We start from the raw sequence: 57,671 nt of genomic DNA, 5'->3' as shown, positions 1-57,671 counted from the left end.
GGAGGCCTGATCGAGAACGACGATGCCCACATAGCCGACGATGAGACTGGTAATGATCGCGCTGAATATGAATACGAGTGCGAGGACGACGGAGCGGAGCGTTCGCCAGAGGTGGATGACGTCCTCCTCGAATGTACTCTCTGTGGCCATCGCTGTTCGCGTCGTACTTACCGGTTGTTCGTGTGACCGCATTAACTATCGGGTGTAAACTTGTGTATCAGATAGTCCTGATCGACTAATATGATTTCATAGAACAATTAAAAGCTGATATTCTCCCGCCTGTTGGGTAGTCATCTCTATTGTATCAGTGTCTTAGGTTATTAGCTCATATTGTTTAGTTGATGTATTGTAAAAAACCACTGTCGTTTGTGTCCTGCTTTGGACGCCAGTCTGCTTGGCTGTGAGGTTGACTCGCATTATGCGCTGAGAGATAGATCATCTGAACTTCTCCATCTCACTTACTATTGAGGTTATGATAAATAACGCAGGATATGTCTCTCCCACTAACGAATATTTAACTCATAGAACGGCAAAGTAGCATATAGCTCAAATATGTGGGATGCATTCATAAGCCACGCAGGTGAAGACAAAGAGGATTTTGCTGAACCGCTCGCTAATGAGTTAGAGAACTTGGGATTGAACGTATGGTATGATGATTTTGAACTCTCTGTCGGTGATCATATACCGAGCGAAATAGAACGCGGTTTAAACAATTCTGACTATGGTATTGTCGTACTTTCTGAAGCATTCTTTGAAAAGAGTTGGACACAAGAGGAATTAAATTCATTAATTCAACGGGATGTATCCGAATCGAATAAAGTCATACTTCCTATTTGTTATGAAATTTCGCCAACGGAGGTGCAGTCACATCATACATTGTTAGGCAAACGATATCTAATCTCTGGAAACTCATCTTCTGTCTCTGAAGTTGCTGAAGAACTCTACCAAGAGATTTTAAAGAATAGTACACAACCAATCTCAAGCGATGATTTAGAGAAATTCGATCCTGAGACCCTAGACTATATCGCCGGCGTCATCGGGAGAACTAAGAAAGGGACAGAAATTAAACAGCTCTTTGAGCGAATTAATTTTGAGATCGATTGGGATGATGCGAAAGAGGGTAGCATACACGAGTATATTGCAACATTTCCAGTAGAGGCTAAAGAAAGAGGGATAGACCTTGAGGGTGCAAGAAAAAATACAATATTTGAAAAGTTGAAAGAACTTAATAACGAGGACCCATCTAACATAGTGTCTGTAATTGAGAAGTTAGCCCATCCTAGGAATTATGTTGGAAGTGATGAAAACAGAGAACAAATTATAGATGAATTGAATGAATTCTTGAAATGGGAAGGTTTGAGAATAGTTGACTATGGAGAAGTGAAGCAGCTTAGATGATTGCTGATTGCTCTGGGCGTTGGGGGAACTTACTGACTTTAGTGGATCATATGGACACCCTCTTTTGGGTTGGGCTAGTTTGATCAACAATTGCGGTGAACGCGTCTCGGTTGTGGTTCCAGTCGAGAGCGCGGTCGTAGTCCGGCATGGGTGAGCTCGTTCCGTCGACGAGCTCCTGAAACTCGACGGTCATCTTCGCTTGACTTCCTGGTGCGTCGCGCCAGCTAACGGCTGTTCCCCCAGTGTGGTCGTTGGTGTCGACGGTGACGGTACCGAAGCGGTCGTCGGGATCGTCGTGATCGAGCTTTGGGTTGCAGAACGCGGCGACTTCAGAGGCTGAGTAAAAGCCGTCGTCACGACCACGGTTCGTTTCGACGGGAAACTTAAAATCGTCCTGCTCGGTACAGCGGAAGACTCCTGAGAGTTCATACTCGTCGACGGTTTCACTCGTGGTGTATCCCGATCCGAGCACGGGAGAGTCCACTGTGCCCGTAGAAATGAGGAGGGCTGCGGTATCCGGTTCGGGGAAGGGTCGAACGTACCGATAGATGTGTTGGCAGTCGGTGTTCGTACACTGCCGGAGTTCGACGGCCTTGCCTGCCTGCTGTTCGATACGTATCGGTTCGCCACTGCGTTCTTCACACGCTGGGCAGACGCGATGGTCGCTATCGGGCGTCCAGGCGTGGAGACAGTCGAGGCGGTCTTCCTCGAGGCGGTAGACGCGGTCGAACCGCGCAAGCAGGTCACTCGGCTGCGGGGCGCGATCGTCGTCGTCTCCGGGGAGGTCGTGTATCCACGCGATGCCGGCTATCGACGACTGCTGGTTGATGGTGCCCCCGATGAGCCGCCCTTGTGTGCCGTCTTCGCCGACGACTGAGAGCGGACTGTGGAAGATCCCGAAGTTTCGCTTGACGACCGCGTATTCGGTGCCATCGATCCAGAGAAGGTCGCCTTCGTCTGCCGCGTAGAGGTCTTCGGCTGTCTCCACGGAAGCCGTTACTCGCTCTGCAGGAGGTTGTTCGAGGACGTGTCCCTTGTAGTCGAGCTCCGTGAGCTGCGCTTGAGGAGTTCTGGTCGAGTCGGTCATAAGAGGCGCTCGCTGTCTATCGGCGACGAAGAAACCTACCTCACGACAGTGCCACACGTCAGTTGTCTCCGCGAACGTGGTCACGGAACGCAGTTCGAGTCTGTCCCTTCTCGAGCATCTTCCGAGTGAACGCGCGATACTCACGACGTGCGTGGCCGAGGACTTGCGGATCGAGTGAGCCGTCCCACTTAACGAGTTCGCGGATGTCGACGCCACTCCCCATCGAGAGAAATACGGTAACCATATTTTCGGCCCCCCAGAGTTCATCCCCGGCAAGGATGGCGTTCGCCTCCCAAGGAACGCCTGTAATCTTTTGCGAGAGTTCGCGGGGGTTCCAGGGAATCCCGTCGTCGGCCGACGAGACGTCCGTAACCTCGGGATTCGACATCGTGCGATCCTCTTCGAGAGTGAAGAACACTCGAGCCTCATTGAAGCCCTCACACGGAAAGTAGAGACGTCGCGCGGCACAGTCTTCGCAGTAAGTCGCGAGTGGCGTGAGCGGCCGCTTCCCGGGATGCTCACGTATTTTGGACTGCCAGACGGGATGGTCGGGATTGAGGACGCGGTCGGTAACATACTGTGCGACACAGGGAGAGCTCGAATAGGCGACACCAGCGGCGCAGAAGTCGCAGATGAAGCGGTCGGGATGGTCGTGCTTCGTCTCGTACGTATGGCCGTCGTAGAGATCGAGGAGCTGTGCAACGGTCCAGTCGGGGTTGATACGGGTGTCGTGGTCAATCATCGGTTACCTCCTGATTGGGACGCCGTTGAAGCGGACGTCGAGGATACCGCGGTAGTGTCGCTCTCCGTGTCGAGTTGGTCTCCCTCCTCGACGTCGTTCACCTGTATATCGTACCACCGGAGCTCGCCGTGGCGACCCTCCTGTTTCCGGTGGACCCCGGTGGATTCGACGAGTCTGATACCTGCCAGATTTTCCTTGTGAACGCGACAGCGGAGGCGCGAATATTCGTCTTGCAGCCGGTCCAGAATTGCGGTCGCGACGCCTATCCGTCACGCGTTCGGTGTGACGGCGACTCGACTCACGAACGGCATTCCGACGGTATCGACGACTGCCATTCCGAGTTGGCCGCCGTCGAGAAGGGCCTCCCACGCCTCTCCCTGTTCTTCGGCGGCGGTCAGATTCGGGACATCGTCGATCTCGTAGAAGAAGCACCACACGGCGTTTGGCGAGAGCCGTGAGTATCCGACGGTAATGTCGGGATCGGTGTCGATGGATGCCATCGGTCAGGTGGTCAGATTTTGGTACGGGACGTGCGAGAGGTACGTCCGGCACTCGGGGCAGATCACCGAGAGGACGGGACCGTTCGCGCCGCCAGTCTTGACGTACTCGAACTCACCGTGACTCGAGTTGTAAATGTCTTCGCTGACCGTCATAGCGCTCAGGGCTTCGGTCCCACAGACGGGACAGGGCTCTCCGAATCCCCAGTCCGGTTCGTGAATTGATTGCCGGATTTTGAGTGCGTCGGACGGAAGCTGCCGCAGGAGTTTCTGGACGTATTCGGAACCGACAGTATCATCGTCCGGCGATTTGGTGGGGATGAGGAGTGGCTCAAGAACGTCTGAGGGGGATTGATCTTCGGAATCGATTCGCTCTTTTTTGATGTTGATGACGATGACTGTCATGGAAGGTTTGAGAAGGGAGCTGCTGGGTTTGACACCCCGCGGGGCTACTAGCGGATTTGGACGTGGTGGGTTAGTCCACGTCGATAGGCGTGTCGAGACGGGCGGCGGCGACGCGATAAGCGGCGACAATCTCGTTGACGGTGACGTCGTCGTCGTCTTCCTCGCGCTCGATGGTGATCTCGATCTCGCGGCGGACGGTGTCTGCGTCGTGGCTGTATCGCCAGATACCTTGTTCGACGCGGGGGTGGGTCAGGATGTTGTTCGGGATCCCGAGGTCGTCGACGGCGCGGAGAACTTCGGCGGTTGCGTGAACCCGGTCCCCGTAGCCATCGATCCCTTCTCGGAGCGCCTCGATGGCGTCTTGGAAGGTGAGGTCACTGGCCTCTTCACTGGCGGCGATGTGTGCGGAGACGGCGTCGGACGTTTCGGTGGGAAGCTGGCGCTGGGGTTCTGAGGTCATATTCACTTTTAGTTAGTGCGAGAGTGGACTGCTTTGATCGAGCGGAATACTCGTGACCTCGACGAGCTCGAGGTGGCTGTCCGCTTGTGCCTGCTTGGCCGCCTTCCCACGGTTCGTTGTGAGTGTCGGGCCGAACTGACCGAGCTTGAGGAGGACGTCTCGTTCCGTGTTGAGCACACCGTATTGCTTGATCTCGCCTCCTGCTGCGGGCTTGTCGGCGCGGTCGATGACGTCGATGTTGAGTGACTGCCACGGCTTCCCGGTGTACTCGACGTGGACGTCCTCGCCGTACTGGCGGGCAAGGTAGTCCCACGCTTGGACGAGTCCCTTCAGGGCATCGTGGCGTTCACCTTGATCACGACCGAGTATGTCGACCGTGAGGGCTGTCGTCGCAAACGCCATATGGACTCCTTGTCGGTTCTTGAGCTGCTGTTCGACATCGAGTCTCTCAGGGAGGTCCGAGAGATCGAATTCTGACGGTGGAAGGAACGATCGCATTTTGTGCACCTCATTTCAGATGGGGGTGAAAAACAACAGATGGTGTGGCTACTCGTGCCAGATTCGAGCATCGAGGAATGGGCCTTCGCGATAGATCTCGGCGTCGTCGAAGACGCGATCGAGCTGGCGCTTGACCCGGCGGAGGCTCGGTGCACGCTCCGGGGGACGGAATTGGAACGCGGAGTACCAGGTTGCTTGGTCTTCTTCGATACCTTTCGGGAGGAGGACGGGAGTGAGCGCATCCGACCAGAGATTCCGATCATCAAGGATGGCTTCGAGTGCATTGTGGGAGAGGGATTCACCGGAGGCATCCTCGGCGTAAACGAAGACTGTCTTTGGATATGAGCTACCGACCTTGTAGTCGCGGTTGTACTGATGATTGAGGCCACCGAGAGCGCGGTATTCAGCCCCAGTCTCGGTGTCTACCGGACCGAATTCGCCGGGTTCGCCGACAGCCTCGAAGTTGCCCGAGGGCATATAGCGTTCGTGGAGTGGGGCGTGCGTCACGTGGGCGTACGCAAGCCGGCTCAGAGTGGCGAACGGTGCGGCCGAATCGGTGTCGTCGGATGGCGTGGTGGATGCGTTGGACATAGTATCGGATCAGGTTACGACGGAAGTCCAGGGGTGTTGGTGAGTCAGGACTACTCCGGCGACGGGATGAAAGGGATAATCACGCGCTCTCTTGGTTGATGGCGGTCACCTCGTCGGCAGGGACGAGCTCGTCGCGATCGCGGCGCTCATCGCAGTTCGTACAGTAGACACCCTCATCTTCAACGTCACTCCCGACAACCTCACCGCGCTTCATACCGACCTCCTCGAAAGTGCCGTCCTCGTACTTCTGGATGTCGCCGAACTGGACTTCTTTGATGGCCCAAGAGAACGAGCGGCCGCCGCACTGCGGACAGGCCATCGGTACCGGCGTGTTCTTGTCGGACGTCATATGTCGACCTCCACGTTCTCTAGGGCCCGTTCGTACAGGGCATCCGTGATCTGCGTCTCGATTTCCGAGATTGCCGACTCGAGTGAGCGTTCGTCTATATCGCCGATGTCTGGATCGGCGCGCTCGCCGTCGATGAGGTGTTGCGTTGTGACTGCCGTATGGGCGGCGAGAACGGCGATAGCGGCTTCGAAGGCTGGGCCGCTGAGGATGTCGGTTTGCATCTCTCGATAGGCCGCGTCGTAGTCTTCGGGCGAGCCGGGAGAAGGAACAATATCGTTGAGCGAATTGGTCGTGGTGAGGTCGTATGCGATGACGTCTTGGGAGTCGTAGCCATCGCGGAGGACGATACCAAAGCCAGCACTTTCCAGCGTGTCGAAAAGATCGATGAGTGCGGCTTGCGAGGTGTCGTCGGGGACGAGGAGCGAGGCGACGGAGTCCTCGTCTCGGGTGCTGTCTGTCATCTGTTTTTGAAACCTCTTCGCGTCTGTAATGGAGGAGAAAAATTGGACTCGAAATAGTAGTTACTGGGGGCGGTAAGCGGGGCCCGATTCGTGCCTCGTGACTTCGGTTACCGTGATGGCGTCGACGTCGACCTCGAGAACACCGGGATGGTCAGAGGTGGCAGAGAGATCGGAGAGTCCCTCATTGAGGCGTTCTTGAAGCCAGTCGGCGTAGATGTCGGCTGGAATTGATTCGTCGAGGTCCTCTGTTGCACCAAGGGGAATCTGCACGTCGATGGTTACCGTTCGATCATGGTGAGTGGGCGAATTCATAGCGTGTGGGGCTGTAGGTGATCTATCGCTTGTCTCGAATCGCGTCGAGACTAAAGTCCTCGTCAGGGTTGCGGATGGCCTCGAGCGTGTCGGTGACGAATTCGAGCGCCTCAATCTCTGACTGAAGCCGGGCAATTTCTTCCTCGCGGTCCTGGATGGCGTCGATGATAGCGGCTTCTGCCTGCTGGTAGTCAGCGTCCTCACGGACGTCGTTGTCATCGTTCTCTTGGATTGATGTGGTGAGTGCCGATGTCGGGAGTTTCCCGTCGGGGCGGGGGACCGTCTCTTCGCTGACTTCGATGGTGACGCGTCGGACGTGCTTACAGCCGCCCTCAGGTTCGCGGTCTTGGTAGTCCGGACAAGTGCAAGTTTCGTCGATAAGGTCGACAGTGTAGGTCTCGCCGGACTCGCCGGTGACTGAGTAGATGCCGCCCTGCTTGAGGAGCGCGACATCCATCGTCTCGTTGCGAGCGCGTTCGTCACGTCGGCCGGTACTCTGTGGGAGCGTTGGGGGCGAGTCGGATCCATCTCCGGTCGCTGTGGTGGAGTGAGAGCTCACGATACGATTCCTCCACCTGATGGCAGGGGAGTGAAAAACGATCGCGTCACAGATGGATCGTCAGGCGTCGAGATGGCCGGCGATGACCTTGAGGACGTTCTGGTAGTCGAGATGGCCATTCGACCAGCGTGTCATAGAATACGTCTCACACCCTCTACCTGACGATCATACAGCTCTCAATTCGCGTATAAGCCCGTGATTTCGTCGGTCATTGGTTTTGATCGAGATCGAGACTTTGAATAATATCTGTTGAGAACCATTGTATGACACGCTCATTCGACTGCTTCGGGACGAGGCCCTGTAAATCAGATTTTCGTCTTATGATCGTCCTCCTTGAGGTGGGTGACGAGGACTCGGTGCGTGTCGGAGTCGTGAATGCGGCGCTGACGCTCGAAGCCGTCGTGGGGGTTCGGGCCGGCGAGGGCGATGACGAACCAGCCGGAGTCGGGTGACCCACGAGTAGCGTCGAGGACGCGGTAGATGCGGCCGGTGTCCTCGTCGAGGATGAAGACCTCCAAGTTCTTACTGTCCGGGGAGCGGTGTACTCGATCAAAGGCAGCGAGGATGCACTCGGCCTCGAATTGGTCGCGGAGCTGCTCGAACGATTGCGGGCTATCTGTGTCGGTCATCGGCTGGTCTTCCCTCTACCTCGTGAGGGGAAGAACAAACGCTGGGTAGAGAAGCCGGAAGAGGATTTTGACTACGTGCTCGAAGCGATGGAATATCTCGGAATTGGGTCCGGCTTGCGTATGAATCAGCACGGTCCTCTAACCAGTATCTCGGTTCGAGTTAATCGTGGATCTCTATCCAATCTTGATACTCTTCGGTAGAGAGCAACCGACCACACTGCGCACAGTAGTGTAAATCCCGTCCTCCTTGATTTCTCTCTACAGACAATCGGGTGTCTCTCTCAATAGAAGCGCAGTTGTCACAGGTCTTGTTGGCCCGTTGTTCCTGCCGTCGCTGACGTGCTTCATCAAGATGATCCATCATTTCGTTAATCTTCGTGCTGTTCTCTCGGGCTTGCTGGTGGAACTCGACGTCCAGGACTTCTACCATGATTATTGTCGGCTCCGCCTCGGTGCTTACATCACTAACTCTAGCCGTAAAGACACATACGTCGCCAGGAACTAGATGTGTCTCAATCGCCTGCTCATACATAATTCGGATCTCTTGGATACCCTCTAGAAAATCAAGGTCAAGAAATTCGGCCTGCTGATTTGGGAGGATTCTGACGGGCATTTTGCCCACTGTTCCAGTATCAGTCACCCACCGCCAGTCTGTCATCAATCGTGGGTAGTACCCGAAACTTGTTAGTAATTATCGGGCTGTAGTTGGCTCTTGCTATAGACATCTGTAGATATCACAACTATTCCTATTACGGGATGTCGAGATCTATATGTTCCGTGCCGGAGTTACCGTAATTGCCCATCAGAACCCTCTTTAGTGATGTCTGAGACTGAATCGGATAGAAATGCTCTCCGAAGAATTAGTCGGGATCGTACTCGCCATTTTGGCGATTATCAGCGGCTTCCTTTTCATAACGGCTGGAATCGGTCTCTCACTGGTTCCTCCCTCTGTTCCAATTTTCGGTTCTGCCTCTCAGGTCTCCTCTGTAATCTACGTTTCCGGTGGCGGTGTACTCGTGACCTTAGGCTGTATCGTGATGTATTCGATACTTCGAGAATCGTCTGGAGGTTCGCGAAGAGGCGGTAGACTAAGACGATAATCCACCTGTTCGACGAACTAACTCTCGTCTGATGTTTATTGCTATTCCAGCCGAACTCGGACCCGCTGGAAGCTATACTTTCACCTCGGTTAGCGTGCCTTTTTGGAACTACAACAAAGTACTAGATATATGGACGATAAGAGTAAGAACCAGCTCGGCGGTGGGGCAATCGGCGGCGCCCTTGGGGCAGCAGCCGGCGGCCCCGCTGGCGCAGTCGTCGGTGCGACAATTGGTGGGTGGCTATTCGGACAGGAGAGTGACCACAATGATATCCTCCGCAAGGCGTTTTCGGCAGTCAAGGAGGCGACGAGTGACGACGCACATCTCTACGTCTCTCACATCGATCCTGATGGAGCCGAACCGACGAGTCCACAGGGCGTTATCGACGGCGTCAACGGAGAGCCCGATATCATCTCGATTGATTCCACGAGCGCGAATCTGGTCGTTGAGGTCGAGACGATGGAGGCGATCGCAGAGAACGGGAACCACGCGCTGGACCAGCTTCAGGACTACCGGACGTCGGGCTTCAAACGGGTTCTTGTTGTTCCTGAAGACGAGGTCGAATCTGCAGCCGAGTGGGTAGAAGCACACGAAGACCGTGGTACTCTGGAGGGATCAATCACGGTCGCGTCTCCCAAACGGATTGCAAACGTCCTCTAATTTTACGAGCTAAGAACTCGAGTGGGTACGATTCTCAACGAACTCCTGTGCCCACCGATTGAGGAACTCTACGGTCTCAGTTTGCTCATTGACTGAACCATCGTCAATAAGATGGACAAGAGACGCATTCGCATCATCTTCCTTGGCCCACCCGGTAACAACCCACGGCTCCTCAGCGGTGTCGACAATGTCGCCGTCACCATTCGTTGTACGGGCGGGTTGAGTGAGATTCAGCCGATCCGACGTTTCGACAAGCGTCGCTGCTAACCAGTTGAACAACGGACTCCCCGGAGCGAGGAATCGGAGTGAGGGGTACTCGTCAGCCGTATCGGGGTCGAAGGTTACACCGATTCCTTGGTGCTGATTTGCAATACTCGCTGCGAGGGTATCCTCACTTTCCTCCGCTGTGATGGGAGCATCTCCCGAATGTTGAAGGCAGTAGATGAATTCTGCGTCTTCCGGTTCAGTGAGATCGAATTCGATATCCAGCTGCGACAGTGGATCGAACTGAATCCCCGCCTCGGTGAGCGTTTCGTTCTCCAAGAAGACTCCCTTGGCGGCGTCTACGGTAAAGACGGGGTCTCGGTTTTCACTCGGGTTCCCAACCTTTCCGAGATCAGGATGGGAATAGGTTTCCCAAGCGTCCAGACGGGCTTCTTGGATAACCTGTTCCCGTAGGGGTCGGTCGCTGTCGACCTCTGCGAGTGAATCCTTGAGCTCTACTGGATCGTCCTCACCTTGCTGTTCCTCGATATCTTGTTCAATATCTCGTTCGAGTTCTTCATATTCCTCGCTGTCCGCCTTCGCCCCTTCTACCATCGTTGCCTCTCGAATCTTCGACCCGACACTGGATAGAATCGGCTGCATATCGCCAACAACGTACTCGAACAGACCGATACGGTCGTCCAGTCGGTCATAGATATCTGATTCGACGGTGTCCTCGTAGCTGTAGTTGAGGATGTAGACGTCGTCGTATTCCTGACCGATGCGGTCGATACGTCCGATCCGCTGCTCCACTCGCATCGGATTCCACGGGAGGTCATAGTTGATCATCGCACCGCATTCCTGCAGGTTCAACCCCTCACTCGCTGAGTCCGTACATACGAGAATATCGACCTCTCCGTCGTTATCGGAGAATTCTCGCTTGACACGTTCCTTCCCCACGTTCCGCCAGGCGTCTGCCTCTTCGTCGTACATCTCGCCGCCGTCTCCCGAGTAACAGGCGATATTCTCGCCGTACTTCCACCGGAGTTGTTGGCGGACGAAGTGCATCGTGTCTTTGTACTGCGTGAAGACGATGATTCGACTCCGCCCCTTCCGGTCGAGCATGTCGAGGTCCTCGTACAGCTGATCCATCTTCGGGTCGTCATCGACCTGCTTGACCTCTTGGATGAATGACTCCAGTTCCTCGATCTCCTCCTTGAGAAGATTGATCCCCTCGTCAGAAAGACTCGGTGCAAGTTCGGTGAGATCGACGTTCAGCACGTCCTCGCCGGCGTCTTCCAACTCGGCGATCTCATCTTCACTGTATTCGCTTAGTGCGTCCAGGGCCGCCTGCCGATCATCGTCCTGGTTGTCCCGGATTCGTTTTCGTCGTTCGAGGACCTTCCGCTGTGTCCGAAGTTTCTCTAACCGGGTAGAGAGACTTTGTGAAATCGCATATACACTGCTGGTGAGCCGCTGGCGATACGTCGTCATCACGAACCCGATGGCGCGGGTTTCCATCTCAGTCGACTGTTGGGCCTTCTTGTAGAAGGTCCGGGTGTACTCGTCGATTCGATCATACACTCGGCGGGTCTGCTCGTCGAGTTCGATCCGCCGTCGTTCGGGTTTTCTGGTTGGAACTCTAGCTTCGAGCAGTCCTGCTTTGCGATATTTTCTGAGTGTATCCCGGGTATTCCTGTGGATGCATGCATCGACCGGCGTTGCCCAGGAGAACACGTCTTGGAGCACGTTCCAACCGTTTTCGCTGAGTTCGTCTAGTGCATCAAGCCGATCACTTCGGGAGGAGATAATCATCTCCTCGTTCAGCACCGATTCTGGATACAGCAACCGCTTGAGTTTCGTGTCCTCGTCAGCTCCGAACGGATCGATTTGCTCGTCGATAGCTGCGTCGACTTTCCGCCGGTAGTCATCGTACTGCCGTCCATATCCCCGTGCCAGATTGCAGGCTGCGAGGAGTCGCTGCTTCGCAACGCCACGACCCTGGTCCTCCACCCCGAGTTCCTCGACGAGTCCCTCGAGGACGACGTCCGCGTATTCAATCGAGGAGTCGAAGCGGTCCTGGAACGTTCCATCGAGTGTTGCTTGCGATGGCTCACTTGACGTAGAGCGAGACGTCAGGTTTGCCCCGCCTTCGAGAACGGTTGAAAGCGCTTGCCGGGTCTCGTAGAACTCAACAAACCGGTCCCGATCGTCCCAGGCCTCCGGGATATCGAGGAGCGTCAGGAGGTCGTAGAGTTCCCGGTGGTGGAGCTGCATCGGCGTCGCGGTGAGCAGGTAATAGCAGTGGGTATGATCGCGGAGCCGCTCAAGGAAGTTGTAGAAGTTGCTCCCACGACGGGCGTTGTGCGACTCGTCGACGACGACTGCGTCCCAGACACCTTCTCTCCCGTCTGTACTGCGCCCTCGACAGCTTGCTGGGATGTCGTTCCTCGTTCGGACGGCTCCTTCGTCTGCAGGAGCGACTTGGTCCCATCGGCCTGTGAGCCGGGCCGTGTGCCAGGACATGATGATGACCGTCGGCCCGGGAGCGTCCTTTTGAGTGTGTGCGAACCGCCACAGCGGGCTGTTCGTCCACGCCTCTTCTCGTCGGTCTGCGTCGATATCTAGGTCGCTAGCGTCGGGGATCGAATGTTCCTCTCCGAACGCGTCGATGAAGACGTAATCGTAGTCACTCCCGCGGTCGTACCGGTAGGCGTTGATGTTGAACTTCTCCCAGAGCTCTTCCTGCCACTGGACAGCGAGGCTGGCGGGCGTAAGAACGAGTGAGTTCTCGAGTTCGCCAGTCAGTCCGAGGCGGGAGAGTGTTAGGCCGACCTCGATAGTTTTCCCGAGGCCGACCTCGTCGCAAAGGAGGTAAGAGTTCGGATACGTGTTGACTGCCGTATCGGAGACGACTCGCTGGTGTGGCCACGGATCGATCGTGCTCGCTTCCTCAGCGAGTTGGAGGCCGCCGGGGGCTTGTGCCCCGTCAGCTAGGATCCGCCCTTTGTCGCCGTCGGTCGGGGCCTCTGGTTCGCGGAGTTTCTCGACGATTTGGGAGACTTCGACGTCGTTGTCGGGGGCCTTCCAGTCGATGAGCTCCTCTTTCAGGGCCTCTGGAAGATCGTGGACGTCGACGTAGGCGTGTTCGTCTTGCCACAGCTGCTTAAACGACTCTCGGTCGCCTTCGACGTAGGGGGCTTGACCGTCGTCCCACGAGCGGTGGACTTTGAACCGCTCGTAGTTCCGCGTCCAGCCACCGGCCGTCTCGTTGATGCTCCCTTCGAACGAGATCCAGTTCTCTTCCTCATCTCGGAAGATGCCTACTTTGGGGTGGAAGATACCCCACTCCCCGCGGCTGGGGACCGCGATCTTGAGCTCGAGTCGATCCTCCCGAAGGAGCCAGGCGAGCAGCTGGAGCTGCTGATCGAGCGTTTCGTCATCCAAGCCCGTCAGGTTCTCGTCGAGGTCGTCGGCGAGGGCTTCCAGCACAGGCCGATCCTTCGGCTGAAGCTGTGCGCCGACGATGAGTCGCATTCGGCCGTCGTTTTCGACGAGTGCCTCGATTCCGTTCGCAGCAGCAGCGAGAGAACCGCTATCGAAGTAGCCTGCAATCCGGTCGTACTGGATGCTCCGTTCGAGCGCCGGGACGTAGAACTCCTTGATTAGATGAGCTGCGTCGTTGCTGGGCTGGCTTTCGTAGATAGACTGCCAGTCGTAGTCACGGAGGGACCTAGCCATCTGATATTGATGTATGCCTGCTCCACAACATAAAGAGTGGGTACATTTTGATAAAGCAGCACAGAATTTTTGCGGTGCCGCTTGGAGGTGTGTTTCATGCAAACTGGGAAGAAGCCCTTCAAAAACCTCGTTCCCGGTCGTGACTTGTTCTACGTGCCGAAATACCAGCGAAACTACTCGTGGGATGAGAAGCAACGCCGCGAGCTCTGGGAGGACCTCCTCGAATCTCTCGACAAGACGCACTACATCGGAACGTTCCTGATCGAGGATTCGGACGAATCAGATGACGGGCTCTACGATGAAGTCGGAATCATCGACGGACAGCAACGGCTCACGACACTCCTGATTTTACTCTTCGAGCTACAGGAACAGCTCCACGCTCACGGAAGGGAGGAGTACGCAGTCGACATCCTGGATAACTACCTCGTTGCTTCTGACCAGCAGCGACTTCGTCTCCAGGAGGACGACGATGCGAAATTCTTCAAGAAATACATCCTCGAGGACGTCATCGACACGGAAAAATCGACACAGAGCTCGAACCCCGAGGCAGAGTACACGCTCGACACACCCTCCAAACGCCGGCTGGCGAATACGAAGTCGTTCTTCCGTGAGAAACTGGAGGACGCCCCGCCGGAAAACACCGATTACGAGGACCCGGTGGAGTTCTACACCGACCTCTATTCGACGATTCAGAACCTCGACCTGCTCGCGTACGTCGTCGAATCGCGGGCCGAAGCCGCGCGGATCTTCCAGACTGTCAACGACCGGGGGAAGGGCCTCACTGACCTCGAAATCACGAAGAGCTATCTGATGCACCGGCTCGCGCTGGTTACAGACGACGGACCTCGGGACGGGGAGGACGACGAGGAACAGCGGACTGAGGGCCTCATCAATATCGTCCAAGAGAACTTCGGCGAGATCTACTCGAACATCGAGCAGATCACCGACACCGATGTCGGGAGCGGCCTCGACGAAGACCAAATCCAGCGGTATCACTTCATCCTCTGGGATGCGAACTGGACGACGAGCTACGATAAACGATACTACCAGAATCACCTCGAGCACGTCAAGAAGGCGTTCGCCACGGACAACGGCGACCTCGCCGAGGAGATCATCGACTATACGAACGATCTAAAGCGGTCATTCCAGCGGCTTCGGGAACTGGTTACGTTGGACGGAATCGACAGTACCCGTATCGAGACTCGGCTGGAGAATCTCTACGCTGTAGGTCGTCTCGGGAATTTCTACCCCCTTCTCATTACCGCCTACGACCAGTACACCCGCGACCTCATTTCGGAATCGGAGTTCGTCCGTCTCCTCAAGAAGATCGAGACGTTCATCGTTCGAACGTATCTGATCGAGCAGAAAGCCGCTGATACGGGGCGAACAAGAGCCTATCCCCTGGCCCGGCAGCTCTACTACAACGAACCGGGCAAGCAGGCAGAGGACATCAGTCCGAGTTCCGTCGACGACGTCATCGACAAGCTCGCTGACCACGTCCACAACTACTGCGACGATGAAACCCTGATGGACACGCTCTACGACGCCGACGTCTATTCCTACTACAGTGATTCCAACCGGAAGAACGAGCTTCGATACCTACTCTATGCGTACGAACTCTCGCTAGAACGCGAACGAGAAAACATCCCCTTCGAGGTGCAGAAGGTCGTCGACAATGAGGACGACCGTTTCACGATTGAGCACGTCTGGCCACAGACCGTTTCAGACGAGTTCCCCGAGCACCTCCACGAGACCATCAACGAGAACAGCGACCGGCTGGGCAATTTGGCGCTGATGACTATCGAGGATAACGCCGGGAATCAGAACGACCCCTTCGAGAAGAAGAAAGCTGTCTTCGATGAATCCAAGTTCCGGATGCTCAACGAGATCTTTGAGAATGACGAATGGACGCTTGACCATATTGAGGATCGGGAGACACGAATACTCAACGTAATCAAGAGTCGGTGGCCTGATACGGTTGCCCAAGAGGCGGACTCAGTAGTTCCGACTGTCGAGGATGATTGAAACCCTATAGGGGTCACGCTGCTTCAACCACTTATATAAACAAACACGACGGCATTCTTCTTATGCAAATAGAAATCTTCACCGAAGACTCTGGGACTACTGCGGATGAGGCCAGTGTTGAGCAAGTTGAGGACTTCTTCCGAGGGGGCTTTCTTCCCATCAAGGACTTATCAACTGAACTATCACCGCACGGGGATGTATCGATTCACCTTCTCTCAGAGGAGTATGGCTACCTCCAAGGCTCTGATTCCACTAGTGAACTAAAACCTAGTGACGGGGATGGTACTGAAGCTACTCAGGATTTTTTAGAGGCGCTGTCTGAAGCTTCGCAGACTGCTGATGTGATAGTTATTCTCTTAACGAAGTCGGTGTTTGAGGAAACAGTCACCAAGCAGTGGGAAGCCTTAGTCTCTAATACAAAACCAAGCACCATCTGGTGCATTGGTGCTTCCCGCAACGCGGTGTCATCCGTAGATGTCGAAATGCTGCAATCAGAAGTTGATGACGTTATTGTTTATCAACGAGTTGGTGTTGCTCGAATTTCGACCGAATACAAAGACGAATTAATTGAGACGGTTGATCAAGCCTCAGATGAGTAGATCGAGTTTTCTGACTTAGAAGTCCTTCAGACGGCCCTGGACTTCCTCTTCCTCGTCATCCTTGAAGATATCCGCGTCCAGTTCAAGATCGAGAAGGTCACCAGTTTCGCCAGCAGCTAGGTCACGAGCGATATTCCAGTCATTATGATCGTGCGGGAGTACCCGTAGTAGCGCCTCGAGAGTAGCTTTGAATGCTGGATCAGACCCGCAGTTACGGTCATTCATCCAGTTCCAAGCTTCGGTTGCTCCCTTGACGTCGTAGATGTGCATAGCCGCGTGGACTTTGTCGAGAGCTGTCGAGAATGACAGAGCATCTGGGTCTACAGGTTTTCGGCCGGAGCGATTATCCCGGTCTTTGTTTACGTCTTGGACCCGATCTCCGTGAGGCCGGAGGAGGACGTCTCCACTTTTCTTACGCCACATCCGATTCGTTTTCTTGAGTGCGTCAAGATCTTCTCCTACTCCGATCGCAAGACGTCGCGCCTCGTCGTAAGGGAAGCGTTGAGCTTCGAAAACCAACCAAGAAAGAATATACCACTCGGATTTTGGATCGATGTCTCTGACGCCCTCATTGAGATATTTATCAATGAAAAAGTCGCGGACTGCAGCTCGAGCTTCGTCAAGAGCAGTTTGGGGCGCAACCTCGTTCCCTTCGTCGTCGACGACGGGATAATTCTTAGTGAACACTTCCAGTGTTGGGCCGAAGGAGGCCAAGATAACGTCTACTTTTGCGAACTCGACTTCACTACTGTCGAGTTCCTTAGCCCGCTCGCGAGCCACTTCGCGCGTTTGATCCTGGATACTGCTCCAGAGAGTGAACTCGTCTTCATCGGACGTACGCTTCTCGCTGGAGAGCAGGATTGTGCTCTCCGCAGCATTCATGCCCGCTTGATGTAGGCTGTTAGGATTCTCTGTGCTAACTGGATGAGTAGCAGTCACTACAAAACCCGACTCAATCAAAGCCGTTGTTAGCGTATCCCACGCTTCTGTCTTCTTGTGAGTGAACATCAAGGTGAACACTCCATTATTATCAAGAACCCTATTCAACTCATCAAATATATGAGTCATCTTGGACTCATAGTCGTTCTTGGCCATTTCCGCCTTTGATTGGCCCTCTCCAGCTATATCCTCGAATTTGGATGGATTCGCAACTGCTTCGCTCTCTTTGTCTGTCAAACCACTGGTGAAGAAATTCGGATAAACATCACCTAGATATTTCTCCAACCATACATAGAAGAAATCGGACAATTCAGCATACATAACGTTGTCATAGTAGGGGGGATCGAGAACGACTGCTTCGATTTCTTCATCCTCTAGAGGTAATGATCCAGCATCACCTTGGAAGATACGCGTTTCTGAATTGCTGTGTCCCGATAATTCTCTGAGTTCTTCGTAGACCTCTACTATGGAGTCAAGTACCCATTCATAGCCCAGGCCTCCTGCGGTCAAATTACTCTCAGCGAACGACCATTTGAAGGAGAAATCGTGTCTATCGAATGTATTTCGGATTTTCGGCCGACTTGGATCCCAGCTGGCGAGTCGGTTGTTATAGTCCACTGCTTTGTCAGCAGCCAGTGCCAGAAAAGTCATGATTGCTTCTGCCGACTCTGCTTCGTACTCCTCGCGAATCTCCTCTTTGACCTCCTCGAAGGCCTCTAGATAGGTATAGTGAACGAGCAGCTGGCGAGGATGATACATCTCCCTCCATTTTGTGATACCATATCGCTGGGGTTCACTTGTCTTGTTACCTTCTGGTAGCTCCTTATCTAAGAGGGTCGCTAATTCAGGCGAATCATTTACTGCCTGCTCTGCTTTCTTGATGAATTCTAGGTCCTTTTCGGATGGAGCTCTAATTGCTCGTTCGTCTGCTGACCCTTTTGCAGATCTCTCAGTATATTTGATACGCACCGCGAAGGGCTGCATCCCCATTTCTTTCTCTTGTGCCTGCCGTTTAACCTCATCACCATCTACAACTACATTACATCTCGGACATTCTCCCTTTCCGTAGGAAACTGTTCCATCTGATGGGTTATAATCAGAATCTGAACTGGTATCCACAACCTCAAATTGAACACGATCATTCTCGTCATCAACGCGGGGCTTTACTGCAGTATCTTCGTCTTTGTCAACCCACCAATTCGGGGAGAGAGGAATCGTTAGCCCACAGTCAGGACAATCTACTGTGTGAGCCCATAGGTATTCTAACGGGATTTCATCTTCTTCAACCGGGAAGTAATCCTCAAGTTCGCTTCGGGCTCTTCTATTAATCTCTTCACCCCACTTCCGTATATCTTCTGAGAGATCACCGTTGACGCGAGGGTGTTCAAGAACGGCTTTGAGGACAACAGAAGCTACCGGATTCAGTTCGTTCGCAACTGTGGGGAGTTCATATCTAATACTCTCAAACGGAATAGATCCACCTCCTGCAGTCGCATCCAGAACGGTTGGGAGTTCTCCTCCCCAAGCGGATTTTATTTTGTCATGGAGATTCTCCATCTCCTCTCCCTCTGGTAGATTTTTGTACGCCTTTCGATAGCCGTAGTGTTCGTAGACAAACCCATCGCGTTGATCTTCTGTTCGACTCTTCTGACGCACATGCTCAGCTATGGAAATATTGCGATTCTTGTTATTCGGGTTAATTCCCATCCATCGTAGAAGCTGATCCTCGTCTGTGTCTTCTGGAAGAACAGACGCAAGAATAGCCAACCTTGTAGCTGGGGTGGGTCTGCGTGCAAACCAGACGTGAATATAGTTCTGCGGTGGAAGATCGGAATAATTCAATCGCTCTCTTTTTGTTTCGATACCGGCTGCACGAATCGGAAGCCGCCCTTGGATTTTGAGTTTTGAACGATTCTCTGAGCTTGCATCGACGTCTTGGGGTGATTCTCGTGACATTATTAGAGATGATTTGTAAGGAGGGTTCGAAGGGCCTTCTCACCGCTGGGACTATTGGGTGAACGACACTTGGCGTGCCAGTAGTAGCACTCTTCTAAACTCATCCGTGCAACGCCACGGGTGAGTGCTCGCATCCGATCGACTCGCTGTAACGGTTTGATTCCGATGAACCCGAGTGAGAGACGAACTCCTGGCTCTTCGGGAATGAGGACGGTTGCTGATCCGGTCCCGGTTATCAACGCGGGATCGATATCCGTGTCTCTGAGAGCTTCATCGAAGAGTTGGAGGAGACACCGAAGGCGGGACCCGGAGAGTCGCCGTACCTTCATAGCGACCCAGTCATCCCACGTCCAATCCTCTGCACCCTCTACGTTTTCACCAATGACTTCGTGGAAGGGGTGCGTTTTCGACGACTGTTGTCGGCGCCGTTCCAATCGACGCTGGCGTGCGTCAGCCTGTTCAGTCGGAAGCAGCTCGTAGAGCGTGATCGTTGCTTCGTTCCCTGTCTCGTCGCGGACGAGGGCGAACGTGGGACGTCCACCGTAGACGCTACTCCCGAGGGCGAAGGTCTCTGCCCGTTCCTCGTCTCGTTGGATGCTCATGAGTCGTCACCTTCGATGTTCGTCGGTCCGCCGGCCTGCGCTCTGACGGTGATGTTTGTCCCGTCGAGTTCGTCACCGAGCTGGGCGAGCACGTCGTCTTCGTCGCCGTCGATGGCCTCCGGTTCGTCCATCTGGAACTTAAAGCTCAGCTTGACCTTCTGATTACCACCTGCCCGGTCGCTAAAGCCTTCGGGGCTCTGATTCAGCGTGGTGAAGGCATCGAGCGGCCCGGTGAAGTTAGCGTTGAAGGTTGCCTCACCGTTGCCCATCTCCGCACGGCTCTTGTAGTCGAGATCCACAGTGATGGATTCACTCCGGGACTTCACGGGCGACCGTTGCGCGACGAAGGACCCGTGCTTGAACGGCTGATCACCTTCAATCTGGACGATGAGTGAGTCGATTCCAGCCGTCGCATCACCGCCGGCTTGGGAGACGGCGTGCCCCCGAATTTCGCTGAAGGCCCGCTTCGCGCTCATCGACCCGGTGGATTTGTTCCACGTCCCACCGGGACCCGTTTTGCAGTCCTCGCAGAGGACGGGCTCGTCGGCTTTCGTTTTGCCTTCGACCTCTTCTCCGCAGTCGTCACACTCGGCGGGTTTGTTCCGACATTCCTCACACAGCTTGTGGGTGCTCTGGGGTGGGAGGTCCTTACCACAGTTCGCACATTCCGTCAGCTCCGGCGGACGAATTTCGTCAGCGTGCTGATCGAGGAGGTCCTCGATACTACCGAAGAGTTCGTACTTGTCGCCGATCTTGACCTGCGAATCCGTAATCGAGGTCGTGACGTCCGGCGACTCAGGGAGCGGCGCGTCGTGTTGCCAATTGTCTGGCTGGGACTGGGCGTTCCAGTAGGCCGTCCCCGTCTCGCTATCCCAGTAGGCGTACTCGTGGTCCGAGACCATTCGTGCGATGGTCTTTCGCAGCGGTTTCGTACTTAAGAGGAAGGGCAGTCCCGGCTTCCGGGCGAACTGTGCTTCCAGGTCCGCTGTCGTCATCCGGCGCTTCTGGCTCTGCCACAGCTTCTGCTCGAACCAGACCTTTCCTTTGGGTTGGTCGTCGTCCCGGATGATCCGATTCATGTCCTCGAGCGTGGTTCGGACCGCGTCGACGAGCTTTGTCCCGCCACCGGCGTCGACGGACGTGATGGTCACGTGCGTTAGCCCGTCGTCCTCGACATAGAACAGGTGTCGATAGACGTTCCGAACGCTCTCCCCGAGGAGGCCACGTGCTTCGTCCTCTCTGTCCCGGAGTTCCTGGAGCTGTTCGTCGGAGAGGTCCGCAGTCTGCTGAGAGTCGTCTCGAAGATCCTCGATAGCTTCGAGTCGCGTCGCCTGGACGACCGCATTCTCGAGGAGTTCCGCATCGGGGGCGAGGAACAAGACGTAGTTCTTGTACGACCGGCTCTGGATGGTCCCTCCGTGTTTCGCGGCGGTTTTCTCGTACAGCTCCTGTATTTTGTCGGGGACCTCGGTTTCCTGACCACGCTCCGTTTGTACGGGCGCGGTGAGCATGTGCATAATCGACAGCGTAGGTGTGGAGCCGTCATCTGCCACGTCCGCTGGCTCCTCGGGGAACATCTCGACGTTGAATCCCCCACTCCCGACCTCGCGATCCAGTCGAGCTTCGAACCGGCTTCGAGCCTGCTCTTCGGAGGTGTTCTGGATCCGCTGGTCGATGATTCGAATCAGGTTTGGCTCGGCTTTGAACCGGATCTGATCTTCGTCGTAGAGGTAGTAGCAGGCGACGTTCATGTCGTCCCCGCCGAGGTTCTTCAGCGCGTTATCGTAGTGGTCAAAGGAGACGCCAGGATGGGCGACTGCCTCGTTGAGCCCTCGTCGAGCGATTCCTGACGCCTGTTCACCGAACGCCAGACTATTCCAGAGCACCGTCGTTGTGATGTGGGACCCGAGCGCGGGGATGCCCTTTTCCGTCCACTTCTTGTCCTCGAGTTGGGCGTGTGCGGTCCCGTCACGAGTATAGATGTCCGCAGTCACCGCCGCACTCAGATCGACGAACTCGAACAGGGATTCGTTGAGTGTCGCCCGAATACTCCCGTCCGGAGCATCATCCGCTGGCGTGAGATCGTAGAGTCGGAGGAAGTGACGATCATACTCTTCGGGCTGGTGATTCCACAGGTAGTGAATCGCCCGACCAAGCAGTTTCAGCGCCCCACGAGTCCGCTGGAAGTCCGGAATCGTGTCGATCTTCTCGGTGAGTGTTTCGAGAACGGTGGGGTGGAATGGGTACTCCCGTTCCAGTTTAGAGCGATAACTGTCGTCGCTGACCTCCTGCGGGAACTGACGCGGGGCTTCGTCGTAGAAGTGGAAGTACTGCTCAGCCACTGTTGCTGCGATGTCTGTGTCGATTTCATCGAATAGACGGTGCTGGAGAACAGCCCCAACTTCGGTTTCGCCGGTGGGCGTGATCACCTTCTGCTGGCGTTGGACGACGGCGTCCAGCTCATCAACCAGCCCGCGGACCTCTTCTGCCTCCTCCTTGAATGCCGAGTCCGCGATACTGTAAATGACGGTGAGCGAGTCGACCTGTGCCGCCGTCTCCAGCAGCGACTTCATGAAGGAGACGGTCTGACTGGCCAGCGTTGCCCCGCCAACCTCCAGCGTCGACGCGTCCTCGAGATACTCTGCGATCTCGTCGATGAGGACCACAGAGGGCTGATCACTCTGTTCGAGGAGGTCCTTCAGAGTATTTTGTCCGGGCGCCTGTCGGTCGCGGTCGTAGTCCTCAATCTCGCGGTATCCCTCGAGACCGAACAACTGGTAGGCGATTTCGCCCCACATCGTGTTCGTATCTGGGGCATTCGGATCAGTCCGGCTACTTCGGGCGCTCCGGGCGTCGACGTGCCCCCCGACGAAGACGGCTGAATTCGCTTCAAGTCCATCGGAGACCGCATCCAAATACTCAGCCGCTAGCTCGTCCTTCTCGATGAACTTGGAGAGATTCCCAATATCAGTCGGGTTTGTTGCGAGATGGTAGGCGGCAATCAGGTCGTGTGTTTTCCCGCCTCCAAAGGTCGTGTCAAGACAGAGGATGCTACTCTTGTACCCGTACGTCTCTCTGTCAGCAGCAGAGAGAAACCTTCCAGAGAGATTACTCAGGAGAGTCGTCAACCCCTCAGTCGGATACGTAGTATCGAAAAACTCCGCGGCGTCCCGATACACGGGGGCAGCTTCATCGGGCTCGTGGGCGACGGTCGCGAGGTTTGCAGCGAATTGCTCCTCCTCCAACGTCCCGTCGATAACGTCGGATCGAGGCTGGCAGGCCTCGAAGAGCGAAGTCACCTCCTCCTTTTGTGTACTCATCGTATGACAAGACGTGGTTTTCACACCACCTTAAAAGTTCGAACCTGAGTTGCCAGTTTCCAGTAGCAATTGGCTACTGGGATTGCATCCAAATTGCCAGATAATCTTATTTGTATTCCGAGAGACTTCTGTTTTGGATATTCGACGGCTCTCGGCCGATCTGTATGAGGCCAAATTCGGAAATCGCGAGTTCTGCGTTGTTCCCTACCGAGGTGCGCACCGCGTTTCGGAGGGACTCGAGCTCGATCGCTGTCAGCGGATGTTGGGTGAGGAAGTAGCTGCTCGCTAGCCCGGTAGGAGATACGACGACGACCTTCTCACTCTCTACAGACTGAAGTCTGCTTTCTGCATCCCTGTACTGATAGACTTCTCCGGATAGACTCTCTACGGGGAAGAGGGTGGATGCATCACTGTGGTTGACGTACCCGCCCGCATCGTAAAAATGCCCAACGCTCATCTATCTACACAATATAATGCTTGATATTTATTTCTTGTGGGGCACTCTAATTGGGATTCAGTACACACCCCTTGGTACGATGGACAGAGATCTATACCAGTGTGTGGCGGGCGATCTTGCAACCAAATCCGTTGATACAGTGCCGACTGAGTGGACAGTAAATGAGGCTCACGAGTGGCTTTCTGAGAATGGCTACGATGTCTCACCAGTCGTCGACGGTGACCAGCCGCTGGGATATATTGCGATAGATGATTTGGCAGAAGCCCCCGGTAGTGAGACCGTCTCTGAACACCGTCAGCCCATCACTCTTGAAGAAATCATTTCCACGGATGCCGATTTCGGAACCGTGCTGTCGGCTCTCTATGATGAGGGATTCTATTTCCTCGGTGGACGAAATCAGGTAACTGGTATCCTCACGCGGGCAGATCTGAATACTTCACCGGCGTATATCCACCTTTACGACCAGCTGTCCCTTCTCGAGGAGGCACTTCGAGACCTGATTTTAGATGAAGCTCCCGACTGGAAGGAGAACGATGAGATTGACCTCTACCATGACGAGATCCGAGATATCGAGCGTCGACACCAGCAGGCAGAATCCGCCAATATTGCTTTAGAGGAAATTCACTACGCCCAGTTTTCGACACTTAAGAAAATCATCGCAGCTGTCGAACTTTGTTGGCAGGCATGTGGATTTTCGAACGGTGATGTCGCAGAGCGCGATCTCTCAGACGTAACCGATGTTCGAAACGCGGTGGCTCATTCGAACCTCTTAATCGAGAATACCGGGCAGGGGCTGATGGAGGGGAGAACTGTTGCCACCCTCCTAGATGCATATGAAACGATAGAGGGATGTATTGAAGCGCTGGACGCAGGTTCGAACTGAGGGACTGTCTTTTTCTGGGACAGTATTATGTCACGGGAATTTGTTTGCTTGTTGTATGGCTAATGGCTGTGATTTTCTCACCAGTCCCTCCTTCGACGCGCTTCAATCTGAGGTATTTGAACGGGTAGCTGATCAGGCAGGTGACCAGCCTGCCAGTATCCTCCATATCGAGAACAACGACCACCGCATGGATGAGGTTGCAGACGCGTGGGCTATGGATTACAAGCCCCTTCGTCTTCGGGTGACCGACTTCAATACTGTCGTTAGTGAGTGCTACGAGCGGATTTCCTGTCCGAGTTCTCTACTAGATGCATTGACTCGACGTCGCCTGATCGACCGAGCACTTCGTACTGTCGCCGACCGCGGCCTTCTCGACGATGCGCATCTCTACCGAGATCACTTCACCGATCTCATCACGGAACTGGAGGGCGAAGGGTACCACTCCCCTGAGGCTGTTCGCTCCCTCGTCGAGAATTCCGAACTGGCCGCTGAAACCGCGAACCTCGTTGCGAGTGTGTACGAGGGCTACTACGAACTTCGACGAGACGGCGTCGGGGATGACGTGTACACGTTGAGTGAAGCGTATCGGACAGTCCTGGAAAGCAACACTCCGCTGACCGAGGTTTTCCCGCACGTGGATGTCGTCGTAATCTCGGGTTTCTACGAACTATCCCACCACGAGAAAGTCTTTCTCCGGAGAGTGGCTGGAGCATTTCCCGTCTACATCTCGCTCCCCCTAGCCGACACGGCTACCCCGACCGATGGCGCGAACCAGATCACGGCCGACGCGATGGAAACGTATCTGGATATTGCTGGCCCTCCCACCACTATCGTCCCTGACTCCTCAAATCCGTTCGTCGATATCGCTGGGGAGCTCTATACGCCGACACCTGGGGGCGATGAAGATACGAGTTCTCCCGACCAGCTTCACTGGTACAGTGCCCCCACTCCGGACCGAGAGGTCAGGCAAGTCGCTCGAAGAATTCGGAAACAGCTCGCGGACGGTGCAGACCCCAACGACATTTTGGTCGTAATTCCGGGATTGATCTCGTATCAGGAGCAGGTTGCAGATGTCTTCGAGACCGCCGGCATCGAGTCGGTCGGGTTTGCGAACAAACTGCTGTATCAGACGTACGCCGGTCGGGCGATGCTCGATCTGGCTGACCTCTGTGTCAATGACCCACGGACGGATACGATTGCCCGCCTCGCGACGAACCCGGTCGTGACAATCGGAAAGGACACCGACGACGTGGACCGGTCCGCTATTGCAGACCTCGCACGCCGGCTTCCGACAGTCGATACAGACCGGCTCCTCGAGGAACTCGACGAAGACTCTGCTGGGGCTCTGGAATACCTCTTCCAGGCAGCCAGCGATGCCGAGGTCGCGGGGCCCGACGACGTCGTCGAGGCCGTGCGAACTGTCTTCGAGACCGTCGATCTCTCGGAAAACGTCGACACTATCGAAGCAGGTGCAAAGTCATTTGACGCCCGAATGGAAGTCGCATCTTACAATCGGGTCGAGAGGGTGCTTGACGCCGTCGAATTCGTGGCTGAGCGGTTTGGGATGGACGACCCCATCGAAGAAGTGGCCGATACGCTTGAGAAGGTGCGGGTCCCCCCACCGAGTCAATCTACACAGGATGTCGTCGAGATCGTCGGGCCGCGCGACGCCTACATGCAGTCCTATTCGCACCTGTATTTCATCGGACTGACCGAACAGGACTTCCCCGTCGAACAGGATCGTCCGCTCTTTTTCGAACGACTGTTCGACGATATCCCTGATCTCTCGTTCACCGATGACCGAGCCGAGGCCCGCTACCAGTTTGCCACCTTGCTCTCAGGTGCGGAGAGCGTCTACATTACGACCCCCGAGACATCATTTGATGACGATGACCTGCTTGAGTCGTCGATCCTTGATGAACTCGCTCGGGTCACTGGCCTTGAGCCGTCGCCTGATGATCTTGGAAACGCCGTTCCCGAAGACGTCCAGCGGGCCCTTCGTCACCATCGGGATAGGGAGGCCCGGGAGGAAGCCGTTATGCACGCTGCTGACTCCGGAGTATTCTCACGACAGCAGGCCGAGCGCGTCGTGGCGGGTGCGAGGTGCGCTGAAAGTCGAGCCGACGCCGAACTATCCGCCCACGATGCACAGCTTGACCCCGAGTTGGTCTCGGAGCTCCACGGTGAACGTGGGCCGTACAGCCCGACACAGCTGAAAGATTACGCCCAGTGTGGGTACGCCTACTACATGAAACGGATACTGGGCATCGAAGCGCCGGACGAGTTCCATCTCGAGCCTCAGAAAGTCGATCTCGGGAGCCTCGTCCACGATATCTTCGAGGAGTTCTATCGCGGGCTCCAGGACGACCACGGCGATCCAGTTGACCTCAGTGAATATAACCGGGGATTCCTCGAAGAACAGCTGTTGGAGCAGACGCGAGCCAGTCTTGCTGACGCCGATATCGAGTTCGATGACGTGTTCTACGAACGGTGGTTGGAACAGCTCCTCGCTGGGCTTGCGACGCCCGACGTGAACGAGTACTTCGGCGATGGGCGACCTCATCAGGGAACCGATCGGGGGCTCTTCGTCCGGTTCCTCGATGCTGAGTACGACGACAACGACGACGTCCCGGCGTGGTTCGAGGTGCCGATGGACTTTGCTGACTCAGAAGAGGGTGAGATCACGGTGACTACACCCGATGGAAGAGACATACCCGTCGGTGGATTCATCGATCGGGTGAACCTCAACGAGCGGGATGATGGAACCATCAAGGGACTGGTGCACGATTACAAGACAAGCGATCCAGAGACTATTCAGACGTTCGACGGCATCGAATTTCAGCTCCCGCTCTATACACTTGCGACACGGGCTGAACTGGCAGCACAACACGGAAATGCACTCGACACCGTTGACGGCCAATTCTATGTAACGGAACCACCGACTGAGGTCACGCGAAAGTGGAGTCTTCAGTACTACATCGAACGGAAAGGTGGAACTGACGAGGACTACGAGCGATTTCTCACCGAAACTGTCCCCTCGCGGGTTGGCGAGATAGCTGACGATATTGAGAACGGGGCCTTCCAGACGACCACGCTCTCGCCGAAAGAGGCCGGTTGCCACTACTGCGACTATCGTGATGTCTGTGATGTTCGCCACCACCAACGTCAGGAGATCATCCGAGAGATGGACCGGACCGGTGCGCCTGGGTACATTCCACAACGGGCGCGGGATGGATCATTCCTCGATACGCTTGGGGGTGAGGACGAATGACCGGACTCGACGATACGCCGGCGTCGTCGGACGACGAAGACGAGGAGGATTTCTCTCCCACAACAGAACAGGAGGAGGCCCTGGAACTCGATCACAATATCGCGATCACCGCCGGGGCGGGGACCGGAAAGACGACGACGTTGACTCTCCGCTACCTAGAGATGCTGGAGTCCGAGCCCGATATCGGACCTGAGAACATCGCGACGATCACTTTCACGAACGATGCCGCGAATGAGATGCAGGAGCGTATTCGGGAGGAAGTAGCCGAACGCCTCAGTGAGGCCCCCGAATCAGACGAGTACGACTACGACCGGTGGCGCAGCATCAAGGACGACTTGGAAGACGGCTATATCCATACCATTCACGGCTTCTGTTCACGACTACTCCGCGAGTACGTCGTTCAAGCCCCCGTCCAGCCCGAGTTTGACACACTGGACGAGGCTGATGCCAAGGTGTTGATGCAGGAGGTGGTCCGGGAGACAATCGACGCTCGATGGGAGACGAACGAGGACATTCGCCGTCTCGCTCGACTCTGGAATCGTGATTCTCTCGAGCAAGTTCTCGTCGGTTTGCTTGATAGTCGACCAATGAGTACTGAATGGGCGACTCGTTGGGAAGACGCGTCCGTCGACGAGTATTTGGACCACATCTGGGCCACGTTCTATCCCACGGATCAGGTGACTGCTGAAGCACTCCTTAGTGAGCCGTCAGTACAAACCGCCCTGCACACAATTTGCGACCTCCACGACCAAGGATTCGACATCGACCCCAGCGACAATGGGATGGAGTTTATGGAGACTGTTTCCGCGATAGCACGCGAGACCGGGGTTCACACAGGCGAGGCGGAAGGCAGAGAGTGGCAACAGGCCTTCGATATCCTCTGTGATCGACTGACGACGGGTAGTGGTAGTCGATATAGTCAGCGTCACTGGTACCGAGGGTCCAAGTCGAGTTGGAGCTCCCGCGAGGACGAACAGGAGCAATTAGACGCAGCTGCGGATGCACTTTTGGAAGGTCTCGAACCTGAAGGGAGGGAGTTCATCGGCGGTCTCGACACTGAGTGGAACAGTAGTCATTACGTCCTGAGCCTCGCTCGTCTCTACTGTACTGTTCTGGAGGAGTATACGCAAACGAAATCGGATCAGAATGTACTCGACTATCACGATCTCATCCAGACTTGCATCGAGTTCCTGAACGCGGACGACCGCGTCTGTGAGCAGGTTCAGTCGCAGTTCGAGTACGTGATGGTCGACGAAATGCAGGATACCGACCTGCTCCAGTGGAAGCTCATCAAACTCTTGACCGCCGGTGATATCGATGATTTTGACGCTCAGAACGTCTTCCTCGTCGGCGACGAGAAACAGAGCATCTACCGATTCCGTGACGCTGACGTGACCACCTTCGGTTCGGCCCGTGAAGACCTCGCCGCAGCCAATCCAGACGATGTCGAGACAACCAAGCAACTCAGGGGGAACTTCCGCACGATCGAGGAGACGCGGGAGTTCCTGAACGCTCTCTTCGACGAGGTATTCGAACCGATGGGCGACGAGTACCGCGACTACGAAGCCGAGCCGCAGGCGCTTACCGATGAACGTCGGGAGGGTCGCGATGTCACCGGTTCGGTCGAGTACCTCCTCGTTCCCGACGAAGATATCCCGGCACTCCACGGTGACGACTACCTGAATCAAACACCTCGATTCGCTGGCCACGGAGAGCGTGAGGCCTATGCGCTCGCCAGCCGCCTCACCTCGTTGCTGGATGATCCCCCCGAGATCTACGGTGAAGACGAAGGGTGTCTTCGACCTGCGAAACCTGAGGACATCACTATCCTGCTGCGCGCTCGCACCCGTCTCAAGGAGCACGAACGAGCGTTGGATGCATACGAGATCCCGTATACTGTCGTGTCGGGAACCGGATTCTGGGACGCTCCCGAGATCACAGCCCTGGTCAATCTGCTCACGTTCTTCGAGAATCCGGAAGACGACATCGCGCTCTACGGTGTCCTCCGATCACCGCTGTTTGGCTTCCCTGACGAGGACCTCGCCCGACTACACTCCGAGGATCAATCACTCTGGACCGCTCTCCAGACGGCTGAGGACGATATCGAGGACGCAGCACGCCTTTTGAGCGAATGGCGACAACTCGCTGCCGTCAGCGACGAGGTCTCGGCTGATACGACGGTTCCGTGGGGGACGTTGCTCTCTCAGATCATCGACGATACCGGGTATATCGCCAGTGTCGGGGCCGACGAACGGCCACGACAGGCGGCAGTGAACATCAACAAATTCCGCGAGCAGCTCCGCGCCTGGGAGGAAGGTGGCGTCAAGACGGTTTCCGAACTTCTCACGCGAATCGAGCGTCGGAAGGAGATCGATTCCCACGCCGATGAGGCGACTATCCCTGAAGATGCCGATGGCGTCCAAATTCGGACTATCCACTCCGCGAAGGGGCTTGAGTTCCCTATCGTTGCGATACCAGAAGTGGGTACCGAGTTCAACTTCCAGGGGGACGTCGACGACTACGGGAAAGTCTATCTCGACGAACTTGCGGTCGGGAACGGTGACACGGAATCTGTCCTAGGTATGAAAGCACCCTCTGCTGAGGATCCATACGACCACGACGACACACTCGCTCGGTCGCAGCTCCGTGACCGAGTTAAGATGCAGGAGCGGGCGGAGCTCAAACGACTACTCTACGTCGCTGCGACGCGGACTCGTGACCACCTGCTCTTCAGCGGGATCCACTCTGTAGAAACCGGTGAAGAAGGCGAGCTCCGACTCAGGAATGTAAGAGATCCTGCGAATGCCCGCTACTGGCGGGACTGGTTGCAGCCGATCCTATTGGAAGATGAGGAGGGAGATGCCAGCCATACTCTACGTGCTGTTGCGTCGGAGACTGAATACACGACTGAGCTTGCTGATAATCAGTTCACTCTTCGTCTTCCAACTGCTCCCGTGGCCGAATGGGACGACTCGGGACCCTCGACTCATACGTACCCTGAAATCGATATTTCAGACCCGGAGCTGCCCCCAGCTCCTGTAACGATGACCGCGACGAACTTCGCAAAGGCGCTTGCCCCAGATGCGGGGGCTATCTATACAGATGAACTCGCTGAAGACGCCGCAGAGGTGGATTCTGATGGACTCCCTGCGAACCATCTAGGCACGATCGTCCACAAGCTCACCGAACGACGGCTTCCGCGTGAGCAATGGCGACCGGTGACGAGGCGTCTGGCGAGCGCGCTTGATGAGAATGTGACAGATGACGATTTGACCCGGATCGAGCGCTATACAGAGCGTTGTCTCCGATTCCGTGAACAGCTTGTCGACGAGGTGACGCCTGAGACGATCCACGAAGAGCTCGCCGTCGTCGCTCGATTAGACAATGGACGGATCATCGGCGATATCGATCTCTTGCTCACGACATCGGGGACCTATCATATCGTGGATTACAAGACGAACGATACCACTCGACTGGCCGTCGACGATCTCGCCGAGAAGTATTGGCCACAGCTCGAATCATACGCCATTGCCGTCCATCAGAACGACCCCTCGAGGGAGGTACGTCTCACTCTCTACTTCGCGGACGCCGACGTTTCCCGGACGAACACCCTTGATCCGATGACGCTCGATATCCTGACTGACGACCTTGATTCCAATCTCTTAGAACTCACTGGAGAGGATTCCGACGGCTCTGAGGATATCGGGGCCAGCTACTGAACTACGCGGGAGCCTACTCTCCGCCAGTTTGATTTTCCCATTCTCGGGGTTGACCCCTTCTCTGTCCATTCAACGGGCGCTATTTATAAATGAAAAAATTATAAACGCTGACACTGCTTATTGGATTCATACAATGACCAGATGGCGAGCGAAACGCCGATACGAAGCAAATCGGCGATTCAGCGAGCGTGCGGACGACACGCTCGTAGCCATCGCAATACTGAAAGGTCGACGAGATGGGATCGAGTTGGAGCAAACCGACGAGGAACTGGCCGAAAAGCTTCGACAGGGCCGCGATCTGTTAGAAGATATCCGTAATGCGTTGGCGGAAGAACCCGGGGTTGATCCGTATGAGATGGCTATTGCCGAGGAGTTAGCGAATAATGATCCGAATCCGCCATCGGTTCTCGTCGGGGATTTCGACGAATTAATCGATGCACTCGAAACTGCCGAGCAGACTCTGACCTACACTGAAGAGTTGGACAACGTTCGGATGTGGCTGAAACGGATTTCAAATACGGCGAGCCGAACGTCGAGAGAGGCAATCAATCGTATGCGAGGGTCGCTTGCCACCGGAACTCGCTGAGGCGCAGGTCGAGTTTCTAGAGGGGAAATTCGACGCTGCGCGGATGGTTGTGGAGGAGTTCGAGCCAGGGATAACACAAGGCGAGGCGATCCTCCATGCTGTTGAGGATGGTCTAGAACAGGTCCGCCGGAATCACCGCCTGTATGAAGTCGCTCGCGACCAAGCACCGGACTCCGAGACCACGCAGGATCTGTACGAAGAGTATCTTGGAGCCATCGAGAAAGTCGCATTCGATCTGCAGGTGCTCGAAAAGCAACTGGTCTATCTCGATCTCAACCAGTACCAGCAGACACTACCTACGAACGACCAACTCAATCACGTAGAGAGCATCTCTGAAGAACTCAAGACTGCCCTAGATCTCAACGTGACGACCATCCCCGTCGTTTGGAATGGATTTGCCATCGACCCGTTGGATTACTATATTCGGGCGACCGGAGAGAGAAGTCACATCTACGCGGTCATTCTCCCTCGGACACGGAGTGACTCGATGCGCTACTCTCCACTAATCGGACACGAACTTGGGCACGCTGTGTTGGACCGACACGAGGATCTCGAGTCGGAATTCTACGTTCAGGTTCGTGATGTTGAGAGGAGAACGCAGTCTGGATTAAAACACGACACGAACAACGAAGTCGAGGACGAGGGCCATTTCGTGCAGGCCTGGCGGGACTGGTTTGAGGAACTGTTCTGTGATGCCTGCGGTGTACTAACCTTCGGCCCCTCGTATGTAGCTGCACTCGTTTGGCGTTTGTTTGATTCGAACCCGTATTATATCGAACGTCATCCGGAGGACAGTATGCATCCGCCTCCGGCACTCCGATACAAACTGGTAACGGAACTTACTGAAGAGTTCTTCCCCGAACTCGATGGTTCAATAAATGAATATCGAACCGCGTTTGAGTCTCACTTGGCCGATCTACAGGCAGTACGTCCATCCGACTACGATGCCTATGATTACGACGAACTCCGTCGGTTCGTCCTTCACGAGGTTCCTGACCGAGTCACCCATGACTTGGACGACCTCATTAACGACATCCAGAACGGAACCCCACCGGAGGATTCGTCCGAACGAGCACATCGGTTAGCCACGAATCAGTACTGGCTGGACCCGTTCCCGCCTTAGAATGGGGGATATGCCAGCTTTGAGACGCTGTCGTGGTTCAGCCGGCGATTCATCCGCCGCGAGAGATACACGGTTAGCGGATTTTTGATCCCATTCGAGGGTGCTGCCCAATTGAGCTCTGAGAGATAGAAGACATCGCGACCGATGTCTCGAATGTCAAACGGACCCTCAGAGGCAGCTACCTCACAGTAGAGCGGTTTGGGCGAGCCCTGGTTGAGCTGTGGTGCGTCCGTCGTTACAACTGTAACGGTCTCATCATCAAGCATCGCATAGGCTCCCATCTCGGGCATCAGATCGTCACGATTGTCGTCGAAAATCCGGTGGGGAGTATTCCCCATAATGTCGACCCCCACCCAGTCGAACGAGTCGGTGACGTAGTCGTACTCTTGGAGTCGCTCAACGCCCTCGTAGAGTCCTTCGATCTCCTTCTTTCCAAAGAATCCGTTCCGATGGGCGACCAGCGAGTCCAGCGTATCCCCGGGAATGTGCGGACTGTTGTTGGCCTCTCTCACTGCGTCTTTCAGGAATTCCTGCATTATACCTTCATTCGTAACCGTGCTACGACCCGATGGGCGCGGGTCTTCACTCTGATAGACGATACGCCCGTTCTTTCCTGAAATGAGGACAGCACTGGCTGTCTTTGTCTCGTACCCGGTAACGCTCATCCCAAGGTACGCATCAGCACTAAGCTGATCCTCAATCGTGAACGGCACAACCCCGAGTTTGACTCCCAGCCCGATCGCCGTGTTTGTGAGGACATCCGCTTCGTTATCGGACCGTCGCTTCGAGCGGAATTTGGTCGCTGTGAGCGATTGTAATGGTCGGCCATCTAAAACGTCAATCAATCGGTGGTAGGTGTCCTCGTCATACTCTGGCAGATAGGCGAACCCGGCGTCGATGTTCTGCCGGGTCTCGTCCTCGAACTCATCGAGTAGGCGTTCGTCCTCGAAATTGATCCGGCCGACCCGTTCTGAGAGGTTGATCCCAGTGAACCGTTCGGCATACTCACGGATGTCGTCGTACACATCGAGAGCCTCAGATTCGTTGCCATCTGCGTAAAAGACTGCCACTTGAATTTCATCGTCGAATGAAGCACGGGGGCCGACTTTTTTGAGATAGCCCTCCTTCGCAAAGTTCCAATAGGGGGGTGTCAGATTGGGACTGTGATCGAGGCTGATATTCGGCTTGTGGAGCTCCATCTTCGTTCGTGGGTCTTGACCGAACGTCAGGGCCGGATAGTCGAACGTACCGATCCCCGCTTGGATCGGTGACTGAGTGACAGGTGCTTCCACGTTCCCCATCTGGATATGCCCGATAACATCTAGAAACATCTCGACGTCATCCCAGCGGTCAACAGGGGCCTTCGCAGCCCTCTCTGAAACGCTGTCCGGTCGATCATCGCCCGGAGAGGGATACAGTAGCGACGGCGCTGCGGGGTACCACTTGTCCCGACGGTTATACCGGATTTTGGCCAACGGTTCAGTCGAATCGACCTTCTTAGCCCACTGTTGACCGTATTCCTTCTTGATGAATTTCAGTACAGAATCATCCCACGGGTCCGGTGATGGGTCCTCAACGGTGATATCAGAGTAGATCCCGTCGAGCGTACAGGACCGCCGTTCAGGGCCATCTTGCATGAACCCCTCTCCAATGAACTCCGCTTGCGTTCGCTCGAGTCCCCAATTACTGAGGTACTCCGCAAGCGTCTGTCTCCCCATAAGCCCGATCGTCGAATCGAGGGTAAACACTGGACGACCGTGATATACGAACCGAATATCGATGCCAGAATGGAGGTCGTACCCCTCAACCGTATCTAAGATTTCTTCCTCGTAGAACGCGTTGCGAACGGAGTCGTACCAGTAGTCGTGATACGTCTCAAGATACCACTGAAGCCCCTTTGTGAGAGCTCGTTCAATTACTCCGAATCCAGCCTCAGTCGTCGGATCCAGTTCTGTTGTTTCTTCGAATGATAGCTCAGCACCGGCAGAGTGGAATGTATCGTACTCTCGTCGGTCTGGCCCGATGATAGCGATGAAATACTCGTCTCCTCGTCGGTACCATCGTCCATTCCCACCGACTGTGTCCTCAAGATCCTCTGTGTGAGAGTTCAATACAGAGTACTTATCTCCGCTCGGTTGTGGATCGATGGAATAGAGATCTGCTTTGATTGTCGGAAGTTCAATTTCGAACGAGTTGACGAACAACCCCATTGCTTCTAATAACCCACTGCGACGACATAATTTCTCGGTTGTGAATCTCTTAGGGTTGACCGATACTACCGGTTTCGTCGACCAACTCTCATTACCCTCCAGTTCGCGTCATCACTTATCGATATCCGTGAGGAACAGGGTTTCTTCGACATCATAAAGATAACAACGTCTGAAGAATAGGATCTGTTTTGATCGCGAAGTACGGCCGCTAGTTCTGTCGGAAGCTGGTCGCCTCGACCGAGAACCCCTCAGCCTGTTCTGCAACGTCACGCGTGAGCTGGTACACACCACTATCGATATGTTCCATCGGCGCTTCCAACGCCCCCTCTGAGAGTCCGCGGTCGCTCCATTCGGTGTGCGAAACCGCAACCTCGAACCCGCCCACTCGTGGCGGAACGGCTGGTAGCGCCTCGGCGTTCTCCGGATAATCTTCGAGGAGCGGTGCGTATCGGAACGGAAGCCGAAGTAGGTGACTTCGAGTGGTTTGGCCGGAGTAGACGCACCGATTCGGATCCTTGACACAGACATCCTCGACGCGTTCCTCGTCACTTGGATAGTCGATACCGTAGTGGTCGGGATCCTCGCCAGCCTGCGCCTGTAGTGCTCCCTCGATCGCTTGTCCGAAACTCATCGGGTCGGTCGCGTGCGAGAGCCAGCACGCCACCGCAACAGCGTCGTCTCCATCCGCCGTGAGCGTGTACGTCGATATCTCCGGCGAACTGATCGGCGTGTAGTAGGCCCGGACGGCGAACAGGCAGGGTTCGTGGAGCGGTCCGTCCGCTTCCTGGGCTTTGGCGGCCACGTCGTCGCTGTGGATGCTTGCCTCGAAGTTAGCTTCGAGACCTTGAATGCGCCGTCGACGTCCGATTACCTCGTACTCCACCGGGTCGATGCGGAGTTCCGTGTTCTCGGCCGCAGTGATCCGTGCTTCGATGCCGGGTGTCTCCTCTGTCCCATACGTCTCGCGTTCGAAAGATTCCTCTGTCCACCCATCTGCGAGGTGTATCTCGTACTCGTCGGTCACCATCGGAGTTTCTGGCTCTGTCGGTAGAGGGTCAGTCTCCAAGTCGTGCTCGTCCATATCGCCGACTGTCTGCTACGTCGACTTAAACTACTGTCACGCTGGGGTGCTGAAGAGCGGTAAGACAGCCACAATGGCCTATGGGTTCAGCTGTCGACAACTCGGGCAGTCGTCCCAGTCAGCTTGATCTCGGTGCGAGCGATGTCCACATCTACGGGGGTTCACGAATAGGTAGTCTAGTCCCCACTCCGGGTCTGGGGCTTTCCCGAACAAAATCGGCGTCGTCTCTCCAGCACCGGTATGATTCATAAGGAGATGAACGGGACAGTACTGGCACTCCCAGAGAGCGATGTCGATGCGGTCGTCATACCCTCTCTCGATGACTTCCTTCCGGTCCCACTCGTGAACGCCTCGTGGCCCGCGACACGGCGCAACGTCAACACGATTCACCAGGACTGTCTCGAACGAAGGACCGGGACCGAGACGCTTCGCTTCTAACCACCCCTCAAAGTCGTCCGCCACTTCGCTGTGTATAATAATCGCATCCCGGAGCTCGTCGATTCTAACCTCTGGCGCGAGGACCCCGTCGTAGTCGTACACGAACCGAGTGAGCGTCTGATCGTACTGGCGGCGTGAGCCGCACCCCCGGCAGAACTCGTACTCGTAGCTATCCGGATGTGCGTAGCTTGGGATTCGCCGCCAATCGTGGCTTCCTGTTTCCGCATAGGGGAAGCACTTTCTGGACGGCGGCTCCCACTCAAAATTCGCGCTGACGCGCGTCTCAAACTCCCACGGATCGTGCTCGCGGGTGCTGTAGGCGCATCCATCGTCGGCTCGGAACGCGTCGTCGACGACGTCGTAGTCAAGTTGCTCGTCGCCGAAGTCGTCGGGGGTCAGCCATGCGACCGAGTATCCTGCCGAGAGATAATCGTGAGTCGTCCCTTCGATATCCTTACTATGGTGTTTGTACTGTACCTCGATGATGAGTCCCTTCCCAAAGTAGGGGTTCTCCTCGTGAAACTCGACAAACGCGTCAGCCCGCCGCGTCTCCGGGGTTGTCGCTGTCCCTGTAACATCGATTGTGACCTCGGCCCCGACGTGGGTCGCGGTGGGGAACTGTTTGCCGAGGGCGGCAACGGCGAGTGCCGTACAGCGAGCGTGTGTATCCGACTCCCCTCCCGTTGCCGATGAACAGGACTCTGCAGCATCGTCACCGATATGGAAGAAGTGACGGGCTTGATGCTCACCTCCGCGAGGGTAGAGAACACCGCGACACTCCGGACACTCGACTGGCTGCTGGTCGGCAACCTGCGTGGGGGCGACGATCTCTCCATCGAGAAGTGCTCGAAACGGCACAGTCATTCATCTCGAGACACTTCAACCGCTTGAACGTACCGCTGTTCTGTATATCGCGGCCAATTCTGGGACAATCCAGCGTTGGTCTTATCGCATCTGCTCACCACTACCCAATATGACACGACAGCGGATTCTCGCCTGCGGCGACAACCACGGTGACACAGAATCCCTCGAGAAACTCATCGATGAGACACGCGGCGAGGGATTCGATTTTATCATCCACACTGGCGATATCACCAACGCCTGAAAGACAAACCTCGAAACACGGGTGTCGACCAACTCCGTGCCGTCGAATCCTACTTCGAGATGCTGGCCGACCGCGGAACCCTCATTTACATCTATGGGAACCGCGATAAAGAACGATCCACCGGAGGCAACTTTCGGCACGTTGCCGATCAACACGAACTTGATGTCGGTCACCACCTCCACTCGGATAGCTCGATTACCGTCGACGGGCCGAAACCTACGAACCCTCTTCACCCTACGGATGACTCCAGAACGCTTACCCGGAATTAGGTTTATTCCTATACTCCTGATTCCGGTGGTTTCTCCCGAATAGAGATGACGGCAAATTCTCCGTGACTATGGATAGTCACGTATTTGTCGTTGAATGAAAATGAAATTTGTCCATTATGACGAAATCCATTCCCGTTTGGTGCGAACAACGCTTCGAGTGCATCTGGGTCAATATTTTCATACAGTGGTTCTATCTCGGTGACGTCAACCCCTTTGAAATCTGCGAGTGCTGTCACAACCGTCTCGCTGAGTGACTTCGAGGAGACCCACTCGTGGATTTCCCGGTAAATGTCATTTTCAGCGCGTTCGTTATCATTTCGCGATAGATTATCGGTTGGATCTGTCATTATATGTTACTGTCTAATTCGCCATTCATCATCGGTATCGGGTTCGACAACTGCATCGACAAACTGTTCGAATGTGTTACTAGTCTGGGTATCGCCGGTACTCGGATCAAGATGGACGTGAGCAACAACGTCCCTTGTTCGGAATCGGCCGATGAGGATATACAAAAATCGAAAGGCTTGTTGAATATCGACGTACTGGAGTGGTGGTATAATCGAATTAAAGCAAGCGACGATCTGTTGCTCAGTATCAGCCCATTTAGAGAGAAAAGTACTAAGCTGATTCCAAGTTCGGTCATTAGTGCTGGTTCCGTTCCCTGGTAATTGGTGATTCATGGCTCTGATGCCCTCGATAGTATCACTAGCCAAACTGTATATGTACATTTTACGCAAAATGTCCGAAAACTGGTATCTGTACATTGTACACAGTAGTAGGTAATGGCGAAAAAGACGGTGAAGGCTCGTGGCCGAGAAGGGACAGCGACGATGGATCTTTCTCTACCTGCGGAGGTTACCCGCGAATTTGACGTCGAGCCCGGAGATGTGTTTGCAGTGGATGCTGAATCGAACGAGAAAGGGGAACTTGTCCTCACATATACTCGGGTTTATCATGAGGGGTGATTGCTCTCTCCAAATTCTGGATTGACGTAACCTAACTAACGAAATGACGTCACGTCGAGATCAAGTATTTCGAGCCGGGCTGCTCTCTTAATACAAGAGAAAACGCTGCGTCTTCTCATAAACAATCGATATTTTTGGAATTTCACCGATTTGCGCTGGTTACGCTCCCGAAATATCCTGGATCTCGCGCTCGCCGTCTGGCAAAACGCACGCCCTGATGTGGGTTTCAGTTCCGTCCGTTCGGCCGCTCGACGCCCTCGGCGGCCTTGATTTCGTCTGTTTTCTCGACTTCAGCGAACAGTTCTCGGTATGCGTCGGGCTCGAAGAGGTTGTTCCGGTCGAACAGCTCGCGTGCGGCGTCGGTGAGCTGAAAGAACCGGTACGGCTGGCCCCGTTCGAGCCCTTCACGATCTCGTTCGATGGCCTCGATCAGTTCCACTTCCTCCAGCCGGATGAGGTGGTCGGTGAGCGTCGACGCTGCGATACTCGGATTGTAGTATTCGAGTTCCTTCTTCGAGGGCGCGCCTTTCGGGTGACCGACAATCGTCCCGATGATATTCGCGCGGGTCGTGTCGTCGAGGACACTCAACGCTGCGATCGGATCGAGGCCGGCTGCGTTCTCGGCTGGCGTGAGCGGGGTGGCGTCAGGCCGGGACATTGTGTATGGGTGTTTGTCTCCCGGTCGGATAACCATTTCGGTGAAACCCGAAGTGGTAGTCAGAGTGCTTGCGTATTCCAGTTCCGGTCGTATTTCCGTACCGTTAGGTGGCGGTAGTGACTGGTGCCCAGTATGGCCAACGACGACGCTACCCGTGCCGTCATCGACAAATTGGGTGACCAGCCGGGCGAGACGCTCACACCCAAGCGGGTCGAGGCGATCCAGACCGCGATGCACGAGGACCTCGGACGGTTCATCGACAACACATCCTATTTTGTTCTCGGTTCCTACGATGAGGAGGAGCGACCCAGATTGGAAGCCGTTCGCGACCAACTCGCGAGTGATGCCGCTGCCTCGAACTCAGATGATGGCGTCGACGCGTTCCTGATGGATGATATTCTGGATGTCTCGGAGTTCTTCACGTCGAAATTCAAGCTGTTGGTCAGCTACGCGGATCATATCGTGGGGGTATACGAACACTCCCAGGGCGGGCACGCGTGGGAAGCGGGCTACATCGATCAGCCGACCTATCGGGATCGGACGCGAGCGTTTTATCGAACCTACGAGACTGAGGAGGAACAGTACGCGGCCTACGACGGGATGTTCGCACACTACCTCCTTTCGATGGATCGTGTTGATCGTGCATACACATGGACGACGCCCGAGGAACTTCGCGATTGTGTGGCGGACGCCTATGCGCCCGACTGACGACGTGAGGAACGACTATTTGCGTCGGACGCTGAATCTTCTCGTGATGGTCGAGATCCCTGACACACTTCGCTCGGTATTTACTGCGACTATTGAGTCCGACGATGAGAGCTACACATTCGAGATTCCAGAGAATGAGGTGCGTCACGATGCCATTCAGCCCGGTGAGACGTATCGAATCGCCGTTCTCGAAGCCGAGGCTACAACAGCCCGATCCGAGTCCCATCTTTCAGATTCGCCGTCAGGATCTTCCTCAGCTGTCGGTGAACACGGTTCTCCTGAGCCACCCGTTGAGGAGGGTAAAATTCGAGACGTGTCGGTTGAGGCGGTTGGCGACCAGGGGGATGGCATCGCGAAGGTGGACCGCGGGTACGTCGTGATTGTTCCGGAGGCTCAGCCCGGTGAGGTACCGACTGTCGAGATCGAACAGGTGCAACAGAACGTTGCGTTTGCCAGTATCGTTGAGCCGGATCCTCGAACGCTGTGATTCTGTTGTTTCTCGTTTAGAATGGATTGGCTAGGTCGGTGTCAATGAGCCGAGTCGCGTGGTCACGGGTTGCCTGTTCGACCGCTTCTTGGTCTGTGAGCAAGAAACAATTGTAGTTACTGACGCTGCGCTGGATCACGGACTGTTTAAAGATGTTGTCGGGATGGGTCGTGTATTTTTGCACCACGACGACGAATTCTTCGATCGTATCGACGATGACTAGCCCGTATCCTTGATCACTGAGGAACGATCGGAGCTGGGTAAATTCGTCCGGAGGGACCTCGAAGCGATAATGCTGGTTGTTGTAGTAGTGCTTGAGGCGATCGAACACCTCCTCGTTGTCAAAATAATGCTTGAACAGATACCTCTCATCGACCTCAAAGACGTTGACCCGTTCCTCGCCGCCTCGGTAGAATGCCGCCATTCCGCATGGTAATAGATACCATGAATAATTGAGTGTTCTCCCCTCATCAAGCAGTATCCCTCAAAACAATTCATCACACTTCCAGAGGATCGATTTGGTATTTCTCATCGACGAGAACGATTTATTTGCTGGTGAAGCCTGCGAATGGGAGCTGGAGTCACCGGAGTTAGCAGTCTTCGCCTAGGCAGGGTAGAGCAGTATTTTCACCCGGATTCTTATTTCATTTGAAAACACAGTTCTTGATATGAGTATTTCGGATGTCGTAGACTCTCTTTGTCAGGAGTGGCGTAAGGAAGCTGGTGAACTGGAGGATAGACCTGAGGAAATTAAAGAACAGCAAGACAGCTTCTACAAAGGGAGTTGGGATGCTGCCCGTGAACGCGCAGAACCAGATATAAAACGGAAAGCCATAGAGGACTGTATTGAGGATCTCGAAGAGAGTAGCTCGATAGATGAGTTCTTAGAATCGTTAGCGGATTGGCGGAAGGAGGCAAACGAACTGGATAAGAGAATCTTGGACTCGAACGAATGGTTTAGAAAATCCACACGACGACGGCAGTTAGAGGCTTGTATAGACGAATTCGAGGAGGTGTTCCCCGAGGATAATTTTGATGAGTGCTACCGATGCGGATCTCTACAAGTGCCGGTTAGTGATAAAAGACGTAGTGAGGGGTACCGGTGGGAGTGTGAAGAGTGCGGATATTAGCGTACTATGTGCGAACCTTGATGATCTGTATCCGGCGATTCTGGGCATATTCCTGTGTGACAGGGGAGAATCCAGACGCATTATCTAGAACGAAGCGGTCTACGGGTGCAAGCCGCTCAAAATACTGTTGGACTCTGGTGTGAACGGAACCGACTGCCTCTCATCTATGGTGATTCCGCTATCTAACGTTCGCATCGCAAGGCCAGCTTCACCTGTCGTCACCGATTCTCTGTAGGCTCATATTCCACTTTGTTCCGTAGGAGGTTCTATATGAGACTCGCATTGGAATCGTTCCTCAACCTAGTTACCACTCGGAATTACGCTGCCCTGTTGACTCCAAGCTCCAGAAGAGGGAATTTATCCTCCACGTACTAATTCTCGAGCGTCTAGATCGCCATTGAGGTACTGTTCCCCTTCTCGGGTTATGTCGTAGACACCGTTACCGAGGTGGACAAGAAGCCCGTAGGCTACTAGCGTTTTGCAGCGAGCGTTGATGTGTTGGCGAGAAAAGCGAACGCGACCGCTATCTGCCATTTCCTTGGGAGTGTCGGGGCCCTCTTCAGCGAGATGTTCCAGAATCCGATCATCAGCGCGAGACATCCAGTCAGCATCAAAGCGCATAATCGCTTGTGGTTGCGCCGACGCTATCTCGAACGCGCTACGTCAAGTAGCAAAGCTAATCGCTTCTGTAGTTGACTACAAACCTTTAAACGGCTGCCATCCGACATTCTGAGCGTACAGATGAGTTCTTCACCAGTGGACAGCCCGGCCGAGCCGAATGATCTCCTTGTCGATATTATTGAGACGCTGGAGGCGCGTGGGCTCGATGCCGACGCCTTCCATCTCCAGGATTACGTCGACGTTGACGCCCTTGACCAGCTCGTGAACGCGCCATATGGAGACGTAGAAGTACGGTTTACGGTCGACGGAATCCGGTTGGCTGTCACACCGGACAGCGTCGACGTTCTGACCGACGAATCGGAAGAATAGGAGCCACAGTAGTCGGTTGCCTGCTAAGTGGTGTATCCGGCTACGATCCGCGCACACCTATGTTGATCGACGAATGCACCGAAAACCCGGTGACCACGTCTGTTAAGTGGTCACCAAGTCGTATTATATAAGAATGAACCTGGTGTATCGCGTGGCTAGCCAGTGGTCGGTCACTGTCCTTGGGTTTGTCCTTCTGTTACTTACTCTGGGTCGCGCGATAACTGATACCAACAACCTTGTCGTGGATTTTATCGAAGTATCACTTCCGTTTATTGTCGGAGTTAGCCTCATCATTGGCGGAACTTGGCTGGCACGAACACATCCAACCGACCGTATCATTCAGCTGGCTATGTGGATTCTTGGTGGCGCACTCGTCGGCGTGGCCGTCACCGTCTGGGTACTATTCATCATCTCACTCGAACAAGTACCCGCCGGCGAGCCGACTGTTCTCGTTCTTAATGACGTCGGTCTCTTTATGGCTGCAGGAATCCTGCTCGGCTACTATGCGACCGGTTTCGAAGCACGTGAACACGAGCTCGAACTGTCCGAACAACGGTTTCGCGCCCTGACCGAGAACTCGTCATTCGCCGTTATTACGATCGACGAGTCGAGCACGATTCGGTACGCGAACGACGCCGTCGAAGAGCTGTTTGAATATTCACCAGCGTCGCTTACCGGGAAGCCACTCACGATGCTGATGCCCGATCGGTTGCAGGCACCACATCGCGACGCGATGACGCAGTATTTGTCAGCGGGCGAGCGCTCGCTCGACTGGGCGGGGGACGAAGTGGTCGGCCAGCGAGCGAACGGAGAGGAGTTTCCCGTGGAGGTTAGCTTCGGCGAGTATGCTGTTGCCGACGAACATCTGTTTACAGGTGTCATTCAGGATGTCTCCGACCGGAAGGCGGCCGAACACCGACTCCATCAACACACGACGAAAGTGACCCAGCTCCACGAGATCGCCACTGACATCACCGTGGCTGATTCGAGAGCGACTGTCCACCAACGGGCTGCTGACGGCGCCGTGGAGTTGTTCGGTGCAGATGTCGCGCGAGTTGCCGTAGTTGAGGGTGACCAGCTAGTTCCAACCGTCAGTTCCGATTCTGACGATGTCGATGCTAGTGATCCGGTTCCGCTCTCGTTCGGGTACGCCGGACAGAGCTATCAAACCGGCACCGTGCTTCGAATCGACGATCTCGCCGACACGCGGTCAGCAGCCACGTCAACGATCCGCGATGGCGGGACTGAGTCTGAACCCCAACTAGGTGAGGATCCCCGAGCGTTGTTGAGTACTCCACTCGAAGGCTACGGTGTCCTGCAGGTGTTCGCGTCAGAGCCGGGCGCGTTCACCGAACGCGACGAGGACGTCGCGGAAATGCTGGCAACTCACGTCGTGACAGCCCTTGAGCGGCTGTCCGCAGAGGCAACCATTCGACGGGAGCGCGACCGCCTCGAAGAGTTCGCCAGTCTCCTCTCCCACGACCTGCGGAATCCGTTGAATGTTGCCCAGGGACGGCTTGAGCTTATCGAGAGCGATAGTGACCATCTCGAGGCCATCGAACGGGCGTTGAATCGCATAGAACGAATCATCGAAGATATGTTGACGCTCGCCCGTGAGGGCGATGCCGTTGGCGAGACGGAGACAATTTCGCTGGACGAACTCGCCACGCAGGCCTGGGAAAACGTCGCAACCGACGCTGCAACACTCGAGGTCGAGACGGATCTACACCTGGATGCCGATCGCAGTCGTCTCGTCCAAGTGTTCGAAAATCTCTATCGAAATGCGATCGAGCACGGCGGCGACGGAGTGACCGTTCGAGTGGGAGCTCTCACTGATGGCGATGGCTTCTATATCGAGGACACAGGTCCAGGAATTCCGACAGCTGAGCGTGAGGACGTGTTCGAAAGCGGGTATACGACGCATCAAGAGGGCACGGGCTTCGGCCTCGCAATCGTCAGGCGGGTCGTCGAAGCTCACGGCTGGACGGTAGCAGTTACTGACGGGAGTGACGGTGGTGCACGGTTCAAAATTTCGGGGATACAATCCGTCACGACTCCATACTGAGATACGCCGGCCAGGGCAGGCGGGGTTCAACTATTCAAACAACGGGGCCTGACTGTCGGAAAGTCATTCCATATGCAGCGGGGATTCAACGAAAGTCGTTCACGATACTGGGCACCCTCATCCCAAATATGATACCTGTGTGTCCCGAAGCCTAACTAACGATGTCTTCTGAGGAACCTTCCCGCCCATCGGAGGAAGATGCGTATCGACGGGAAGTGTACCAGATTCGAGAAGACCAAGAACTCACACTGTCTGAGAAATTCAATCGACTCCTTACCCTAGGCTGCGAATACCTTGGCGTCGAAAACGGGCATATCAAACGGATTGATAAAGAGCGGGGCATCCATGATGTTATCGCGAGCGCCGGAGGAGAGGGCGAACTCCTTGAGGTCGGTGCGCAACATACACACGCGACGACGTTCTGTCGCCGGACAATCGAACAGGACTCTCCACTCGCGATCTCCCATGCCAGTGAACAAGGTTGGGCAGACGATCCTGCGTATCAGACACACAATCTTGAATGCTACCTCGGGGCGGCGATCTCAGTGGAGGGGACGATATATGGCACGGTTTGCTTCGTTTCCAAGGCGCCGCATACCAGAGAGTTCTCCGCTTCTGAACGGGCGTTCGTCGAGCTCGTCGCTGGCGTCGTTGGCACGGAGATTGAGGCCAAGCGGTACGAATACAAACTCGCAGATCGTGACCGACTCAATGCCGTTCTTAACCGCGTCCTCCGCCACAATCTCCGGAATTCGATGAATGTCGTCAGCGGCTATGCCGAACTTCTTACTCAACGACTCACTGGCGACGAACAAGAGCTAGCGAAACGGATTGTGGCCAGCGCGGACAATCTTACCGAATTAGGGGAGACCGCCCGAAATCTCGAAAGTGTTGCCCGAGACGCCGGCCCACCCGAACAACAAGAGCTCGGATCACTCCTGTCTGCCGTCGCTACTGAACTTCGTGAACGTCATCCGGAGGCAGCGGTCGATATCGAAATCCCCGACTCGCAGACTGCATTTGCGAACGAGTATCTCAAGCCGGCACTGTATGAACTTGGGGAGAACGCTATCACCCACACAGACGAGGACCCGGAGCTCAAGCTGAGTCTACAGTCCGAAACAGAGCACGACGACTGGGTTGTGATTGAGATCGATGATAATGGGACTGGACTTCCGGAGATGGAGCGAAACATTCTGCGTGGTCGGATGGAGACCCAACTGGAACACGGCCAGGGATTGGGCTTGTGGTTCGTTTATTGGACTGTTGTTCGCTCTGGAGGCAAGCTTACAGTTGCTGTTGACGAAGGGACGACGATTCGCGTGTGGCTTCATTCCGAAGACATCCCGAACGATGATCTACAGTGGTATCTCGACCTCCCCATCGAGAACGATATGATCTGAGTTCTGGGCTAGGGAGGTCGACCTTCGCTTTTACAGATCAGCCCAACCCAAAGTCGAATTAGACTCTTACCAGAGGGAGTCATACAGCTCTTCGCATAGTGTTTCTTTCAGCCAGTGGAGGATGAATCAGTTGCTTAGTGCATCTGTGGACTGGCTGAACCGAACGTCTAATACTGGTGTTATTGATCTAACTATATGAACGAGTACGTCCGCCCGCACAGAGAAAGTGCAGCATTGCTGACCATCGATACGCAAAACGATTTCACGCTGTCAGATGCTCCTGCCGAAATTGACGGTACTGCCGAAGCAGTGCCACAGATGCGACGACTCGTCAAAACGTTCCGTTCTCGGCAGGCTCCTATCGTCCACGTAGTCCGGTTGTATCGAGAAGACGGCTCAAACGTCGATCAATGCAGGCGAGCAGATATAGAAGCTGGAGCTGAAATAGTTCGCCCTGGGACTGACGGCGCGGAGCTGGTGGCTGAATTGAAACCTTCGGCGGACGTCCACCTTGACGCTGACCGACTGTTGAACGGTGAGGTTCAGGGGATCGCCTCGCATGAACACGTGATGTACAAGCCCCGCTGGGGCGCGTTCTATCAGACGAATCTGACCGACCTTCTGGATAGCCGCTCAGTCGATACGATCGTCGTGTGTGGCTGTAACTTCCCAAATTGTCCGCGGACAACGATCTACGAGGCGAGCGAACGTGACTACCGTATCGTCTTCGCACCCGACGCGACATCCGGGGTCTACGAACAAGGAGTACGAGAACTGGAGAACATCGGTGTCGTCGTCAAAGATACCGAAGAGATCATCGATTGGCTGACCGAATGAGCGTGTACGGGTACCCGAACCCGCCCGACACGTGCTTGTTCTGTATTTCCTGATTCGAGAATTCCGAACACTGGCGGATGTGACTCGTTGTATGACACCCTCCCCAATCACGCTACACACGGTCGAGTTCGATATTGCTGATCTCGAATCGTGCTCCGCCTGTAGCCCCCTCTGAAATAGCGATCGCCCACTCGTGCCCATCAACGATCTGTTGCACAATCGAGAGCCCAAAGCCCGTGCCTTCCGCAGCATCAGTATACCCCGCTTCAAACACCTCGCTCCGTTTCTCCGGAGGTATTCCCGGTCCGTCGTCTTCGACGAAGAATCCCGCACTATCATTGAGGAGACCGAGGTTGACAGTGACACTGTCTCCACCGTGGTCGACTGCGTTCCGAAATAGGTTCTCGAAGAGTTCACACAACCGTCCTTCGTCAGCCAGTATCACCGTCGAGGGTTCAACATCAATCTCGAGGGAGGCATCCGCTGTTTCAACATGCTCCCAGGCCTGAGTGGCGACATCTGCGAGCGTTACTGCGTTCGGATCAAGAACTGCTTGTCCCTGCTTTGCGAGCGAAAGGAGTTCGTCGATCATCTCTGCCATCCGCTTGTGAGACTGTTCGACCGCTTCGAAATGTTCTACGTCCCCTGTCTCGCGTGCCAGTTCGAGGCGTCCACTCGCGACGTTGAGGGGGTTACGCAGGTCGTGGGCAACCGTACTGGCAAACTCCTGAAGCCGGTCGTTCTGTCGGGCGAGTTCCTCTTCGCGTTTCGCTCGCTCTGTGACGTCTCTGAATATTCCGATACGCTCGGCTGCTTCACCCAACCCGGTGATAGCCTCCGTGTTTAACTCCATTACTTGTGAATTTTCATCATCTTGCCCCCACTGAACTGTTGCCGTCCGATCACCGTCATCAATTCTCAGAAGAACCCGCTCCAGCGACTCAGATGGCGTGAATTCGAAGTCGGTAATCGGTCGATCCTCCAGGTGTTCGACGTCGATCCCGAACGCCTCGGCGAAGGCGTTATTTGCCTCGGTAACGGTTCCATCCGGTTTCACTACAACGACTGGATCCGGGGTGGACTGGAAGAGCGATTCAAACCGCCGGTCACTTTGTTCTTTCTGCCGTGTGAGTTCGAGCGACAGCCGGCGACGTTTCAGGAGGTTATCGATCCGTGCGTTCAATTCGGCCTTACTTACCGGGCGCTGGATCAATTCGTCAACGATATCCCAGATATTGCTGGCGAATTCGTCCGGTGATTTCTCACCAGTAAGTAAGAGGAACGGCAAAAACGTCGGCGCTGTTCCGGCTTTTACAGCTTGGAGTTCGTCCTCAAACCTCCCTAAGGAACGAGCATCGACCAGACACAAGTCAAATTGGGGATCTTCAAACGGTGTATCGGTGTGGGTCTGAACAATATACTCCCCCTCCAGTTGCTTGGCAAGCAATTCGCGGTTCCGGTCACTCTGGATCAGCAGGAGAACCGTCGTCCGTTGGTTGCTATATTTGTTCGGAGGTTCCATTAGGATCTCAATTACTGTTCAGCCGAGTTTGGTCCGTCAGTCCATTCCGGGGTTCCGCTGAGTATCCCACGGAGCTGTGTTAGTGGCTCTCCGACGGTAATTCCGTGCTTGGTGATTTTGAATTCTCGCAGCGTCCGTTCGAAGTCACTGGTACGCATTTTCAGGACGCCGATGACTTTCCGCATCTCGCCCTGTAATTCGAGGTGGCGGAGAAAGACGATGTTGTCCGCGAGATAGCTGATCCCAACATCGGTTGCCTGAAACTCTCCCGTAATATTGGCAATCTCTTCGACCATAATGACCGTCACACCCATATTCTTGAGATACCGGCCGAGAGAGTGGAGATGCGTGACAAGCTCGCCCTCTTCGCCTTCTAACGCGAGTTTGTAGCCTGAAATCCCATCGATCATCACGATTTCGGCACCTTTGTCCTCAACCTCTTCGCGAACCATATTGGCGAACTCCTGGGGCGAGGTCTCTAGGGCTTCGATCTCTTCGACATTGAGCGTCCCTCGGTCGCGCATCTCTGCGACGGGGATGTTGACCGCCTCCGATCGTCGCATAAAGGTCCCCTCAGTTTCCTCGAAGAGATACATCACCGACCGTTCGCCCCGGCCAGCTGCTTCCTTCATAAACTGCGTGCCAGTCGTCGACTTCCCGACCCCGGTTGGCCCGGAAATAACTGTCACAGTGCCTCGGTCCAGCCCGCCATCGAGTAGTTCATCGACTTCTGGCACACCCGCAGAGATAGGTTCATCCACGAATTCTTGTTCGTAGTCACCCGGGGCGAGTTCCGGATACACGACTAGTCCGTTATCGGTGATCTTCACTGCATGGTCTCCACTTCGAGTCGCTGATCCCCGGAACTTCGGGACGCTGATCGACCGGCCAGTCGATGCGTATCCGAGTTCGATCATCCCGTCACTCATAAACTGGAGGTCGTCATCTGGGGCGTCTTCGGTTGCCTGTGTCGTGAACAAGACGGTCGCACCCGCTTCACCCAGTAGTCGCATAAACGAGAGTGCCTGCTTGCGGAACTGATACTGGTCGGTCGAGAGGTATCGGAGCTGGCTGATCGGATCGACAAACACGCGATCCGGCTCGAGTGCCGATACTCGTTCGGTGATTTCTTCGACTATTGGATCGCGTTCGACCTCGCTGGATTCGAAGATGTCGTAACCTTGGTCGTCGGCGAAGAAATCCGATTTTGGGCTCAGATCGAGGAAATGAACGTCCTCGACATCGAAGCCAAGCACAGCTGCATTCTGTTCGATGTCCGCAGTTGCTTCCTCGAGATTGATGAACAACGACGTCTCACCCTGCGCTGTTCCTTGTGTGAGATAATGCAATCCCAGAATCGTTTTTCCGGTGCCTGGTCTGCCTCGAACGAGATAACTTCGCTCGGACACGAGCCCGCCATTGAGAATCGTATCGAGGCCACGAACTCCGGTGGCAACGCGGTCGAATGCCTGTGCAGTCTCCGTCATCGGCTGGGGGTCAGAGCTATCGGTCATTGGGTTTCCTCTGTGTGAATCTGCTGGACAGTGATCAGTCCATCTGCGGCGATTGTCACCTGGAATCCTGCATATGGAAATGCCACCTGTCCGCGCGCTCTTGTCGTCCCCGACTTGGTTGGGGCGAAAAGACTATCCAGTCCATCTGGATCGACACGTTCGAGCAACGGCGGTAGTTCGTCTGTCGATACCTTTGACGCTACCTCGATTACGGAAAGCACCGATACGCTGAGCGACTCGTTAGTCGACCAGTCGTGTTTCAGCCGATACGCTTCAAGTGATGAGTCGTATTCAACGCTCCCCTGTGAGACTTCGGTCGTTGAATCTAGATCAAAATCATTACGACGAATAGAGATACTGTCGTTCATACGTTTCTTTCCCACTGTTTCGGACTCTTTCGGGTACGTTCGACGTTGCTTGCTCTCGGCTGATTTGTAGGTTTGATTATCATAGTTGTTGGTATGGTATATCAGAAATTACGGAATCCGGCGAAGGCGTCTGTCGCCATCATCTCCGTAAGTGCTGAATCTGCTGCGTCCTTCGCCTCTGCAACCTCCTGCTCTAGTCTCGCATAGGCGTCACTTGATGCGAGTTGCTGGTCGCTCATCGACTCTTCCAGCGCTGCTTTCTTCGATATCACGGCAAAGTACTCACGGAACTCCTCGTCGTACCGCCTTCGCGCAAGTAGTGTTTCAGCAGCCTCTCGAAGCCTTTCTTCGGAGATCGGTTTCACAAAGTACTCGTCGATATCCAGATCGATGATTTCCTCACCTGGATCAACTGCGGTGAGCATCGCAACGGGCTGATCGTACCCACGCTCACGAAGCGTGGTGAGTACCTCATCACCTGAAATCCCCGGCATCCGTCGATCAAGCAACACAGCGTCAACATCATCATCGATGATGTCGAGGGCCTCTTCGCCATCGTATGCAGTCCGTGTGGTATAGTCCTCTTGGAGATAGAGAGCGTATAGGTCAGCCAACCCCTGTTCGTCATCAACGACAAGGATTGTGGCCGGTTCTTGTTCCGTCTCCTGGTTTGACTCTGTCATATTGGTGTCTCCGAATGGGTTTGTAGGCGGTAGCTCGACCCGACTGTGGGGAGTCTGAGCGTCACAGTTGCTCCTTGATCGTCACCGTTGGACAGCTGTAGATCTCCTCCGGCGATGGTGACGATCCAGTGAACAGCCCAGAGACCGAGTCCGTTTCCGTGCTGGAGTTGGGTCTCTTTTCCTTCCTGGAGCACGGCCTGCTGTTCCTCAGGGATTCCTGGGCCGTTATCTTCGACAGTAAGTATTACCCACTCAGTCTCATCTTCCGCTGGTTCGACCGTAATGCTCACCGAGGGAGTCGCCTGATTGGAGTGTTTGATAGCGTTTTCACATAGCTCCTTCAGCGCACGGTCTACTTGCACGGTCCCAGCCACCCTCTGGTCAGTCTCAATCGTCATCGAAATCTCGGCGTCGGGATACTGCTCTTGAAGTGCTGTCACCGGTTGCTCGATGAGGTGGGCAATCGGAACGGGTTCGAGATTATGTTCCGGATTGGTCCCTTTCGAAAGGGTCCGCGCTGTTTCACTTAGATTGAGGAGTTCATCTACGGCGGCCAACCCGTTCTTTGCAAGAGACGTTGGAACGTGTCTCTCATCGTCAAGTGACCATTCAACAACTCCACGGACGACGTTCAGTTTGTTCCGAATGTTGTGTCGAAGGACACGATTGAGAACCTGAAGCTGCTGGTCGCGGCGTTTCTGCTCGGTGATGTCCGTATACACTACGTAGGCGCCGAGGTTTTCTCCATTCTGTTGGATCGGGACGACGCGGATGAGGAAGTCTCGCCGTCCAGATGCCGTTTCGCGACGCCCTTCAGTTTCAACGGTACTACGCCCGCCTGCCAGCGCACGAGCGATGAGCGATTGGGATGCCGCCTCTTCACTTGATGGGACGACAAGATCGGTGAGGGAGCTCCCACGGATGTTGGCGCTGTCATAGCCGAACACCCGTTCAAACTCCGGATTGACATCTTGGATACACGGAGTATCGTCCTCAAATTTCACATCTGCGATGGCGTCAGTCGCGTTCTCGAAGAGAGCACTGAAATACTCCGTCTGTTCGCTTAACGCCTGCTCACGCTGTGCTCGCGTGAGTGCAGCAGTCGTGTTCGCAGCCAAGATACTCGTCAATTCGGCATCCGTGCCGTCGAACGCAGCGGCTTCTGTTGCTCCGATGCTCAACACTCCGTGTTCGCCCAGAGGGAAACACATTACACTCCGAATGGGCTCGTACTCGAATGGCGTCTCATTCGACTGGATATCGTCGAGAATGGTTGGTTCTTGTTCCTCAAATACACCTCCTACTACGCTCTCGCCCCGCTCGTACACGGTCGGGTTGGAATCTAAGAGCTCGTATGTTTCGTTGGTCGCGGCCACGAGTTCGAGGGTTTCAGGGGTCGTCTCCTCATCTAAGAGCCGAACACCAGCAATGTCGTACTCGAAGACCCGCTTTGCGGCGGCTATCGTCACCTCTGCAACATCGTGGTTCGTGGGGGCTCGCATCAGCTCAGTTGCCACGTCGTGTAGCCTATTCAGGACCTGTCGCTGTTCGTAGCGAGTTGTGATGTCGCGAACATTGGCGAGCATATGAGGGCGCCCATCTATCTGGAGTGCAGAGGCGGAGATCTCAGCCTCAAGTTGTTCTCCGTCTTTGGTTCGACAGGTTAACGCGGTGGTATACCCCTCACCGTTTTCGAGGACACTGTCGACGAACGCCTCAAATTCGGATTTTTCGTCCGGATGAATGACATCCGGAGAGGACGAGCGGAGTTCGTCTCTGGGGTATTCCAGCAGTTCACAGGCTTGGGGGTTACATTCGCGGATCTCTTCCGATTCAGGATCAATAATGAAGACTGCGTCATTCGAAGATTCGAAGATATTGCGGAAGAGGTCACGCTGCTGTTCCAGATCTGTTGACAGGTCTACTGAGAGTTCGCGCCGTTCGAGGAGATTAACAAGCCGATGGTGGAGTGCCCGCTTTTGAGTCGGGATGGAAATAATCTCATCAACGAGATCCCACACCGCTGGATCGCTCGGATGGGTGTCGGCGTTAGTCGAAACCAAGAGATATGGAAGAAACGTAGGATTCGACTCTTCTTTGAGTTGTTGAAGCGGAGTGTAATGCGTTTCCAGCATCGATTCATCCACGATATAAAGGTCACAATTCGACTGAGCCAGAGATTGGTCGTCTGGTTGAACGACCTCATACTTCGAAGATAACCACTCGGCCAGACGCTCGCTATTAGCTTGGTGAGTAAGGAGTAGCCCGATCTGAACGGACCCCGACTGAGACATTATGGACGTGTCTGAATCCCGCCCTGTCGGGTGAAATCCGTTCATAAATAGTATGCCTCTGTATGCCAGACATTCACAAAGTATGCCCAAACCCATATAAAAGCCGTGGCCCGATCCTATGAACTGATACTGCCTACATGAAAAATTAGTCGGTCCATATGTGCACTATCGGATCCGTGTCACACCGGATTGACGGCGGGTGTTTCAGCCGTCGTGTCGACTTCCATAACCTCGGTGTCAGGGGTTGTCTTGGCGCGTAGGAATGTGCTGACTTCGGGGTCGTTCTGGAGTAGGCGACGCAGGATGCGCCGCCAAGTTGGCTGTTGATTCGCTCCGACAACCACAATATCCGCGCCAATCTGGGTTGTCTCCTCGAGAATTACTTCTTCGACGAGAAATCCTTGACGCGTGGTCACTGAGGCCTCGACGCCATCGAGTGTTGATGAAATTGACCGAGTGAGTTCCGCTGTTTGGGTATTATCTCCTGTCTGGAAGAGATTGACGTGGAGTACTCGGAGGTCTGCTGGGGCGTGGTCGTGTGCGAGCCGGCCAGCGGCTGCGAGCGTTCGGGCACTTTGATCGGTGAGTGGATATCGGATCGGTACGAGAATTGTCGTAAGATTAGTCATCGAACTCCCCCTGGCTAGTGAACAGAATTAATCACTTCTTAATCCTACTGACCCATTTATCAGACTAAAAAATTTCGAGTGAATCGACAGGAGTAACCACAGCTGCTTTTTTATACTCTATCAGTGGAATTGTTATTTATCTTGATCATTTTCGTGGATGGGTAATGCAGACCCTCTAAAAACTATTCTAATGGATGGCCTTTTGCTCAGGACTAATTCCGTTCTTCGAGGACGATCCGCCTTGCTTCAGCTACAAGTCCGTGGGCATCAGCCATCGCTTCCGCATCAAGAGCGACTGCGGCTCCCAACCCATCTTCGAGAACGAAATTCATCTCAATAACGTTCTCGAAGCACTGAACTAGGCACGTAAGCTGCCCGTGGTCTTCCGAGAAGGTGTCTTCGTAGATTGGTGCCGTTAACGACTCCATCCGGGACTCATCGATTGCAGATTCGATCTCATCAGTCGTATATTGCTCAACAACATCATCCCTTAGATGGACAATCTCGTAGGATTCCTCCTCGTATTTGACGATACTACGGAGATTGCCGTTCGTTCGTTGTTCAAAAAACTCCTGGAGCCGGGTGGCCATCCTTGTAGCCATATTATCCACTCTCGTCTCTTTCAATATAGATGTAAGGCAAAGATTGAGTAATAATACCAGTATATACTATTCGAATAATTTGTAATTGATTTCGGCCTAAATGCTATAGGTGTTCATCAAACCAATCCCCAAGACCACCTGAAACATTACGATACGCCCACCTTCCTCCACCTTTCTCTGGGATTTGAGTTACGACGATTGAGTCATTCGTGTCGGTGACACCAGTCAGCTCATCGGCGATATCACCAGCGCCTTTGTTTGAAACGTCAACCAACCATGTAGACTCAAGAGCATCAAATGTCGGACCTAGGGACTCGATCGCCTCGTGGATCTCTTCGTAGTCCTGTCCCGGTTCGTGTAGATCGTAACTGATCTCGTAAACCGTCATGTCTTAAGAACTAAAGCTGCTAACGGCTGCACCTGCAATTCCGACAGCGGCCAGGGTATACTTCGGTGCATCATAGATCCCGTGGGCGATCGCATTGCCGGTCTCTGGGTTGTGGCGGTCTAATTCGATTGTCCATTCGTCCTCGTACTCCCGGATCTGGAAGCTATCCGTCTCTCGCTGATCCCGGTACACTGCCTCTGCACCAGCTTCAATTGACCAATACGAACGCTCGAATCCCGGTGGGAGCGTAAGTTCGGCAGTCTTCGGAACGGTGATTTTTACTCCGTACCCTTGCTCGCGTGCTAACCGCTTTGCCTCTGCCCAAGAATAGGCGTAACCGTTGTCCTCAGATGGTGAACTGACCATATCTAATTCTAGCAACCAAGTAACATAAAGGCTGAGTAAGCGGGGTGGAAGTGAAACACATTCCTCGCTATTTTGTCTCTACAGGTCACTCATCGTAATACGGAGAGTACTCGTTTTTGACAGTCTCAACGACCCACAACCTCGGAGGATGGAATTGATGCGTGCCTTCTGTTCTTGTGAAGAACCTGTGAAACAGGAGCAGTCTTGTGGTTACACGTTTCTATCACTCAGAAACCTTTTCTGAGATATATACTCCGCGACCGCATCCTAATCGCCAGACGAAAGCCTGTCCATTCGCAGACAGCGTGAAAATAAGGAACGCATCGGCTCCCAAACTCCGAAACTCTGAACTACCACGTTTTCGGGATATAGAGCGTCTACAAATGAATATCGGTCGAATCAGACGAAGTTTGAGATGTTCTCACGGAAATGCTATGCATCGGTCGCTGGCTGGCGAGGAGAGACGGGCCGATTGGAAGAGAACAGCCGATATCGTGCTCAGACCGCGAGTCCTGCGGCTTGCCGCAGGCGAGCGACAGGTGCAGCAGCACCTTCTCATCCGGCTTTTCGGAGGGAGTGGCCGACCGCCCGGACGAACGTCCTGGCGGTCACGACTGGCGGCGATCTGATTTCTCGCTCCATGCCGACTTTCACCAGAAAGTCGGTGAGCCGCCACAGATTGTACAGTAATGCTGCAAACGTGAAGTTGAACAACCGTACTCTGTAGTCTGTCGAGGAGGTTTTCGGAAGGTACGCTTTCACCGACTTGTACTGGTTTTCGATGTCCCAGCGACGGCCGTAACTGTTCGTAACGTGAGCGATCTCGTCGGGAACGACGTGATCGCGGTTGGTCACGAACACGGCGTACTCTCCATCAGCGTCGTCACTGGTGGCTGGAACGTACAGATACTCTGCAGTATGATCGACGCCCCCGTCGATTCCGACGGGGACGTCGTGGTTGACAGCTGCGTCTACCCCGTCTTTGCTCTTGATGTGCTTGATCGCCTCGTAATCTGACTCGTATTTCGGCACTGGCATCGTGTATAACAGTCCACGACCGTCGATCTCTGCACGGACGTTTCTCGTGTAGAAGCCACGATCCAACAGAATTTCGTCCAGATCGACGTACTGCTGGGCTCTCGAAAGCAGACGCGCAACGGCGTCTGCTTTCGAGTCAGCTGGCACCTCGGCTGGTTCCCAGTCTGAGTGTTCCTTGACGCCCTCAATCCCCAAGATGATCGGAACGTCGTTCCCGACGATCGTGATCGTCGCGAACGTGTAGCCGTGTTTCAACTCACCGTCGTCGACGTACCCGCTCACCATGGGCGGGTACGTCGACTTTGGGATCTGTTCGTCCTTGTCGATCCACGGCCAGACGTGGTAGGGGACGTGCGTGAAATCGACGGCCGCCACGACGTGGCGGTCGTCGAATGGATCTTCGTACCGAATCGTCTGGAGGATGTTCTCCGTCGCGGTATCGAATGCGTCCATGAGATGCTCGCGAAAAACCTCGGTGAACGCCACGATATCCTCGATCTGTTGTTCTTGGAGTGGGACAGATACCTCTTGATCAGCCGGCATTGCGAACTGCTTGATCACTCGGAGGAACGTCGAGTCGTCACAGACGTCGTTCTCGTCGAGAAACCATCCGGCTTCACCCTCTGAATGGGCACTTCCCTGGGTGAGGCATGCCGAGGCGAACAGATCGAGGATCTGTTCGTCCTCGTAGACTCTATTCTGGGCCCTACCAGAGTCGAACTCGCCGAAGGCGTGCCTTCGGGCGAGT

54 protein-coding genes (1 of these 54 running past the window's edge) are annotated in these 57,671 nt (G+C 54.8%); 18 read left to right on the top strand and 36 right to left on the bottom strand.

Annotated features, from left to right (window positions below; genetic code table 11):
- Positions 1 to 150, bottom strand: the 5' portion of a protein-coding gene (locus B4V06_RS00915; protein ID WP_498166754.1) for a CPBP family intramembrane glutamic endopeptidase. The gene continues 615 nt to the left of window position 1, outside the view; only the first 150 of its 765 coding nucleotides appear in the window; the start codon lies at positions 148 to 150; its stop codon lies beyond the left edge, outside the window.
- Between the two features lie 402 nt (positions 151 to 552).
- Here B4V06_RS00915 and B4V06_RS00910 point away from each other — a divergent pair, with 402 nt between their 5' ends.
- A complete protein-coding gene (locus tag B4V06_RS00910; protein ID WP_498166751.1) occupies positions 553 to 1,398 on the top strand; it encodes a toll/interleukin-1 receptor domain-containing protein in 846 nt (281 codons plus the stop codon).
- Positions 1,399 to 1,444: 46 nt separating this feature from the next.
- Here the strand turns inward: B4V06_RS00910 and B4V06_RS00905 are convergent, their stop codons facing one another.
- The 12 genes from B4V06_RS00905 to B4V06_RS00850 all read right to left on the bottom strand — a co-directional run bounded on the left by B4V06_RS00905 (position 1,445) and on the right by B4V06_RS00850 (position 8,646).
- Positions 1,445 to 2,485: a hypothetical protein gene (locus B4V06_RS00905; RefSeq protein WP_498166748.1), complete on the bottom strand. Its 1,041-nt coding sequence runs from the start codon at positions 2,483 to 2,485 to the stop codon at positions 1,445 to 1,447.
- A gap of 58 nt (positions 2,486 to 2,543) precedes the next feature.
- Positions 2,544 to 3,227, bottom strand: coding sequence for a hypothetical protein (locus tag B4V06_RS00900; RefSeq protein ID WP_498166746.1), 684 nt, complete (start codon positions 3,225 to 3,227; stop codon positions 2,544 to 2,546).
- A gap of 269 nt (positions 3,228 to 3,496) precedes the next feature.
- On the bottom strand, positions 3,497 to 3,727 hold the full coding sequence (locus tag B4V06_RS00895; protein ID WP_498166743.1) for a hypothetical protein: 231 nt from the start codon (positions 3,725 to 3,727) through the stop codon (positions 3,497 to 3,499).
- Between the two features lie 3 nt (positions 3,728 to 3,730).
- The gene (locus B4V06_RS00890; protein ID WP_498166741.1) at positions 3,731 to 4,129 is read right to left on the bottom strand and encodes a hypothetical protein; all 399 of its coding nucleotides are present in this window, start codon (positions 4,127 to 4,129) and stop codon (positions 3,731 to 3,733) included.
- 70 nt (positions 4,130 to 4,199) lie between these two features.
- Positions 4,200 to 4,589, bottom strand: coding sequence for a hypothetical protein (locus B4V06_RS00885; protein WP_498166739.1), 390 nt, complete (start codon positions 4,587 to 4,589; stop codon positions 4,200 to 4,202).
- Between the two features lie 12 nt (positions 4,590 to 4,601).
- The gene (locus B4V06_RS00880; RefSeq protein ID WP_498166737.1) at positions 4,602 to 4,991 is read right to left on the bottom strand and encodes a hypothetical protein; all 390 of its coding nucleotides are present in this window, start codon (positions 4,989 to 4,991) and stop codon (positions 4,602 to 4,604) included.
- A 144-nt stretch (positions 4,992 to 5,135) separates the two neighbouring features.
- Positions 5,136 to 5,678 carry a hypothetical protein gene (locus tag B4V06_RS00875; protein WP_498166735.1) on the bottom strand — a complete coding sequence of 181 codons (543 nt, stop codon included), beginning with the start codon at positions 5,676 to 5,678 and terminating at the stop codon, positions 5,136 to 5,138.
- A gap of 79 nt (positions 5,679 to 5,757) precedes the next feature.
- Positions 5,758 to 6,027: a hypothetical protein gene (locus tag B4V06_RS00870; protein WP_498166732.1), complete on the bottom strand. Its 270-nt coding sequence runs from the start codon at positions 6,025 to 6,027 to the stop codon at positions 5,758 to 5,760.
- Positions 6,024 to 6,488, bottom strand: a complete 465-nt coding sequence (locus B4V06_RS00865; RefSeq protein ID WP_498166730.1) for a hypothetical protein — start codon at positions 6,486 to 6,488, stop codon at positions 6,024 to 6,026. The genes B4V06_RS00870 and B4V06_RS00865 overlap by 4 nt, the downstream gene beginning before the upstream one ends.
- Before the next feature lie 334 nt (positions 6,489 to 6,822).
- Complete coding sequence (locus B4V06_RS00860) at positions 6,823 to 7,359, bottom strand: hypothetical protein (RefSeq protein WP_498166727.1); 537 nt, start codon at positions 7,357 to 7,359, stop codon at positions 6,823 to 6,825.
- A 305-nt stretch (positions 7,360 to 7,664) separates the two neighbouring features.
- Positions 7,665 to 7,988 (bottom strand): hypothetical protein, encoded by a 324-nt coding sequence (locus tag B4V06_RS00855; protein WP_498166724.1) that lies wholly within the window; start codon positions 7,986 to 7,988, stop codon positions 7,665 to 7,667.
- A 160-nt stretch (positions 7,989 to 8,148) separates the two neighbouring features.
- Entirely contained in the window at positions 8,149 to 8,646 is a 498-nt protein-coding gene (locus tag B4V06_RS00850; RefSeq protein ID WP_498166722.1) for a hypothetical protein, read from the bottom strand.
- A 571-nt stretch (positions 8,647 to 9,217) separates the two neighbouring features.
- Between B4V06_RS00850 and B4V06_RS00845 the strand changes: the two genes are divergently transcribed.
- A complete protein-coding gene (locus B4V06_RS00845; protein ID WP_498166719.1) occupies positions 9,218 to 9,748 on the top strand; it encodes a hypothetical protein in 531 nt (176 codons plus the stop codon).
- A gap of 9 nt (positions 9,749 to 9,757) precedes the next feature.
- Here the strand turns inward: B4V06_RS00845 and B4V06_RS00840 are convergent, their stop codons facing one another.
- The gene (locus tag B4V06_RS00840) at positions 9,758 to 13,693 is read right to left on the bottom strand and encodes a helicase-related protein (protein WP_498166716.1); all 3,936 of its coding nucleotides are present in this window, start codon (positions 13,691 to 13,693) and stop codon (positions 9,758 to 9,760) included.
- 96 nt (positions 13,694 to 13,789) lie between these two features.
- On the opposite strand from B4V06_RS00840, the gene B4V06_RS00835 reads away from it, so the two are divergent.
- On the top strand, positions 13,790 to 15,718 hold the full coding sequence (locus tag B4V06_RS00835; protein WP_498166714.1) for a DUF262 domain-containing protein: 1,929 nt from the start codon (positions 13,790 to 13,792) through the stop codon (positions 15,716 to 15,718).
- Between the two features lie 62 nt (positions 15,719 to 15,780).
- Positions 15,781 to 16,317 (top strand): hypothetical protein, encoded by a 537-nt coding sequence (locus tag B4V06_RS00830; RefSeq protein WP_498166711.1) that lies wholly within the window; start codon positions 15,781 to 15,783, stop codon positions 16,315 to 16,317.
- Between the two features lie 15 nt (positions 16,318 to 16,332).
- Here the strand turns inward: B4V06_RS00830 and B4V06_RS00825 are convergent, their stop codons facing one another.
- From B4V06_RS00825 to B4V06_RS00810, 4 genes are all read right to left on the bottom strand, one after another.
- A complete protein-coding gene (locus B4V06_RS00825) occupies positions 16,333 to 19,212 on the bottom strand; it encodes a DUF1156 domain-containing protein (protein WP_498166708.1) in 2,880 nt (959 codons plus the stop codon).
- A gap of 2 nt (positions 19,213 to 19,214) precedes the next feature.
- Complete coding sequence (locus B4V06_RS00820; RefSeq protein ID WP_498166705.1) at positions 19,215 to 19,814, bottom strand: DUF7680 family protein; 600 nt, start codon at positions 19,812 to 19,814, stop codon at positions 19,215 to 19,217.
- Entirely contained in the window at positions 19,811 to 23,134 is a 3,324-nt protein-coding gene (locus B4V06_RS00815; RefSeq protein ID WP_498166702.1) for an ATP-binding protein, read from the bottom strand. The genes B4V06_RS00820 and B4V06_RS00815 overlap by 4 nt, the downstream gene beginning before the upstream one ends.
- A 106-nt stretch (positions 23,135 to 23,240) precedes the next feature.
- The gene (locus tag B4V06_RS00810; protein WP_498166699.1) at positions 23,241 to 23,591 is read right to left on the bottom strand and encodes a DUF8165 family protein; all 351 of its coding nucleotides are present in this window, start codon (positions 23,589 to 23,591) and stop codon (positions 23,241 to 23,243) included.
- A gap of 79 nt (positions 23,592 to 23,670) precedes the next feature.
- On the opposite strand from B4V06_RS00810, the gene B4V06_RS00805 reads away from it, so the two are divergent.
- From B4V06_RS00805 to B4V06_RS00785, 5 genes are all read left to right on the top strand, one after another.
- Positions 23,671 to 24,474, top strand: coding sequence for a CBS domain-containing protein (locus B4V06_RS00805; RefSeq protein ID WP_498166696.1), 804 nt, complete (start codon positions 23,671 to 23,673; stop codon positions 24,472 to 24,474).
- 55 nt (positions 24,475 to 24,529) lie between these two features.
- Entirely contained in the window at positions 24,530 to 27,745 is a 3,216-nt protein-coding gene (locus B4V06_RS00800; RefSeq protein ID WP_498166693.1) for a PD-(D/E)XK nuclease family protein, read from the top strand.
- Positions 27,742 to 31,464, top strand: a complete 3,723-nt coding sequence (locus B4V06_RS00795) for a UvrD-helicase domain-containing protein (RefSeq protein ID WP_498166690.1) — start codon at positions 27,742 to 27,744, stop codon at positions 31,462 to 31,464. The genes B4V06_RS00800 and B4V06_RS00795 overlap by 4 nt, the downstream gene beginning before the upstream one ends.
- A gap of 133 nt (positions 31,465 to 31,597) precedes the next feature.
- Complete coding sequence (locus B4V06_RS00790; RefSeq protein ID WP_498166687.1) at positions 31,598 to 32,050, top strand: hypothetical protein; 453 nt, start codon at positions 31,598 to 31,600, stop codon at positions 32,048 to 32,050.
- Positions 32,031 to 33,173, top strand: coding sequence for a hypothetical protein (locus tag B4V06_RS00785; RefSeq protein ID WP_498166684.1), 1,143 nt, complete (start codon positions 32,031 to 32,033; stop codon positions 33,171 to 33,173). Before B4V06_RS00790 ends, B4V06_RS00785 begins: the two co-directional genes overlap by 20 nt.
- Here the strand turns inward: B4V06_RS00785 and B4V06_RS00780 are convergent.
- The 3 genes from B4V06_RS00780 to B4V06_RS00770 form a co-directional block, all read right to left on the bottom strand.
- The gene (locus B4V06_RS00780) at positions 33,170 to 35,383 is read right to left on the bottom strand and encodes an argonaute/piwi family protein (protein WP_498166681.1); all 2,214 of its coding nucleotides are present in this window, start codon (positions 35,381 to 35,383) and stop codon (positions 33,170 to 33,172) included. The two genes, B4V06_RS00785 and B4V06_RS00780, sit on opposite strands and share 4 nt — an antisense overlap.
- Positions 35,384 to 35,591: 208 nt before the next feature.
- Positions 35,592 to 36,464, bottom strand: coding sequence for a hypothetical protein (locus B4V06_RS00775; protein WP_498166679.1), 873 nt, complete (start codon positions 36,462 to 36,464; stop codon positions 35,592 to 35,594).
- A gap of 78 nt (positions 36,465 to 36,542) precedes the next feature.
- The gene (locus B4V06_RS00770) at positions 36,543 to 37,766 is read right to left on the bottom strand and encodes a competence protein CoiA family protein (protein WP_498166676.1); all 1,224 of its coding nucleotides are present in this window, start codon (positions 37,764 to 37,766) and stop codon (positions 36,543 to 36,545) included.
- Between the two features lie 109 nt (positions 37,767 to 37,875).
- Here B4V06_RS00770 and B4V06_RS00765 point away from each other — a divergent pair, with 109 nt between their 5' ends.
- The gene (locus B4V06_RS00765; protein ID WP_498166673.1) at positions 37,876 to 38,007 is read left to right on the top strand and encodes a metallophosphoesterase; all 132 of its coding nucleotides are present in this window, start codon (positions 37,876 to 37,878) and stop codon (positions 38,005 to 38,007) included.
- 277 nt (positions 38,008 to 38,284) lie between these two features.
- On the opposite strand, the gene ddfA is transcribed toward B4V06_RS00765, so the two are convergent.
- Together ddfA and B4V06_RS00755 are read right to left on the bottom strand one after the other, a co-directional pair.
- Complete coding sequence (gene ddfA / locus B4V06_RS00760; protein WP_498166670.1) at positions 38,285 to 38,623, bottom strand: DdfA family disk-determining factor; 339 nt, start codon at positions 38,621 to 38,623, stop codon at positions 38,285 to 38,287.
- 6 nt (positions 38,624 to 38,629) lie between these two features.
- A complete protein-coding gene (locus tag B4V06_RS00755; RefSeq protein WP_498166668.1) occupies positions 38,630 to 38,956 on the bottom strand; it encodes a DUF7504 family protein in 327 nt (108 codons plus the stop codon).
- A 102-nt stretch (positions 38,957 to 39,058) separates the two neighbouring features.
- Between B4V06_RS00755 and B4V06_RS00750 the strand changes: the two genes are divergently transcribed.
- Complete coding sequence (locus tag B4V06_RS00750) at positions 39,059 to 39,241, top strand: hypothetical protein (protein ID WP_498166665.1); 183 nt, start codon at positions 39,059 to 39,061, stop codon at positions 39,239 to 39,241.
- Between the two features lie 226 nt (positions 39,242 to 39,467).
- On the opposite strand, the gene B4V06_RS00745 is transcribed toward B4V06_RS00750, so the two are convergent.
- Positions 39,468 to 39,899 (bottom strand): ArsR family transcriptional regulator, encoded by a 432-nt coding sequence (locus tag B4V06_RS00745; RefSeq protein WP_498166663.1) that lies wholly within the window; start codon positions 39,897 to 39,899, stop codon positions 39,468 to 39,470.
- A 132-nt stretch (positions 39,900 to 40,031) separates the two neighbouring features.
- Between B4V06_RS00745 and B4V06_RS00740 the strand changes: the two genes are divergently transcribed.
- Both B4V06_RS00740 and B4V06_RS00735 read left to right on the top strand, forming a co-directional pair.
- Positions 40,032 to 40,607 carry a DUF8170 family protein gene (locus B4V06_RS00740; protein WP_498166660.1) on the top strand — a complete coding sequence of 192 codons (576 nt, stop codon included), beginning with the start codon at positions 40,032 to 40,034 and terminating at the stop codon, positions 40,605 to 40,607.
- Positions 40,608 to 40,653: 46 nt separating this feature from the next.
- Positions 40,654 to 41,094: a TRAM domain-containing protein gene (locus B4V06_RS00735; RefSeq protein ID WP_498166911.1), complete on the top strand. Its 441-nt coding sequence runs from the start codon at positions 40,654 to 40,656 to the stop codon at positions 41,092 to 41,094.
- 16 nt (positions 41,095 to 41,110) lie between these two features.
- Here the strand turns inward: B4V06_RS00735 and B4V06_RS00730 are convergent, their stop codons facing one another.
- Positions 41,111 to 41,518 (bottom strand): hypothetical protein, encoded by a 408-nt coding sequence (locus tag B4V06_RS00730; protein WP_123622873.1) that lies wholly within the window; start codon positions 41,516 to 41,518, stop codon positions 41,111 to 41,113.
- 244 nt (positions 41,519 to 41,762) lie between these two features.
- Here B4V06_RS00730 and B4V06_RS00725 point away from each other — a divergent pair, with 244 nt between their 5' ends.
- Positions 41,763 to 42,224 carry a hypothetical protein gene (locus tag B4V06_RS00725; protein WP_498166656.1) on the top strand — a complete coding sequence of 154 codons (462 nt, stop codon included), beginning with the start codon at positions 41,763 to 41,765 and terminating at the stop codon, positions 42,222 to 42,224.
- 357 nt (positions 42,225 to 42,581) lie between these two features.
- On the opposite strand, the gene B4V06_RS00720 is transcribed toward B4V06_RS00725, so the two are convergent.
- Positions 42,582 to 42,845: a winged helix-turn-helix domain-containing protein gene (locus B4V06_RS00720; RefSeq protein ID WP_123622869.1), complete on the bottom strand. Its 264-nt coding sequence runs from the start codon at positions 42,843 to 42,845 to the stop codon at positions 42,582 to 42,584.
- Between the two features lie 120 nt (positions 42,846 to 42,965).
- Here B4V06_RS00720 and B4V06_RS00715 point away from each other — a divergent pair, with 120 nt between their 5' ends.
- From B4V06_RS00715 to B4V06_RS00700, 4 genes are all read left to right on the top strand, one after another.
- Entirely contained in the window at positions 42,966 to 43,214 is a 249-nt protein-coding gene (locus B4V06_RS00715; RefSeq protein ID WP_123622867.1) for a HalOD1 output domain-containing protein, read from the top strand.
- A gap of 133 nt (positions 43,215 to 43,347) precedes the next feature.
- A complete protein-coding gene (locus B4V06_RS00710; RefSeq protein ID WP_498166652.1) occupies positions 43,348 to 45,279 on the top strand; it encodes a PAS domain S-box protein in 1,932 nt (643 codons plus the stop codon).
- A gap of 161 nt (positions 45,280 to 45,440) precedes the next feature.
- Positions 45,441 to 46,682 carry a GAF domain-containing sensor histidine kinase gene (locus B4V06_RS00705; RefSeq protein WP_498166649.1) on the top strand — a complete coding sequence of 414 codons (1,242 nt, stop codon included), beginning with the start codon at positions 45,441 to 45,443 and terminating at the stop codon, positions 46,680 to 46,682.
- A gap of 195 nt (positions 46,683 to 46,877) precedes the next feature.
- A complete protein-coding gene (locus B4V06_RS00700) occupies positions 46,878 to 47,519 on the top strand; it encodes a cysteine hydrolase family protein (RefSeq protein WP_498166646.1) in 642 nt (213 codons plus the stop codon).
- 112 nt (positions 47,520 to 47,631) lie between these two features.
- Here B4V06_RS00700 and B4V06_RS00695 read toward each other — a convergent pair whose 3' ends face one another.
- From B4V06_RS00695 to B4V06_RS00650, 10 genes are all read right to left on the bottom strand, one after another.
- A complete protein-coding gene (locus tag B4V06_RS00695) occupies positions 47,632 to 49,041 on the bottom strand; it encodes an ATP-binding response regulator (RefSeq protein ID WP_498166643.1) in 1,410 nt (469 codons plus the stop codon).
- 11 nt (positions 49,042 to 49,052) lie between these two features.
- On the bottom strand, positions 49,053 to 50,528 hold the full coding sequence (locus tag B4V06_RS00690) for an ATPase domain-containing protein (protein ID WP_498166641.1): 1,476 nt from the start codon (positions 50,526 to 50,528) through the stop codon (positions 49,053 to 49,055).
- 23 nt (positions 50,529 to 50,551) lie between these two features.
- The gene (locus B4V06_RS00685; protein ID WP_498166638.1) at positions 50,552 to 50,923 is read right to left on the bottom strand and encodes a HalOD1 output domain-containing protein; all 372 of its coding nucleotides are present in this window, start codon (positions 50,921 to 50,923) and stop codon (positions 50,552 to 50,554) included.
- 101 nt (positions 50,924 to 51,024) lie between these two features.
- Positions 51,025 to 51,606, bottom strand: coding sequence for a response regulator (locus B4V06_RS00680; RefSeq protein WP_498166637.1), 582 nt, complete (start codon positions 51,604 to 51,606; stop codon positions 51,025 to 51,027).
- Positions 51,603 to 53,753: a PAS domain S-box protein gene (locus B4V06_RS00675; RefSeq protein WP_498166635.1), complete on the bottom strand. Its 2,151-nt coding sequence runs from the start codon at positions 53,751 to 53,753 to the stop codon at positions 51,603 to 51,605. Before B4V06_RS00675 ends, B4V06_RS00680 begins: the two co-directional genes overlap by 4 nt.
- Positions 53,754 to 54,079: 326 nt before the next feature.
- Positions 54,080 to 54,529, bottom strand: a complete 450-nt coding sequence (locus B4V06_RS00670; RefSeq protein ID WP_498166632.1) for a universal stress protein — start codon at positions 54,527 to 54,529, stop codon at positions 54,080 to 54,082.
- A 212-nt stretch (positions 54,530 to 54,741) separates the two neighbouring features.
- Positions 54,742 to 55,131, bottom strand: coding sequence for a DUF7522 family protein (locus tag B4V06_RS00665; RefSeq protein ID WP_498166630.1), 390 nt, complete (start codon positions 55,129 to 55,131; stop codon positions 54,742 to 54,744).
- Positions 55,132 to 55,234: 103 nt separating this feature from the next.
- Positions 55,235 to 55,519 (bottom strand): hypothetical protein, encoded by a 285-nt coding sequence (locus tag B4V06_RS00660; RefSeq protein WP_498166627.1) that lies wholly within the window; start codon positions 55,517 to 55,519, stop codon positions 55,235 to 55,237.
- Between the two features lie 3 nt (positions 55,520 to 55,522).
- Positions 55,523 to 55,885 carry a hypothetical protein gene (locus B4V06_RS00655; RefSeq protein ID WP_498166625.1) on the bottom strand — a complete coding sequence of 121 codons (363 nt, stop codon included), beginning with the start codon at positions 55,883 to 55,885 and terminating at the stop codon, positions 55,523 to 55,525.
- Positions 55,886 to 56,440: 555 nt separating this feature from the next.
- Positions 56,441 to 57,671: transposase (locus B4V06_RS00650; protein ID WP_498166622.1), on the bottom strand; the 1,231-nt coding region annotated here is incomplete at its 5' end.

It is taken from the genome of Halorubrum sp. B53 (assembly GCF_059752395.1).
This window is presented reverse-complemented; position numbering and strand designations above follow the sequence as displayed.

Coding starts and splice junctions, on each gene's coding strand:
- B4V06_RS00880 (WP_498166737.1), bottom strand. CDS start 4,991: ATGGCGTTTGCGACGACAGCCCTCACGGTCGACATACTCGGTCGTGAT.
- B4V06_RS00800 (WP_498166693.1), top strand. CDS start 24,530: ATGGCTAATGGCTGTGATTTTCTCACCAGTCCCTCCTTCGACGCGCTT.
- B4V06_RS00780 (WP_498166681.1), bottom strand. CDS start 35,383: ATGGGGTTGTTCGTCAACTCGTTCGAAATTGAACTTCCGACAATCAAA.
- B4V06_RS00910 (WP_498166751.1), top strand. CDS start 553: ATGTGGGATGCATTCATAAGCCACGCAGGTGAAGACAAAGAGGATTTT.
- B4V06_RS00715 (WP_123622867.1), top strand. CDS start 42,966: ATGAGTTCTTCACCAGTGGACAGCCCGGCCGAGCCGAATGATCTCCTT.
- B4V06_RS00660 (WP_498166627.1), bottom strand. CDS start 55,519: ATGACGGTTTACGAGATCAGTTACGATCTACACGAACCGGGACAGGAC.
- B4V06_RS00885 (WP_498166739.1), bottom strand. CDS start 4,589: ATGACCTCAGAACCCCAGCGCCAGCTTCCCACCGAAACGTCCGACGCC.
- B4V06_RS00895 (WP_498166743.1), bottom strand. CDS start 3,727: ATGGCATCCATCGACACCGATCCCGACATTACCGTCGGATACTCACGG.
- B4V06_RS00850 (WP_498166722.1), bottom strand. CDS start 8,646: ATGACAGACTGGCGGTGGGTGACTGATACTGGAACAGTGGGCAAAATG.
- B4V06_RS00720 (WP_123622869.1), bottom strand. CDS start 42,845: ATGCGCTTTGATGCTGACTGGATGTCTCGCGCTGATGATCGGATTCTG.
- ddfA (WP_498166670.1), bottom strand. CDS start 38,623: ATGACAGATCCAACCGATAATCTATCGCGAAATGATAACGAACGCGCT.
- B4V06_RS00670 (WP_498166632.1), bottom strand. CDS start 54,529: ATGACTAATCTTACGACAATTCTCGTACCGATCCGATATCCACTCACC.
- B4V06_RS00890 (WP_498166741.1), bottom strand. CDS start 4,129: ATGACAGTCATCGTCATCAACATCAAAAAAGAGCGAATCGATTCCGAA.
- B4V06_RS00875 (WP_498166735.1), bottom strand. CDS start 5,678: ATGTCCAACGCATCCACCACGCCATCCGACGACACCGATTCGGCCGCA.
- B4V06_RS00865 (WP_498166730.1), bottom strand. CDS start 6,488: ATGACAGACAGCACCCGAGACGAGGACTCCGTCGCCTCGCTCCTCGTC.
- B4V06_RS00770 (WP_498166676.1), bottom strand. CDS start 37,766: ATGACTGTGCCGTTTCGAGCACTTCTCGATGGAGAGATCGTCGCCCCC.
- B4V06_RS00820 (WP_498166705.1), bottom strand. CDS start 19,814: ATGAGCATCCAACGAGACGAGGAACGGGCAGAGACCTTCGCCCTCGGG.
- B4V06_RS00735 (WP_498166911.1), top strand. CDS start 40,654: ATGGTCGAGATCCCTGACACACTTCGCTCGGTATTTACTGCGACTATT.
- B4V06_RS00740 (WP_498166660.1), top strand. CDS start 40,032: ATGGCCAACGACGACGCTACCCGTGCCGTCATCGACAAATTGGGTGAC.
- B4V06_RS00710 (WP_498166652.1), top strand. CDS start 43,348: ATGAACCTGGTGTATCGCGTGGCTAGCCAGTGGTCGGTCACTGTCCTT.
- B4V06_RS00765 (WP_498166673.1), top strand. CDS start 37,876: ATGACACGACAGCGGATTCTCGCCTGCGGCGACAACCACGGTGACACA.
- B4V06_RS00730 (WP_123622873.1), bottom strand. CDS start 41,518: ATGGCGGCATTCTACCGAGGCGGCGAGGAACGGGTCAACGTCTTTGAG.
- B4V06_RS00655 (WP_498166625.1), bottom strand. CDS start 55,885: ATGGTCAGTTCACCATCTGAGGACAACGGTTACGCCTATTCTTGGGCA.
- B4V06_RS00815 (WP_498166702.1), bottom strand. CDS start 23,134: ATGAGTACACAAAAGGAGGAGGTGACTTCGCTCTTCGAGGCCTGCCAG.
- B4V06_RS00680 (WP_498166637.1), bottom strand. CDS start 51,606: ATGACAGAGTCAAACCAGGAGACGGAACAAGAACCGGCCACAATCCTT.
- B4V06_RS00750 (WP_498166665.1), top strand. CDS start 39,059: ATGGCGAAAAAGACGGTGAAGGCTCGTGGCCGAGAAGGGACAGCGACG.
- B4V06_RS00705 (WP_498166649.1), top strand. CDS start 45,441: ATGTCTTCTGAGGAACCTTCCCGCCCATCGGAGGAAGATGCGTATCGA.
- B4V06_RS00805 (WP_498166696.1), top strand. CDS start 23,671: ATGGACAGAGATCTATACCAGTGTGTGGCGGGCGATCTTGCAACCAAA.
- B4V06_RS00855 (WP_498166724.1), bottom strand. CDS start 7,988: ATGACCGACACAGATAGCCCGCAATCGTTCGAGCAGCTCCGCGACCAA.
- B4V06_RS00840 (WP_498166716.1), bottom strand. CDS start 13,693: ATGGCTAGGTCCCTCCGTGACTACGACTGGCAGTCTATCTACGAAAGC.
- B4V06_RS00665 (WP_498166630.1), bottom strand. CDS start 55,131: ATGGCTACAAGGATGGCCACCCGGCTCCAGGAGTTTTTTGAACAACGA.
- B4V06_RS00790 (WP_498166687.1), top strand. CDS start 31,598: ATGACCAGATGGCGAGCGAAACGCCGATACGAAGCAAATCGGCGATTC.
- B4V06_RS00830 (WP_498166711.1), top strand. CDS start 15,781: ATGCAAATAGAAATCTTCACCGAAGACTCTGGGACTACTGCGGATGAG.
- B4V06_RS00810 (WP_498166699.1), bottom strand. CDS start 23,591: ATGAGCGTTGGGCATTTTTACGATGCGGGCGGGTACGTCAACCACAGT.
- B4V06_RS00700 (WP_498166646.1), top strand. CDS start 46,878: ATGAACGAGTACGTCCGCCCGCACAGAGAAAGTGCAGCATTGCTGACC.
- B4V06_RS00725 (WP_498166656.1), top strand. CDS start 41,763: ATGAGTATTTCGGATGTCGTAGACTCTCTTTGTCAGGAGTGGCGTAAG.
- B4V06_RS00690 (WP_498166641.1), bottom strand. CDS start 50,528: ATGACGGAGACTGCACAGGCATTCGACCGCGTTGCCACCGGAGTTCGT.
- B4V06_RS00775 (WP_498166679.1), bottom strand. CDS start 36,464: ATGGACGAGCACGACTTGGAGACTGACCCTCTACCGACAGAGCCAGAA.
- B4V06_RS00695 (WP_498166643.1), bottom strand. CDS start 49,041: ATGGAACCTCCGAACAAATATAGCAACCAACGGACGACGGTTCTCCTG.
- B4V06_RS00825 (WP_498166708.1), bottom strand. CDS start 19,212: ATGTCACGAGAATCACCCCAAGACGTCGATGCAAGCTCAGAGAATCGT.
- B4V06_RS00835 (WP_498166714.1), top strand. CDS start 13,790: ATGCAAACTGGGAAGAAGCCCTTCAAAAACCTCGTTCCCGGTCGTGAC.
- B4V06_RS00685 (WP_498166638.1), bottom strand. CDS start 50,923: ATGAACGACAGTATCTCTATTCGTCGTAATGATTTTGATCTAGATTCA.
- B4V06_RS00845 (WP_498166719.1), top strand. CDS start 9,218: ATGGACGATAAGAGTAAGAACCAGCTCGGCGGTGGGGCAATCGGCGGC.
- B4V06_RS00795 (WP_498166690.1), top strand. CDS start 27,742: ATGACCGGACTCGACGATACGCCGGCGTCGTCGGACGACGAAGACGAG.
- B4V06_RS00870 (WP_498166732.1), bottom strand. CDS start 6,027: ATGACGTCCGACAAGAACACGCCGGTACCGATGGCCTGTCCGCAGTGC.
- B4V06_RS00745 (WP_498166663.1), bottom strand. CDS start 39,899: ATGTCCCGGCCTGACGCCACCCCGCTCACGCCAGCCGAGAACGCAGCC.
- B4V06_RS00900 (WP_498166746.1), bottom strand. CDS start 3,227: ATGATTGACCACGACACCCGTATCAACCCCGACTGGACCGTTGCACAG.
- B4V06_RS00905 (WP_498166748.1), bottom strand. CDS start 2,485: ATGACCGACTCGACCAGAACTCCTCAAGCGCAGCTCACGGAGCTCGAC.
- B4V06_RS00755 (WP_498166668.1), bottom strand. CDS start 38,956: ATGAATCACCAATTACCAGGGAACGGAACCAGCACTAATGACCGAACT.